Origin of the sequence: Pantoea sp. sgz302252 (assembly GCF_042610525.1) — a bacterium.
In the GTDB taxonomy this organism is placed as follows: domain Bacteria; phylum Pseudomonadota; class Gammaproteobacteria; order Enterobacterales; family Enterobacteriaceae; genus Erwinia.
On the sequence record NZ_JBHDVM010000012.1, the window covers coordinates 1 to 55,353 of the forward strand.

Consider the following 55,353-nt stretch of genomic DNA (forward strand, 5'->3'; position numbering starts at 1 on the left):
AGAGGGATCCTCAAAAGGGATCGAAGCATGCAAAACCATGCACCTGATGCATGCATGGCTGCTGACCCGTTTTGCTGGCAGTCACCTGAGATTATTTTTGACAAGGCACGGTCGAAAATGCGACCGAAAAATTTCCATCTGAAAGCGTGTTGTTGGCTGCTATCTCGGCGATCAGGTTCAGCGCGATTTCTCTGTCCCGCTCTTTACACATCCCTTCTGTTGTCAGCCTGGCTATCAATTCGACACGTTCAAGCGTGACACGCTCTTGTAACTCGTTATCCACATCCCCCTCCCCTCTTTACTGTATTTTTATACAGTATCATAACCTTAAATCGTAGCGTAAGAAAATTCTCATGCCAAATACCATTTTTATCTTACTGATTAGAATGAGTTTTCATCCATTAGGAGAGCCTGCCGCTTTCACCTTTAGTGCTGGCTTATTCTGGCATCAGCGTTAGCATTTACTTCAGCGCATTCTTTGCCCTGCCCTTATTTGCCAGCCGTTTGAATCGGCTTAACAGGTTTTCAGCGTCAATACGTTTTTTCGGCCTAAATAGCTCACCACCGGCAGAGCTGCGGAACCACTGCCCGTTAATCTTGGTTTCTGTACCGCTAATAAGGCGCACAGCGACCGCCCGGCTAATTGTTTCGCGGGTTATATCGCGTATCTGGCCGATCACGTTGTCGCACGCACGCTGCCTCTGTTTTGTCAGAGCGGCGCAGCCGGGTATGACTCTTTTCCGGTATATCAGCCCTTACCCTGGCTAACAGCCGCCGCCGTTCCTTACGGCTCAACGCTGAAAGGTCACGATCACCAATACTTTCCGGCCGTTTCGAATCCTGCGATCTCAAACCTCCCGTACAGTTATTGACAAAACTCCAAAACTCCGAGAGGACGCGGACGCGTCCTTAAAATCAACGGCCAGGTCAACGGCGCGCTTTGGTACAATCTTCCACTGTGCGAGGCGGGTTAAAATCGGCGTGTCTTCGCCAACTGAAGTCGCGTAAACGCCCTTGATGCGCACGGTTTCCTCGCCGTACTCGTTACAGACTTCGCTCGCCTGATACCAGGTGCGCACGGCCAGCTCGTCACGCTTCACGAACGGGCCGCCCTGGGCATTAACGTATTCCGCCCAGTCACCCGCGTTCGCCGCATCATGTGCGGCGGCAAACTCAACGCTTAAGCCCTGAGCCATTTCACTGTCGGCCATGCGGCGCAGCTCACGATAAACCGTTACCGGCGCACCGCCGACAAACTGGAACTGACGGATGTGCCAGCGCGCCGCCCAGGCAGATACGGCGGGCGCGGTTTCCTTCAGCTCTTTGCCGCTTTCGTCGTCCAGCTCGCCGTCGAGCGCGTAGCCGTCGATGTTTTTGGAGATGTACTTAGCCACGTAGCCGGTCGCGCTGCCCTTCTCAGGATCGATAGTCTCAGCATGAAAGCGGGCCTTTCTGGCTTTGTCCGTAGTCAGTTCGTAGCTGTCCTGCTGATACGCGTAATCGCGGATCATCTGCCGCACGCGCTGCACGTCTTCCGGGCGCATGAACATCAGCATATGCCAGTGTGGCGTACCGTCGTGATGCGGCTCGGCTACGCGAATACCGAAAATGCGAATCTCTTCCCGGTGCAGTTTGGCGCGGACTTTCTGCCAGACGTTGCAGAGATAGCGCTGCGTTTCCGCCGGACTGGCCCCGCTCCATTTGCGGTTGCGATAGCCGGTCTTGATTGTGGCGTGATAGCGGGCGGGCGCGGTCAGCGTGTAGAAATCCCCGACAAAGCCCATATCGTTGCAGATATTTTCAAAGCCGCGAATGCGGGTCATCAGCTCGCAGCGACGGATCGCCGGGTTTGCCACGCTGCCGTCGTATTTCTCAATCAGGCTGATACGGTTGCCTTCCTCGTCTTCCAGCTCCATGCCCTTCAGGAATTCTCGCGTGCGGCGCTTCTGCTCGCGCCACTCGTTTACGGTCATGGTGCTGGCGTAAGGCGTGTGTTTTTTGCTGACGTTAGCGAGCGCGATTTGCAGGTGCTCACGCCATGAAGAAGCCACGCGGCGCAGTCGTCCTTTCCACCATTTCTCTGTCTGCATACGCATAATGGCAGGCGTCACGTCTTCCGGGCAGAAAATACGCGAGGTAACTTTTTCCCACAGTGGCGGGATCTGCTTCAGTTCGCGGGTGATAGTCGCTACCGTCATGTACACGCGGTGCGTGTATTTGTAGTCCGATTCATCCTCAGACTGGCCGTGCGCCTGCACCATTTCTGCCAGGATAAAGCTGGCGATATCACCGGCCAGCAAATCCACGTCAGCACGGGCTAAATCCGGGAGGCGGTTAAAGCGGTTCATCAGCTCCCACAGCGTACCCGCCGCACCGGCAGCCCCGGTTTTATCAGAGGCGTTACCGGTAAGCAGCATAAAGGTGCCGGCGCTCATTTCGCCGAGGCGATACTGCGAGCTAACGCTTTCAACGCGTGGCAATGTGCGCTCAACGAATGTTTTTGTTAAGTACGCATTGGCACGGGCTGTGCCGTGAGTTTTCTCCAGTTCACCGGTGCGGCGCTTGACGTCGAGCTGTACGAGCGTTGGCTGCTTTTCCAGTAAATCCTGTGCATGCGACAAAGCCGCAATCATTCGACTGCGGCTGTGCTCCTCTTCATAGGTGCGATAAGGGCTGGCAATTGCTTCCCGTGGAGCATTCCACGGATAAGCGTATTCCTGAATCATTGCGCGCTGCTCTGACGATGTCTGCTTTGCAGCTCGTCCATTTCCTGACAGGCCACGCAGCGGGTAACGCCCTGAACGGCACGGCGGCGCGCTTCAGGGATGGGCGCATCGCAGTCTTCGCAAAAAGAGGCACTGACCGTTAGCGGTCGATAAATTACCTGGGCGATATTACGCGCCAGCATTTCTTCAGTGCGAAGCTGCACCAGATCCATTAAGTCGGCCATCAGTGCAGCTCCTGTGATTCACGTGCGGCAACCGCAAAAAAAGCAGCAGAAGATCTTCAGCAGAAAACAAAAATTCCAGTTGTTTCCGTTTTCCTCCAGTTTAGTAAAGAGAGCGTTGGTAAGGGTTATAACCTGGCTCTTGCCCGATACTTTGCTGATGGTTGCCAATATTCAGAAACGGAATGCAATGATGTCATCTGGTCTGTAAAAGCATCCAAAGAAGTTGTTACTCCAGAGCAGATTAAAATTTTTAACGAATGGTATAAAAACCGGGGTAAATCCCTCAGCAAAGATGGCGTTCTTAATGAAGAAAAACTTACGACATACCTGGCTAAAAAGCTAAATATTGAACCATCAGAAGTTTCACTCCCTTATATTACAAAAGAAAAGATCAATCCTTATACTTCCAAGGATGATGAGAAATCCAATATAGATAAGATGAAATCTTTGCAGTCGGTCACAAAAGCTAAGCAGGCGGAAATTGAGAAACGGAAAAATGAAATTGAGTCACAGTTTAGTCCGTGGGATGGCAGTCACCGGGATCTGGAAAAAAGGGTAAAAGATTCAATGAATGACCCGGACAGTTATAAGCATAACAAAACGGTCTATATCGATCGCGGTGATCACATTACCGTCTTTACAGAGTTTGGCGGGAAGAATGCCTTTGGCGGAATGGTAAGGAATACGATTCCTGCTGATTATAGTATTGATGGTGAATTTATTAAGATGCATCAATAGATGACTGGCGGGCTGCTTCATCAGCCCGCTTTATTCTGAGAATCATTCCATCGCCCCGCCTCGGCAGAATCAATCAACATTTGAACAGTCAACGGTTCAGGTTGATAGCGATCGGTGCGCAGATATTTTGGTAAAATAGCATTTGGTAGAAATGGTATTCCTGTGGCTGGGAAATATCGGCGTAATTCAAAACTAATCATATCGACGTGAAATGATTCAGCGTACTCTTCAAAAAAATCGTGCGCCTCTTCAGGCAGTACGCCATTTTTACCTGTACTCAGAGAAGCGTTATCTGGCATTTCCCAAAAATATTTGGCAACAAGACGACGGACCCTTTCAGCAATACTCATACTTTCCCGGTCCTTTTTCACCTGCAATCACTTTATAGGGGACTAATGAAATTCATTTTCTAATACATAGAAAATGACAACAACAACGCTCAATTATACTACTTACCTTTAGATTTAAACTGTATTTTATTGAAAACCTTAACGCTCAATACAAATATTACAGCAATTGTGATTAGCAACAGCCTTCCCCAGTAATCTGGAAAAAAAACCACATAAAATACCCCCGCAACAATTACTAACAATACGGGCACGTAATCAATAGCAACATTCAATATAAACTTTGTTAAAAATTTCATTTCATATCATCCAGTAGCCTGATAATATCTTGCTCAGTTGGCGATGTTCTGCCGCTTAATTTCATATTAAAAGAGTTGATAACCTTTTCAATATAAATATAGAGCATTTCAAGATTGTTTTTGTAAAGAGCCTGATAAAATAAAGGGTTAGTTGAGCGCAGACGTCGAGCAGCCATGGCAGATTTTTGCACTTTCCCATAAAAACCTAATCCGGATAAAGCAATATAACTGGTACCATTTATAGCCGTTCTGATAGCCATAGAAATTGGCGCTGCTTCTGCCATCCCTTTAGCCATTGCATATGAGATAGCCATTTTCGTGACTTTCGATGCTTTGCCGTTAGCAGCAAATCCAGCAATAGACATTACTTTTTTCTGTATTGGAGAATCAGGGCTTTCAAGTTTCCTTGCATCCTGATCGCGTAACAGATAGGTGGTGTAAAGTTCAAACATATCCAAAAAGACATCTTTTCTTTTGTACGCTTCATAGACAGAAAGAAACATTCTTTTATCTTCCAGATTCAACTCGCTGCAAACATCATTGTACTTATCTGTGAAGCAAGAACTGCGCCATGAAAGCCGTTCTGTACCCGAATATATATCACTTAAATTCTCTCTGGCTATATTACCTACCCCTTGCAATCCCTTACTGAAGGCATCGGCAATCTTCTTATCTGCTGTGATCTTTAATTTTAAATATTGTGATAGCGCCATTAGTAATCATCCTTTTTTAATGGCGCATTATTATACAGAATTATAATCAAAAGGAAACTGAAGAGTTTGGCTCTGGTCTCGAAGAACACATAAGGAAATTTACATCTAAAAGCGTTTTTTTGGCTGTGAGCTCGGCGATCAGGGCATGAAAACGGCCCTTTCTGGCTTTATCCGTGCTTAGTTCGTAGCTATCCTGCTGATACGCGTAATCGCGCATAGTCTGGCGGATACGCTGTAAGTCTGCCAGGCGCATAAACAGCGGCATATGCCACGCGGCGTACCATCGTGATGCGGCTCGGCCACGCGAATGCCGAAAATGCGGCTCTCTTCCTGATGCAGTTTGGCGCGGAATCTCTGCCAGACGTTGCAGAGATAGCGCTGTGTTGTTACGCTCCATTTACGGTAGCGATATCCAGCCTTGATTTTGGTCCGGAAATGTAAAGCCTGCCCTTGCAGGCATTAATTATTTGCCCAGCCAACGACCAGCCTGTGCAGACTCAACCAAAAGACGAATAGTCAGCGGATCATGAGGCACGGTGAAATCTTCCGGAAAATACTTAGCAAATGTGATGGTGCCGGGATCGATACAAAACTTATCAGCATATCTTTCAAGCAACTCGTATGCGTCTAAAGGATCTATGCGGAAGTCATTATTCAGATCGGTATCCAGCTCAAGCTTGTAACGCCTGAATGTAAACAGGCTCCGGCCATTGTGGTCTTCCAACAGTGAAAACACGGCCTTTTCTATGTCTTCTGTTACCATATCTTGTCGTCCTTATTAGCAGTACGGTTATATTTCACTACGGATTTTCAGCTAATCCCAGCTACATCAGCAGCTAAGATTACCCAGCCCAGAACCGGAATTGTACGGCCGACAAAAGTCCCTAGCTTAGGGGCATTAATCTTTTAATTTTAAATAGATTTTTAGGGTTTTAATCCATGTTGGCAATCTGAATGGAAGACGATAATCGCGTAACAGCTTGCGAGAGTAGACCGAAGCATAAGAAGTGCCTTTCTACGCTCCATTTAGCTTGCCCGATACATCAATAGCGTTTTGTCCGGAGTAAATAGCCGCTAATGCGACGATATCCTTTGCACCACTAAAATGCTCGGTTGATACGTCTATCATGATCCAGAAGAAAAGCTCTCCGGCAGCAAGTTTCGTAAAACCGCCATAGAAGTAAGTCCCGTTTAGCTGCTCTGTTGTATCCCTATCATTCCTTTGATTTAAGTACTATATACGCCTTAAAAGTAACATAACATTCCCTGGCGATGGCAGACGCTCATAATGGCATTTCAGGCGCGTTTTTAAATTTCGGGATCCTGCTCGCTCTTTTTGCTTCAACGCTTCTCAGCGCTTACAGGAGGTGCTCTGTCATACATGTTTGCCCCCTCAGCGCGCAATGCTATCCCGCCACGTCTGCCCGCTTTGTGCATCGCTTTTAATACAGTTGCAAGCCCTTGCGAGATCCGCGCCAGCTAAGGATTTCAAAGGGATCCTCAGAAGGGATCAAAACATGCAAATCGCATAGCCTCATACATTTACTTATCCGCAATTTATTAATCTCCTGATTCATTTGCAATTGAGATGAGAGAGCAATAAACTTGTATTCCTAAGTAAAAAATTAGCGTTACCTCTGAAATTCGCATACGAATTTATATTTAGCTGAAATTAAAATATCAAGTGTATATCTAAAGGCATGGGTTAAATATGGGTTTATACAAATGAAAAGAATAATATTATGGTTACTCCAGTCGTACTTTTATCTGCTGCCTGCGGTAATTATCGTTGCAGGGATCTATATTTTTGTACGATTCATCCCAAACTATGCAGCCTTCCTTAGCTTAACCTGGCTTATTTTTATTTCTGTTATCTATATTAAATACAATAAATGGTACTGAGGCCGCCCCTTTCTTTCATTGCCTCAGGCCTTACCGATCCCTTTGGCAGATTTAACTTTAAGCGGTTTTCTTACGGCCAGTATCTCTCTGGCCGTAAAAAAGCAGGCAAACGCTCAGGTTGTTACCGCTGCAGAATTCTTGCGGTGCCTTAGCAACTGGAAGACATTGATAACCACTATAAAGCCATCCAGAATCGCTACCGGCCAGGCATGGGTCAGTATCGCGTACAGGGTAACGAAAGATGCGCCGACCGCATTTAACAGACGAAGCTTTATAAGAGACTGGCACAGGAAAGAGGTAATCACCAGGGCAGTGCCTGCATATCCCAGAATATCAACCGGCGTCATAGACTAACTCTTCTTTAAGGTTTGCCTTGCTTTCCAGATGGTTAAGCAGGCCAGGGATATAATCCATTGAGACATAATAGTTAGCGCCGCCAAAGATCTCTCTTTCGCCCACAAAGACAGATATTTTTGCATTGCTCAGCATAATAAAGTCATTTTGATCGTTGCCGAATGCCACATATTCCTCACCACCGATCAGTTCGGTTAAAGTGCGATACTTATTGTTCCCCTGTGGAGTAAAGTCGTAAAATCCATCACTGCGGTGCGCATGCAGACTTATATCGTCGACTTTGAGGTGGGTCAGGATCCTTTCTTTATGCTCACCAGAAAGCACCAAAATTTTTGTCACGCCCTCAGCAATAATGCTCTCTTCAGCGGCCTCGTGGTTGCTCAGAGAGTGGATGTAGTCATGAAAAGGATGAGCCTCCTCAGAGACGGAATAGTTCCACTCACCATCCAGCACATAGGGGATCTTAAGCTCTTTTAAATGCTGTAAAACGCGGGCAACAAATGCGGGAGCCAACGTGTGGCTGTGAATAATTTCCCCGTCCCGCCATGTCATTCCGCCATTACAGCCAATAAAAGTAGCCGAGTGCAAATCTTCCGAGAGCATAGGCAGCATATCCCGGACCGGTCTGGCAGAAGCAAAAAAGAGCTGGTTATTTTTAGCCAGTGAAGCAAGGCGGTGGCAGATCGCCGGGTGGACCTTCAGGCCGCCTTTGGAAATTGTGCCATCAATGTCAAATACATAGATACTCATAAACCAATCCTGTCAGCAGTTAGATATGTCATTTCATATAAACATAAAAATTTATAACACTTTGTTTTCTGTGGTCTGCACTTCTACAGCCAGATGCTTAAGGAAACGGAAGCCAAAAGTATCCGTCCATTTTTCACCCAGATAAACAATCGTTACCCTGTTCTGCGCAAGGCTCAAAAGATCAAAGAGCCTGATAGCGATTTTTTTAGTCATATTGCCACCGGGGCAGACGTGTTTACCCGCGCCGAAAGAGATATTTTTAAATTTCTGTTCGCGGAGAAGAATTTCATCAGGTAAAGGAAAGTACTCAGGATCCCTGTTGGCTGCGGAAATAAATGACATAATTCGCTCGCCTTTTCGGATAGCGTAATTCCCCAAGCGAATATCTTCGGTTGCAATTCTGGCGCAATATTGAAAAGGCGTTTCGAGCCGGACAACTTCGTCGAATACCTGGCCGCTTTTTAAGCTATCTGATGGAAGCAGTCCTTGCGAGAGCTTTAATAAATATACATTTACGGCAGCAAGGAGTGGGTCATAGCCATCAATAACAATGTTGATCAGTAGAGGAGTAATGTCGGTTATGGCAACGTTTTTTTGCAGAAGGTGTCCGATAACGCTTTCAGGATCCGTACATTCATCAATACAGCTGAGCAGAACGGCGTGGGTTTCTTGCAGACTGACGATCACCCGTTTTCTTTGCTCTTTATCTCCGACATCGCCATTGCCTAAAAACATTACTACAGGCTTGGAGATCTCAATTATCTGTGAATATCTTTCTGATGAGATGCCGAACACGGCGGCGAGCACAGAGGTCACCAAAGGCACGGCGAAATTTGCGGCCAGATCCTGGCTTTTCCCGCTCTGTGGCAGAACTTTTTTCAGACAATGCTGGAAGCAGCGATCGACGATTTCTTCTACGTTTTTGCTGGCCTTAGACAAGGCCACAGCGATCAATTTTCTGGCTTCCAGATGCGCTTCCCCATCCATATACATTAGCCACTGCCCATAGAAATCGATAAGCGGTGCAGAGAAAGGGCATTGGCTGACGCTCTGGAATTGCTGCCTCTTCCTGTCAGAAGAAAGCGAAGGCTCTTTGAGAGTAAGCATAACCTCGTCAAAATTGAGGAAGATATGAGATGCCAGCTCTTCGTCATAAAAGGGCGACAGCGTTCTGAATTTTTCAAAAGCAGCGTAACGATTTTGTAGCAGTTCACTCTTAAAACTCATCATCCGATCCTGTACGCAAACGATTTCGTGGCGTCCCGAATCAAAACAAAAACCCATTAAACCCTCAACCAAAATTTTACTTTTCGTATCCCCTTAAACCTGACGATAACAAATAACTTTTTGATAAGTAATAGATAAAAACAGAAAGTCGTCATATATTTTTTTATATAACGAATTAAGTTGATTAATGAAAATAATGGGTTCACCCGCTGTTTCTCTTACTGACTATCGGCTGGTTACCCCGAATCCGCGTGCTAACCTGCCCGCTATGTTTAGTCCGCTACATTTGACCACCGGACCGACAAATGATAGCTATTATCATTTATGCCTTACTCCGGATAAAACGTAATGAGCCGATCTCGCCCTAACCTGCCCTCTTCCTGCTGCATCGTTGGCGCTGGCCCCGCCGGGCTGATGCTGGGTTACCTGCTGGCACGCAACGGCATTCCCGTTACCGTGCTGGAAAAACATGGGGATTTCCTGCGGGATTTTCGTGGCGATACCATTCATCCTTCCACGCTGGAGATTATCTGGCGGCTGGGCTTTCTGGATGAGTTTCTGGCGCTGCCGCATCAGAAAGCAGAGAAGCTTTATGGCGAAATTGACGGCCAGCCCGCAACGATGGCGGATTTCACTCGCCTGCCTACCCGCTGTAAATATATTGCCTTTATGCCGCAGTGGGATTTTTTGAATTTCCTTAGCGCTAAGGCGCTGAAGCTACCAAATTTCCAGCTATTACAGCATGCTCAGGCTGAAGAGTTGCTGGAAGAAGATGGCAAGGTTGTAGGCGTCAAAGCAACTATCCAGGGCGTGCAGCAGGAGATTTACAGCGATTTAGTGATTGGCTGCGATGGCCGTCGTTCGGTTGTTCGCCAGCATGCTGGTCTGCCGATACGCCGTTTTGGCTCGCCGCGCGACGTGCTGTGGATGAAAATCGGCAAACAGTCCGGAGATCCTGAATGGTCGCCCGGCCATCGCGGCCCGCAAAAGCATTTCATTATGATTGATCGCGGCGACTACTGGCAGTGCGGCTACTCAATTCCACAGGGCAGTTTTGCCGCCTTGCAGGAGCAGGGCCTTGCCGTTTTTTTACAGCAGGTTGCCGGGGCTGCGCCCTTTTCTGTTGAGCGCCTGCAGCAAGAAATCAAGGATTGGCAGCAGGTTAAGCTGCTGGAAATTCGCATTGACCGCCTGGAACAATGGGCGAAACCTGGCCTGCTTTGTATCGGCGATGCCGCGCACGCAATGTCGCCTATCGGCGGCGTCGGCGTCAATCTGGCGATTCAGGATGCCGTTGCGGCAGCCAATTTGCTTTCCGCTCCGCTAAAAAAGGGGACGCTGAGCCTGAAGCATTTACAGAAGGTGCAGCGCCGACGCGCTTTTGCTACCTGGGCCACTCAGTCACTGCAAATTATGATTAGCAAGGCGGGAAAGAAACCGCGCCGCAAACCGCCAGGCCGTATGGAACTGTGGCTGCGCCGTCGTGCCTTTTGGCCTTTTTTATTCGGCCGGTTAATCGGGATGGGATTTTATCGTGAACTGCCTGAGGATGTATAAAAAAAGCGGCCCTGCCGGGCCGCCCAAACTGCTGACAAAGCTCAGGTGAATATCTGTTTTTTTACAGCAACTCCGCAGCTTTATGGCAGCAGAGGCTGAGCGGATAGGCGGGCGCATGGACGCGCCAACCGAGCCTCCACGGACGGATTAACGGCGTGTCCGTGTTCCGATCTGCCTCTGCTGCTCTGTCACTGATTTAAACGCGACCAGGGGTTTGTCATCAATCTCAGCGGCCCCGCCGGGCCGCCCTTAATCATCGTTCAGGTGGCGTTTCGCCTTCCTCAATAAACTCCCTGTCCAGCTCCTCGCTATTGCTTTCGTTATCGCGCCCGGACAACAGGTTCCAGCAGGCAATAAACATTGCGGCAATCAGCGGGCCAATCACAAAGCCATTGATGCCATAGATTTCCATCCCGCCCAAAGTAGAGATCAGGATCAGATAGTCCGGCATTTTAGTGTCTTTACCGACCAGCAGCGGCCGCAGAAAATTATCTACCAGCCCTACAATCACCACAAAGAAAGCGACCAGAAAAATCCCTTTCCACAACATACCCGTAGAGAAAAAGAAGATAGCGGCAGGCACCCAGACTATCGCTGAACCAACCGCGGGCACCAGCGACAGGAAAGCCATCAGCGCCCCCCACAGCAGGCTGGCATCAATACCGGTAAAGTAGAAAGCCAGGCCGCCAAGCGCGCCTTGCACTATAGCTACCACCACGGTGCCTTTTACGGTGGCGCGTGCTACAGCAGCGAATTTTGCCAGCAGATGGTGCTTAACATAGCGCGAGAGCGGCAGCGATTTCAGGATCACGTTCACCAGCCAGGAACCATCCTTTAGCAGGAAGAACAGCAGGTAAAGCATGATGCCGAAGCCCAGCGTAAAGCTCAGGCTGCTTTTGCCAATCAGGAAAACGCTGCCGGCCAGATACTGGCTGCCGCGCACCGCCACCTGCGAAAGCTGCTTCTGAATGCCGCTCACGGTATTCAGCTGGTGATCGGCCAGATAATTTTGCGCCCACTGCGGAAGATGCTGCACCGCCTCCGTCATTATGGTTGGCAGCGGCGTGCTGTTGCCCTGAATTTTGCTGTAAACCACGTTGAACTCAACGGCCAGCGAGGAGAGGATCAGCGCCAGCGGCGTAATCACGATTAAGCAAATAATCGCCACCGTCAATAAAGAAGCCGCGCCGTTTCTCTCCCCCATCCACTGCCGAAGTTTGTTTTTCATCGGGTGGAAAATAACCGCCAGGATTGCCGCCCACAGCACGGCTGAATAATAAGGCTGTAGCACTTCGAAAAAAGCTACGGTAACAATAAGCAGGATCAGGATAAAAAATCCTTTGGTCAGACCGGGAAATCTCATTTTATGCTCTCTGAAACAACGATTTGCTAACGCAGCATAGATGGCTCTGCCGCTTTTGCAATATCGCAGTGAAGAGAATAAGAAAGGGTGCTCATGGATCATGTCGCAACAGACGGCGGGACGGATCCCGCCGCCGGGTCGCCTTACCTTCCGGATTCGCAAGCCAGGCTGGCGATAACCTCAGTTCCTCCGTGTTTGATATAGAACCCACACAATGAACCGTGCGTCATCCATGTAAAAAGCAATACGGTTATACAAAAGATGAGCTGCCTCAAAAAGAGTAACTTTAACGCCTTCATTGGCTTCCTCCTCCGTTGCTTTGCAGCGGGTAAAAGGCTACCTTCATGTTGTTGGACATAAGGGTTGGCCTCACTTTGATTTATCGGGTGGGGCCTTTCTCTTTCTGTCCCGGCTGCCCGGAACCAAAAGATCCAGAGCACCCGCCAGGCAGTTTACGCTTCGTCCTCTTTTATCCCAGCGGCAAAAAGCAGAATTGCGCGATAGCCCTGATACTTTTGTAATAGCCTGTTCCGGGTTAACAAATAAATGTTAACTTGCGCAAAAATCGCATGCTTTCGCCTGTTCAGCCGTTCTGCCCTCGCCTTTTAATAACCCCGATAAAAGTATTCCCGGACAGCGCTATTTCCGCTTTACATACCTCTTCACATAAGGCGATGCGCCTCACACAATAAATAAAACTCATACCTCTATAACCATTTTGTGGCAGACAAAGCCCTGCCTGCCGCCTAACCTGGTAGAGCCAGCTAGCAGCGCGTTAAATTCAATACATTGTTTTACATAAAAAAATATAAAAACCTTACCCTGAAAAGCTTTTTGCAAGCCTGCTGTCAGTGCCGTAATGGCTTTGCTCCATTACGGGGTTGATAAACAAAACAGAGAGCGTACCCATGAGCAATCGCGATATTGTTGATGTGAAAGCGTGGATCGATTCCCGCCCCATCTCCCCAAAACAGTGGCTAATTTTAGCCCTGTGTTTCATCATTATTTTCTTCGACGGCTTTGATGCTGCGGTAATGGGATTTCTTGCTCCGGCATTAATCGAAAGCTGGCATATTTCGCGGCCGGAGATGGGGCCAATTCTGGGTGCGGCCATGTTCGGCGTGGCGCTTGGCGCACTGATTGCCGGGCCCTGGTCGGATAAATATGGCCGTAAAAAAATTCTGCTGCTTGCTATCCTCTGTTTCGCCTGCTTTAGCCTGGCCAGCGCTTTTGCCCGATCGCCTACGGAAATGGCTCTGCTTCGCTTTCTGACCGGGCTGGGCCTGGGCGCGGTGATGCCAAACTGCGTCACGCTGCTGGCAGAATATATGCCTGAGCGCCGCCGTAGCCTGGCGATCGCCATTATGTACGGCGGTTTTAATATCGGTTCCGGGATGAGCGGGTTTATCGCCGCCGCCCTGCTGCCCCATTTCGGCTGGCGCTCGGTGCTGATATTTGGCGGTGCTTTCCCGCTGCTGCTGTTACCCGTGCTGCTTTATAAGCTGCCGGAATCCGCGATGTATATGGTGGTAAATAAAGTCAGCCGCGAAAAAATAGCCGCCACGCTGAACCGGCTTGGCGGCAGTTTTACCGCCGACAGCGCTTTTGTGCTGGCAGCGCCGGTAATGCAGAAAAAAGCACGGGTTTTGCAGCTTTTCTCCGGCGGCTACGCTCGTGGCACGCTTATTCTCTGGCTGACCTATTTTATGGGGCTGTTCGTGATTTATTTACTGAACGGCTGGCTGCCCACTATTCTGCGAGCGGGCGGCGTCTCCCTTGAGCGCGCCGCCATTGTTGCCGGGCTTTTTCAGCTTGGCGGCGCGATTGGCGGCCTGCTGGTCGGCGCGCTGATGGATCGTCTGCCCGCTAAATATGTTATCGCTCTGTTTTATCTGATCGGCTGCCTCTGCCTGCTTTCTCAGGGCGTTTGGGGATTTGCTCCTGTCGCGCTGGCGGTGCTGGTGTTTGTCAGCGGGCTTTGTATCAACGGTGCGCAGAACGGGCTACAGGCTTTTTCTCCCGTATTTTATCCCACGGAAATGCGCGCCACCGGCGTAAGCTGGATGCACGGCATCGGCCGCAGCGGCGCTATCCTCAGCTCTTCGCTGGGCGGCCTGCTGCTGGGCATTTTCCCCGGCCAGGCGACGATTTTTATTATCCTGTCATTGCCCGCTTTACTGGCGGCGCTCTCGATTATGCAGCACAGATCCGTCCGGGCTTCCCGGCAGATTAAAGGCGCAGAGCTGAATGATTTACCCGCTCTGTCGCGTACCCTCAACAATCGATAAGAAAGAGGTCTGAAATGGCGAAAATTATTGGCGGACTGGCGGTATCGCACACGCCGACTATCGGCTTTGCAGTCGATCACCAAAAACAGCAGGAAGCGGCCTGGGCGCCGATTTTTGACGGCTTCGCGCCGATGCAGCGCTGGCTGGCGGAGAAAAAGCCGGACGTACTGCTCTACGTTTTTAACGACCATGTGACCTCGTTCTTTTTCGATCACTACTCTGCTTTTACGCTGGGCATCGACAGCAGCTATGCCGTTGCCGATGAAGGCGGCGGCCCGCGCGATCTGCCGCCCGTCCAGGGCCACGCGGCGCTTTCACAGCATATCGGCGCCAGCCTGATGGCGGATGAATTTGATATGTCCTTCTTTCAGGACAAGCCGCTGGATCACGGTCTGTTTTCGCCGCTGTCGGCGCTGCTGCCTTATGAAAACGGCTGGCCGATGCAGATTGTGCCGCTGCAGGTTGGCGTATTGCAGTTTCCCATTCCCAGCGCCAGGCGTTGCTATAAGCTGGGCCAGGCATTACGTCGCGCTATTGAAAGCTATCCGGAAGATCTTCAGGTCGCCATTGTGGCAACGGGCGGCGTTTCGCATCAGGTGCATGGCGAGCGCTGCGGTTTTAACAATCCCGAATGGGACGAGCAGTTTGTCGATATGTTAGTGAACGATCCGCAGCGCCTTACCGAAATTACTTTAGCGGAATATGCCACGCTTGGCGGGCTGGAAGGAGCGGAAGTCATTATGTGGCTGATTATGCGCGGCGCGCTCTCGGCGCAGGTTGAGAAGCTGCATCAGGCTTACTATCTGCCTTCCATGACCGGTATCGCCACGCTGATTCTGGAGAATCAGGCCAGAGAAGCGCCTGCCGAAGTACATCAGCGCCAGCGCGATAAAATTAACCTGCAGCTTAAAGGCGTCGAAAAGCTGCCGGGCACTTACCCCTTTACCCAGGCACGCAGCCTCAAGGCGCTGCGCATCAACCGCTTCCTGCACAAAATGATCCAGCCAGCCTGGCGCGAGCGCTTTAAGCAGTCGCCGCAGGTGTTGTATGAAGAAGCTGGTCTGAGCGAAGAGGAGCAGCTGCTGTTAAGCAAGCTGGACTGGCGCGGCATGATCCATTATGGCGTCAGCTTCTTTTTGCTGGAGAAGCTGGGCGCGGTGGTGGGCGTTTCCAATCTGCATATCTACTCGGCGATGCGCGGCCTGTCGCTGGAAGAGTTCCAGAAAACGCGCAATCAGCAGGTGCTCTATTCCGTGGCGGGCAAATCTGCCTGAGACGTGGCCGACAGGCAAACCTCACGCAAAAAGCCGATTAGCGCTTCTGCTGCCGGCGAATGCAGGCAGCCGGTACGATAGCTCAGGCCGATTGCCCTACGGGTGTTTGGCAATGCCGCCGGAAGCGCTACCAGCTCTTTGGCGGCAAGCTCGACCTCAAGCTGGTGAGCCGATACGGCGGTCAACATATCTGAATCGCGCAGCAGGCCGCGTACCAGCGCCAGATCGCCGCTTTCTACTACGGGATCGGGTGCCGGGATGCCCATAGCGGCAAAGCAGCTATCAAGCAGGCGACGCGCTGGCGTGGCGGAACGCGGCAGCACCCAGCGCGCCTCACGCAGCGCCTGCCAATCGGGCGGCCGATGGGTTAATGGATGATCGCGGCGCGCCACCAGTACCATCTCTTCTGAAAAGAGCGTTTCGCTACTGATATCCTTCAGGGTATCGCTGTCGCGCAGCGCGCCGAAAATAAAATCGATATCGCCGGACCGCATCTCCGCGCTCAGCGTTTCCCAGGCGCTTTCGCTGGTTACCACCCTGACGCCAGGATAGCGCGACGTCAGTTTTATAATGGCCTGAGGTAGCAGGCGCGTCCTGCCCAGCGGCAGCGCGCCGATCCTCACCGTTCCTTCAAGGATGCCTTTTCTTGCGGCAAGATCGGCCGGAATGTGGCGCAATTCGTTTAACGCGCGGCGGATCGCCGGTTCGATTTCCCGTCCGGCCAACGAGGGCGTCAGGCCGTGAGGCGATCGCTCCAGCAGCGCCGTTTGCGCGCCGTTTTCCAGCACCTTCAGCGCGGCGCTGACGGCGGGCTGGCTCAGCCCCAGCTGCACCGCCACCGACTGCATATGCCGTGTCCGACACAGCGTGACGAAAATTTGTAATCGCCGAACGTTATAGAGCCACAGCGGTTCCGACTCGTTGCGACCGCTTTTTCCCGACAGCCTGGCGAGCTGCTGCGGGATGAGATGCAGCTCCGCCATCGCTCTTTCCGCTCGCGGCAGGATGCATTTTCCGGCGTCGGTCAGCCTCATGCCGCCCGCGTGCCGTTCAAATAGCGGCACAGCCAGCGTCTCTTCCAGCTCGTGAATAGCGCGGGTAATCGCCGATTGGGTACGAAATAACTCATTTGCTGCTTTCGATACGCTGCCATGCGCGACCACCTGACAAAACGCCCTGATTTGCATCAGGTTTATAAGCTCGTCCCGGTAATTTTCCTGCGTCATTTCCCGCCTCGCGTCCACAGTGATCCCATCGGCAATATAAATAAAACGCATACCTGCTGCAATCGAATGAATTACCGCCATCAAAGACGAAGTGCCAGCATAAAGAAAACGTAAAGGAGCCTGAACATGACTGAGAATTCGAAAACCGCGCTGGTGGTCAGCGCCCATTCCGCTGATTTCGTCTGGCGCGCTGGCGGCGCGATTGCGCTGCATCAGCAACAAGGTTATCGCGTGCACGTAGTCTGCTTTTCGTTCGGCGAGCGCGGCGAATCCGCCAAACTTTGGCGCAAAGGCGAAATGACGGAAGAGAAAGTTAAGCAGGCTCGCCGTTCGGAAGCCCAGGCCGCTGCCGATATCCTGGGCGCGAGCATTGAGTTTTTCGATCTGGGTGACTATCCGTTACGCGCCGATAAAGAGACGCTATTCCGCCTGGCGGATGTCTATCGCCGCGTGCAGCCACATTTCGTGCTGACCCACTCGCTGCACGACCCTTACAACTATGACCATCCCATGGCGACCAACCTGGCGCAGGAAGCGCGCATCATCGCGCAGGCTGAAGGCTATCGTCCGGGCGAGAAGATCGTTGCCGCGCCGCCGGTTTACTGCTTTGAGCCGCACCAGCCAGAACAGTGCGGCTGGAAGCCAGATGTACTGCTGGATATCACCAGCGTATGGGATAAAAAATATGCCGCTATCCAGTGCATGGCCGGTCAGGAACACCTGTGGGAATACTACACGCGCGTGGCCCAGCAGCGAGGCGTGCAGGCTAAACGCAACGTCGGCATCACGGCAGCCCGCGACATCATTTACGGCGAAGGCTATCAAAGCATCTTCCCACGCGTGACGGAGAATCTGGCATGAACAGTCTCGGACGCAAAGGTGTAGTCGTACGCCATATTCAACGAGCAAATCCGGCGGATCTCGCTTCGCTGGCCGCCTCCGGCGTGGCGACGGTACATGAAGCCCAGGGACGCAAAGGCCTGCTGGATCCCGCTATTCGCCCGATCCAGCAGAATAAAAGCCTGGCGGGCAGCGCGGTAACGGTACTGCTGGCACCGGGCGATAACTGGATGTTTCACGTCGCCGTCGAACAGTGCCAGCCGGGCGATATGCTGGTAGCGGTGCCGACCTCGCCCTGCGTAGATGGCTTCTTTGGCGATCTGCTGGCAACTTCGCTCCAGGCGCGTGGCGTCATTGGGCTGATTGCCGATCATGGCGTGCGCGACTTACGAACGCTACGCGAAATGGGCTTCGGCGTCTGGTCACGGGCCGTTTACGCTCAGGGCACGGTAAAGGAAACGCTGGGCTCGGTTAACGTGCCGGTAATCTGTGCCGGACAGTTGATTATGCCAGGCGACACCATAGTTGCGGACGACGATGGCGTAGTTGTAGTCGCCCGCGCCGAAACCGCGCACATTGCAGAGAAAGCGCGCCAGCGCGAAGAGCTGGAAGAGAGCAAGCGCGCACGAATGGCGGCTGGCGAGCTGGGGCTGGATATTTACCGGATGCGCGCACGGCTGGCAGAGAAAGGCCTGCGTTATGTAGAAACGCTTGAGGATCTGGAGGAATAGCATGCGTCAGCGCCGAATTCCCTGTTTATTGATGCGCGGCGGCACCTCAAAAGCCGCCTGCTTTCTGGCTGAGGATCTGCCGCAGGATAAAGATCTACGCGATCGCGTGCTGCTGGCGGTAATGGGATCGCCGGACAGCCGACAGATCGACGGCCTAGGCGGCGGCGATCCGCTGACCAGCAAAGTCGCCATTATTCGCCGTTCGGCGCGCCAGGATGCCGATGTGGATTATCTCTTCGCTCAGGTCAATGTCGATCGCGCCAGCGTCGATTACGGCCAGAATTGCGGCAATATTTTGGCGGCGGTTGGCCCCTTCGCGCTTGAGCGCGGTCTGGTTAAGGCCAGCGCTTCCTTTACCGAAGTACGCATCTATATGGAAAACACCGGCCAGTTAGCTACGGCTCGGGTTGCCACGCCGCAGGGCGAAATCGACTACGACGGCGAACTAAAAATCGATGGCGTGCCCGGCACGGCGGCGGAAGTGCTGCTGAATTTCAGCGATATCGCCGGTTCGAGCTGCGGCGCGCTGTTGCCGACCGGCAGCGTGCGCGACGTTTTTGACGGCATTGAAGTGACCTGCATTGATAACGGTATGCCAGTCGTGCTGCTGCGTGCGGCGGATTTAGGGCGCAGCGGCTACGAAACCCGCGAGCAGCTGGATAGCGATGAAGAGCTGAAAGCGCGCCTGGAATCAATCCGTCTACAGGCCGGGCCTTTGATGAATTTGGGCGAGGTCAGCCAGCGCACGGTGCCGAAAATGACGCTGCTGGCCGAGCCACGCGCGGACGGCGCGATCAGCAGCCGAACTTTTATTCCCCATCGTTGCCACGCTTCGATCGGCGTACTTGGCGCGGTTAGCGTTGCCAGCGCCTGCGTGCTGCCAGGCAGCGTGGCGGATGGGCTGGCAAGGATCGGTAACCAACGCGACTGGCGGCTCAGCGTGGAGCATCCCACAGGCGAATTCAGCGTGCTGCTTCAATGCGACGAGCGGCACCAGCTTACCGGCGCAGGATTGCTGCGCACCGCGAGGCTGATTTTCTCCGGCGAGGTGCAAATTCCGGGCGGTATCTGGCCCTTATCGTCTGTATAACAAGGAGCAAAATTATGACTGAGATAACTTTTATCGGTTTTGGCGAGGCGGGCGCGATCTTTGCCGCCGCGCTGGCGAAACGGGCAGCGATCACGATCTGGGATCGCAAGCTGACTCAGCCTGAAACGCGCCGGGAAATGGTACCGAAAGCCGAAGCCTGTGGCGTTCGCGTGGCCCGCTCGCTAAGCGATGCGCTGCATAATGCCCGCCTGGTTTTTTCCGCCGTGACCGCTGCCGAAGCGTTAAACGTTGCTATGGCAGCGGCAGCAGATCTGCGCAGCGGCCAGACTTTCTTCGATCTTAATTCCGTAGCGCCTGCTACCAAACTGGCAGCGGCGGAATTAATCGAAGCGTCCGGCGCTAACTATATAGACGTAGCAGTAATGGCACCCGTGCCGCCAAAAGGATTACAGACGCCGCTGTTGATTGGCGGCCCGACGGCGGAGATCGCGGACGCCGCGCTACAGGCGCTGGGGTTTAACAGCCGCTATCACAGTGGTGAAGTGGGCGAGGCTTCCGCCGTCAAAATGTGCCGCAGCGTCATGATCAAAGGGCTGGAAGCACTGACTACCGAGTGTCTGAGCGCCGCCCGTGAGTATGGCGTGGAACAGGCAGTGCTGGCGTCGCTGCATGCCAGCTTTCCTTCGCTGGGCTGGGCTGGCGAGCTGCCGGATTATCTTATCAGCCGGGTCGCCGAACACGGCCAGCGCCGCGCGGAAGAGATGCGTGAAGTGGTAAAGACGCTGAAAGACGTCAATGTTTCCACAGCGATGAGCGAAGGCATCGTCAGCACGCAGCAGGGTCTGGTAGACAGGCTCAAACAGCAAGGCCTGAGCTATGCGCAGCTAACGCCGTTCCGCTGGCGGCAGGCGCTGGAGAGTCTCAAAAAAGCCTGACCGCTGTCTCCAGCCGGACGCGCATCACATTTTTACGCGCGCTGCTTTCGGAATCATTGCGCCATCGCTACAGTGAACTCATCCGACCACTTTCAGTGACCGCAATTATGAGCCTCTCTCTGTTTTCGCCTTTGGATTTAGGGTTTACGCAACTCAAGAACCGCGTGCTGATGGGTTCAATGCATACAGGTCTGGAGGAGCATCCCGACGGCGCTCGCCGTCTTGCCGCTTTTTATGCCGAGCGGGCAGCAGCGGATGTTGCGCTGATCGTTACCGGCGGTATCGCGCCTTCGCCGGAAGGCGTAGTAATGGCCGGTGCATCCGTGCTTAATCATCCTGACCAGCTTGCGCATCATCGTGTGATTACAGAGGCCGTTCATCAGGCTGGCGGCAAAATTGCGCTACAGATCCTGCACGCAGGCCGCTACAGCTATCAGCCGAACCTGGTCGCGCCTTCTGCCCTCCAGTCGCCGATTACGCCCTTTAAACCTTCTGCGCTAAGCCACGAAGCGATTCTACAGCTGATAGCGGACTTTGCGCGCTGCGCGGAACTGGCAAAGCAGGCAGGCTACGACGGCGTGGAAATCATGGGTTCCGAAGGCTACCTGATTAATCAGTTTCTGGCTGCCCGCACCAACCAGCGCGATGACCAATGGGGCGGCGATGAACAGCGGAGAATGCGCTTCGCGCTGGAAATCGTCCGCGCTGTTCGCCAGGCAGTCGGCAAGGATTTTATTATTATCTATCGCCTGTCGATGCTCGATCTGGTTGAGCAAGGCAGCACGCTGCCGCAAACGCTGAGGCTGGCGAAAGCCATTGAGCAGGCGGGCGCAACGTTGATCAATACCGGCATCGGCTGGCACGAAGCGCGTATTCCCACTATCGCTACCTCCGTGCCGCGCGGCGCTTTCGGCTGGGTCACGAAACACCTAAAACAGCATCTTGCCGTGCCGCTGATTACCACTAACCGCATTAACGATCCTAAGGTGGCGCAGGCGTTATTGGACGAAGGCTGCGCCGATATGGTGTCGATGGCGCGTCCTTTTCTTGCCGACGCGGCTTTTGTACGCAAAGCGCAACAAAACCGTAGTGATGAGATCAACACCTGTATCGGCTGCAATCAGGCCTGTCTCGACCAGATATTCGCTGGCAGGCTAACTTCCTGCCTGGTTAACCCGCGCGCCTGCCATGAAACAGAGATGATTGTGACACCCGCCGTGCAGCCCCAGAATATTGCGGTGGTCGGCGCCGGACCTGCGGGACTGGCCTTTGCCGTCAACGCCGCCGGGCGAGGCCATCGCGTGACGCTGTTCGATCAGTCTCCTGTTATCGGCGGGCAGTTCAATATTGCGCGGCAGATCCCTGGCAAAGAAGAGTTCAACGAAACGCTGCGCTATTACCGACGCCAGCTGGAGTTGAACCACGTTATGCTGCGGCTAAATCATCGCGTAACAGCAGAAGATCTGGCTGGCTATGATCGAATAGTGTTGGCGACTGGCGTATTACCGCGCACGCCGGAAATTTCGGGCATCGATCATCCCAGCGTGCTGAGTTACCTGGATGTACTGCGCGATAAAAAACCGGTCGGCAAACGGGTAGCGATTATCGGCGCAGGCGGCATTGGTTTCGATACGGCGGAGTATTTGAGCCAACAGCAAGAGACAACCAGTCAGGATATCAGCGCTTTCTGCCGCGAATGGGGCATTGACCAGACGTTACGGCAACCCGGCGGCCTCATCACAGCGGAGCCGCCGCAGCCCGTACGGCAGATCTGGTTGCTTCAGCGCAAACCCGGTAAACCCGGCGCGGCATTGGGCAAAACTACCGGCTGGATCCATCGCGCCAGCCTGCAAATGCGGCAGGTAGCGATGTGGGGCGGCGTGGAATACCTGAAAATCGACGATAGCGGGCTGCATATTCTGTATCAGGGCGAACCCATGTTATTAAGCGTGGACAATGTGGTGATCTGCGCGGGCCAGCAATCCGACCGTCGGCTGGCGGAAGAGCTGGGCGATCGGCCAGTGCATATCATTGGCGGCGCGGATCGGGCGCTGGAACTGGACGCCAGGTTTGCTATCGCCCAGGGGACAAAGCTGGCGTTAACCATTTAGTTGGTGAAAAACAGAGTGCCGCCAGGCTAAGCTCTCCAGATTATCACTCGCTGCAAAGGATGCCCGATGTCGCTTACTTACCGCTCCGCTCTGCTCTCTTCTTTTGACTGGCTGGAACACGCCTTTCAGCCCGCAGGCGAGCCGCCGCCGCCGGAAAGCGTGATGAACCGCCAGCGCCATACCGCCAGCGTTCTGCTGGACAGCGAAGCGCTGCCGATCAAAAGCCAGGAGGCGGACGGGCTGATCGGCACCGGTTCGCGTCCCGTCGCAATCTATACCGCCGATTGCCTGCCGGTGCTGATTGCCGACGATCGACAGAAGCAGGTTGCGGCCGTCCATGCCGGGCTGAACGGCGCTTTAAAAGGCGTGCTGATCAACGCTATTCGTCTGCTTTGCGAACGCGGCGCGACGCCGCAGAGCCTGTACATTGCCATTGGCCCGGCGATTGGGCCGTGCTGCTATGAACTGGGCAAGGATCGGATAGAGGCAATGCGGCAGGACGATCCGCACAGTTTAAGTTCGCTGCTGGCCTGGTCGCCGCAGCAAAGCAGCAATCAGCAGGCGCTCAGAGCGCAGGCCATCGGCACTACCCAGGGCGTCTGGTTCGATCTGCCGCTGCTGGCTAAACGTATGGCAATGCGGGAAGGCGTGCCGGAGGCGCAGATCGAGCTAAGTCAGATCTGCACCTACTGCATGGCGGAAGAGCAGGCCAGCTATCGCCGCAACGGCCATTTTCAGCATGGCTATCAGCAGCGCTATTCGTGGATCGGGCTAAGCCGCTCTGCTAGCGCAGTTTTACCGAGCGCAGAATAACGAACTTCTGGTTCGAGGCAACCGTAGTGCAGTTGCCGAACAGCTTCTTCATTTTGCGATAGTAATCAAGGTGGCGGTTGCCGACGATGCGCAGCTCGCCGCCATATTGCAGGCAGCGACGCGCATCGCGGAACATCTGCCAGGCGATATGATCGGTCAGCGTGTTCTGCTGGTGGAAAGGCGGGTTGCAGAGCACCGCGTGCAGGCGATCGGAAGGAAAACCGGCCAGCGAGTTGTTCACCGCAAAATGGCTACGTGCCAGATCCTGCGGACGATTCACTTCTACGTTCATCCGGCTGCTGGCAACCGCCATCCAGGACTCATCCACAAAGTGCACTTCCGCCGTAGGGTTCTGCTCCAGCGCCATCAGGCCGATGATGCCATTGCCGCAGCCCAGATCGACGATTTCGCCATCAATGTTGTCCGGCAAATGCGCCATAAAGAAGCGCGCACCGACGTCCAGGCCGCTGCGGGCAAAGACGTTGGCGTGATTGTGGATTCGGTAATCGGTGCCGTCCAGCGGCCAGCTGTAGGTTTCCGCGCCCTCGGCCAGTTCCGGCAGCTCTGGCGTGCAATAAATAAGACGCGCTTTTTTCACCGCCAGCGAGGTCGTGGTTTTGCCCAGCACGCGCTCAAACAGCTGTAGCGTCGAGGTATGAATATCTTTTGCTTTGCCCGCAGCGATAATCTGCGTTTCCGGCGTCACCACGCTACGCAGCGCGCGCAGCTGCTGCTCCAGCAATGCCAGGGCTTTAGGGATTTTAATCAGCACGCGAGCCGGGCTGGCGGGCAGCGCGGCCAGGCTATCCAGAAAATGCACGTCGCCTTCGTCCATGCCGTTTTCCATCAGGTTCTGCCGCGTCGCCTGCTGGCTGATCCAGGAATCACTGATGCTGTAGAGCTCTTCGCCCACCAGCGCACAGGCCAGTGCGCCAAAGGTATCATTAAAGATCAGCGTCGGGCCGTTGGCAGGCGCATCGTTCAACTGGCTCAGCAGATATTCATCAGCGGCATCCCATGCCTGTAACGGGCTTTCTTCACGCATCTGGGGAAAACGGTGCAGCGTCAGCGTGCGGTGGCTCAGTTCAAATTGGCTCATGGGATCTCCGGCTGGATAAAAATTCCCGCGAGTTATCCCTTAAAACGCGCCGACAGTAAACGTTTTTCTTGCTTTGCGAGCGTCATCACGCTTTTCCCGCCAGGGCATGCGGCAAAAAACCGACTATTTTTTTCATTACCTTATCGGCTGAAATTTCTGATTTTTTCCTGATAACCTCACCAGCCCGGCTCCCGCTTCGCTCGCGCCCAGGGTGATCCTCACCTATATATTTGATTATACGCATATAGCCGGAGCGCAGCTTGGCTGCGACCTTTACCTATGACGAGTGTCAGACCGTTTCGCTTTGAGTCCACCACGCTGTTTGTCTGGCTACTGGTCGCCGCCGCTGGTTTGACCGATGCCCTGCTCTATCTGCACAGCAAAGAGATGCTGGCGGTCTATATGACCGGCAACAGTTCCAAAATGGCGCAGTTTCTCCAGCAGGGAAATCTGGCGAAAGCGCTGCCGCTGCTCGCTATCGTGCTCGCCTTTGTGGCTGGTACGACACTGGCCGCCTGGCTGGGAAATAAGGCCAGCTCGTGGCGCGCGCCCCGCTTGCTGCTGCTGGTCGCTTTGCTGCTGGCGTTGGCCTGTCCTTTCGTCAGCGAGAAATTCGCTTTAGGCACCGTGCTGCTTATCAGCGCTGCGATGGGCGCGCTGAACCAGGTACGGCGTAGCGAGGCGGGCGTAACTTTTATCACCGGCACCCTGGTCAGGCTGGGCCGCGTGCTGGCCGCGGGCGAGTTTCGCAGCGCCGGAAGCTATGCGCTGCGCTGGCTGATTTGGGTTATCGCCGCTTTCATCGGCGCGCTGCTCGACAGCCGCTTTGCCCAATATTCTCTGCTGGCGGTGGTGCTCTGGTGCCTGTCGCTGGCAGCAATCGTCACTATTAATCACCTTGTGCTGACGCGCCGACTGAAACAGCGCGCCGCACGGCAATCTTAACTAACAGGAGAGACGCATGGCTAACTCGCAGCGCAATTACGCCCCTTCCGGCCCGGGAACCAAAGACGGCCCGACGCTGCCCGCCGCCGGAAAAGCCCTTGCGCCCAACGCCATTGATATCGGCCAGGTAAAAGAGCAGTCCGTCACCTTCGAGAACTGGAAAGGTGCCGCCGACAGGCCGGAGCCACAGCCCGCCACGCCGCTGCCGCCGGAAGAGCGTTTAGGTATCGCCATCGTTGGGCTGGGACGCCTTTCGCTGAATCAAATCCTGCCCGCGCTGAATGAAAGCCAGTTTGCGCGTGTCGTAGCGCTGGTTTCCGACCGGCCAGAAAAAGCGCAGGCGGTAGCGAAGCAGTACGGCATCGATCCCGAAGCTATCTATCGTTATGACGAAATGCAAAAGATGGCGGACAACCCAAAAATTCAGGCGGTTTATATCGTGACGCCGAATGGCCTGCACCGCGATCACGTGGTGGCGGCGGCCAAAGCGGGCAAGCATGTGCTGTGCGAAAAACCGATGGCAAATACGCCGGACGAGGCCCGCGAAATGATTGCTGCCTGTGAGCAGGCAAAGGTCAAGCTGATGATCGCCTATCGCTGCCAGCATGAGTTATTTAACGTGGAAGCCGCGCGCCTGACGCAAAGCGGCGAGCTGGGCCAGCCGCGCGTGATTGAGGCGATCACCAGCCAGGTTCAGGGGCCGGGCGAACAGTGGCGTATGCGAGCGGCGCTGGCTGGCGGCGGCGTGCTGCCCGATATCGGCCTTTACTGCCTGAACGGTGTGCGCACCATGCTGGCGGAAGATCCAATTGAGGTTTACGCGCAGATTATCAATCCAACCGATGACGATCGCTTTAGCGAGGTTGAGGAAACCATCGCCTTCACGCTGCGCTTCCCTTCGGGTGCTATCGCTAACTGTTTCAGCAGCTACGGAACTCATGAGGCGAAAGATATGCGCATCCGGCTGGAAAAAGGCTGGATCGCGCTGGATAACGCTTTTGCCTACGAAGGCCAGCGTTTACAGGTTGCGCAGCGCCACGAGCAGTCCGAACAGGTTAACGAGCTGCGGCTGTCGCCAAAAAATCAGTTTACGCTGGAGATAGACCATTTCGCGCAGTGCGTACTAAAGGATAAGACGCCTTACTCGCCGGGCGAAGAAGGCTTACAGGATCATATTTTGATGGAAGCGATCTACCGTTCCGCTCGCGAAGGCGTACCGGTGAAATTTACCCACGATTCGCCGCATCCACCGCTGAAAATAGCCGATCGCCAGGCCTGAGAAAACCAGCCCGGCGCATCAGGCCGGGCTACACCAGCGGCTTAGCCTCCTTTCAGACGGAGGCTTTTTCGATAATAGCCAAAATATCGCTGATAGTTTCATCCAGCAGCGTGCCTTCGCGATAGGCCTGAAGCTCGGCTTCGCCGCCTTTAACCACCTTTTCCGGTCTTTCGACGAAAGTGCCCACTGGCTCAAAATTTGCGTTAAGCACAACGGTGAATGGAATACGAACCTTATCCAGCGCCAGCGCGGGCAACAGAGTGCGCTCAGCGCGGCTTTTGCTGATGATCGCTTGCGATACGTTTGGCTGTAGCTCGCTGATAAACTGCATGGCGGTTACGTTGCGCTGGCAGTCAGGACACCATAATTCTGCCGCCGTCAGCAGATACCAGGCGCCGGAGATCTGCTTAATTCTTTCTTGCAGTTCAGAGGAAAGATACTCTTCCGAGGCCAGTTTCGTCCGCGCTTCCTTCACAGCGGCAATCTCACCAGCCAGCCCGGTTTTGGCGAAAGCGTCAAATTTTGCGCCCGCGCTAAACAGCTCTCTGTAGTCGATCATAATCACTCCGGGTCATTCGCTAAACCAACAGTATGCGAAAAGGCGGTCAGGCTTGCAACGCGGCCAAAGATTCGCCCGCTACCGCCTGCGCATGGTAAAATCGGCGTTTTGCCAGCTATTCATATGGGAGCGCCAGTGTCTTTACCCTATTTACAAGGTTATCCGGAGTCGCTGCTGGCTCAGGTGCGCCAGCTGATCGAACAGCGGCGACTGGGCGAGGTGCTGCAAAAGCGCTATCCCGATCTGCACGGCATCACCAGCGATAAAGCGCTCTATGACTATGCGCTGACGCTAAAGAACCAGGCACTGCGTAACGCGCCGCCGCTGAATAAAGTCATTTATGACAGCAAGATCAAGGTGATGAAGGATGCGCTTGGGCTGCATACCGCTATTTCCCGCGTTCAGGGCGGCAAGCTGAAGGCGAAAGCGGAAATCCGCGTGGCGACCGTATTTAAACAGGCGCCGGAAGCTTTTCTGCGGATGATCATGGTGCACGAGCTGGCGCATATTAAAGAGAAAGATCACAACAAGGCGTTCTACCAGCTTTGCTGCCATATGGAGCCGCAGTATCACCAGCTGGAGTTCGATACGCGCCTGTGGCTGACCGAACAGGCGCTGCGCGGCAAAGAGAGCTGACGGCAGCGCGGATCTCGCTATAAAAAATCTTTCGCTTTCTGGATCAGGCTGGTTTTGGTCAACGCGCCCAGAAATTTACGCTCAACGGGATTGTTTAATACCGGCAGCCGCTCCAGCGTCACTCTGGCGAAAGCTTCCCAGCCTTCCGTGATGGTCTGATTTTCGAAAATATAGGGGAAAGCCTCGTCCGTGACGCAACTGACCGGCGAGCTTAGCGTAATCTCCTTATCCAGCACCTTGCGCGAAATATCATGAATCGATACCGCCCCCATAAACTGCCCGGTTTCGTTGATCACATAGACAAAGCGCTCGCGCTTCAGTGAGCTAACCGCCAGCGCCTTACCAACGGAATCGTCGGGCTGAAGGGCCGCGCCGGAGACGATAAACTGCGAGATAATGCCGTTGTCGAAATCAAACTTGGCGTCCGCGCGGCTGAAGTGATTTTTGATCACCGGATAGGTGCTGCTGGAGTGCAGCTGGTAAACCACCATAAAGGCCAGCGCACAGGCGATCATGGTGGGAAACAGCAGACTGCTGTTCAGCGTCATTTCCAGCACCATCAGCATTGCCATCAGCGGCGCCTGGCTAACCGAGGCCAGTACCGCGCCCATGCCGACGGCGGCAAAGATCACCGGGTTATCGACCGGCAATCCGGCCAGCGCGGCCAGGCTGGCGACTATCACGCCCAGCAGTGCGCCGGTCAGCAGCGAAGGCGTAAACAGACCGCCGACGGCGTTAGAACCGACCGAAATCGCCGTGGCGAGCATTTTCAGCAGCAGCAGAATAATCAGTCCTTTCAGCATAAAGCTGCCGGCCATAATCTCTACTATCACCTCATAACCGTTGCCCAACACCCTGGTGCTGCCGATAGCCAGCACGCCGACCATCAGGCCGCCCAGCCCCAGCCTTAGCGGCAGGCTTTTGACGCGGCCAAAACGCTTTCTGCTCTGCGCGATCAGCCAAATCAGCATCCAGCCAATCAGCCCAGCCAGCAGGCCAATCAGCACCGTCAGCGCTATAGTAGTCGGCGTCAGCGCGAACTGCGCGTGCGAGAAAGGATAGATAGCGGAACGGTAGCCCAGCGTCGTCATGGTCAGTACCGCCACGCCAGCCGAGATAATCAGCGGGATCAGCCGCTGAAGGGCTGAAATGCCGAAAGCGATCTCCGCCACGAAAATCGCCGAGGCGAGCGGCGCGTGGTAAACAGAGGAAAGCCCGGCGGCGGCGGCCATCGCGACCACGTCCATATTTTTCAGCGGCAGTTTTTTAAAGCAGAACCGCCCCATCAGGCTGCCCGCCAGCGCTGAAAGCTGCACCATTGGCCCCTCTTTACCGATAGAGGCGCCGCTGCTGATACTGGCGATAGAAGAGAGCGCGCGGAACAGCGAGGTTCTGGTGGGCACCGCATCCAGCCGGGCGTTGATCACTTCCAGATAATCGGTGCGAACCGTGGCCTTTTGTTCAATGGCGGTGGCGTAGCGCAGAAAAAATCCGGCCACCAGCCCGCCGATGCCGACAATCAGCGGCCACGTATACCAGGGCCAGACGCCGATAGCCTGTGTGACGTCCTGGCGGCTGCTGAACAGCAGCAGGTTGATTTTTTCTATCAGCAACCGGAAACCCAGCGTCACCAGCGAAGCCGCCAGCCCCACCGGGATCGCGACCAGCATGCTGGTCCAGTTAAGCGCGTGTTTACTGCCTGTGGACATGAATTTTTCTGACCTCGCCGCCGTTAAACTGTTCTTATCGTGAGAGAGGATACGTTAAAAATCAAATGGTCAGTGCGGCCGGTGCCTTTTCGCATGCTACGCTGATACTTTATCTTCACGGCGCGGCCAGCGCGCAGCTCTGTCACTAAACCGATCGGGAAACGCCATGATCCGCTTTGCTGTTATTGGAACCAACTGGATTACGCGTCAGTTTATCGATGCCGCGCACGAAACCGGCAAAATGAAACTGACGGCGATTTACTCAAGAACGCTGCAACAGGCGCAGGCCTTTAGCCGCGACTATGCCGTCGAACATCTGTTTATCTCTCTGGAACAGCTGGCGCAGTCGGAGGCGGTGGACGCCGTTTACATTGCCAGCCCTAATGCGCTGCACTGCCAGCAGGCGCTGCTGTTTTTGCAGCATAAGAAGCATGTGATCTGCGAGAAGCCGCTTGCCTCTAACAGCCGTGAAGCGGAAGCGATGATCGCCTGCGCGCGCGATAATCAGGTCGTGCTGTTCGAAGCGTTTAAAACCGCCAGCCTGCCTAACTTTGCTGTTTTGCAACAGGCGTTGCCAAAAGTAGGCAAACTGCGCAAGGCGCTGTTCAGCTACTGTCAGTATTCATCACGTTACCAGCGCTATCTGGACGGCGAGAATCCCAATACCTTCAATCCGGCCTGGTCCAACGGCTCGATTATGGACATCGGTTTCTACTGCCTGGCGGCGGCGGTCAGCCTGTGGGGCGAACCTGCAAGCGTGACCGCTACGGCCTCGCTGCTGGAGAGCGGCACCGATGCGCACGGCACCGTGCTGCTGAACTACGGCGAGTTTGACGTTACGCTGCTGCATTCTAAAGTCAGCCAGTCCGGGCTGCCCGGCGAAATTCAGGGCGAAGAAGGCTCCCTGATTATTGAGCAGTTGGCCGACTGCCAGCAGATCCGCCTGGTGCCGCGCGGCGCAAAACCCCAGGATCTCAGTCAGCCTCAGCATATCAATCCGCTGCTTTACGAAGCGGAAACCTTCGCCCGGCTGGTGGAAAATCATGAGGTCGATCATCCGGGCCTGGCCGTCACGCGTATTACAGCGAAGCTGCTGACGGAGATCCGCCGCCAGACCGGCGTAGTTTTTCCGGCCGATTCGCTGCCCGCCGTGTAAATATTGCTAAATATTTCAGCAAAAAATTGACCGCGCCAGGCTGGCCGACTATCTTCACTGCTGCAAAGGGGAGTAACTTCTTCGTCGGTCAATCGTCACTACGGCGCGTCAGCGCCCGGTTGCCGGGCAGTCAGCATCCTGGCTGTAAGTGAGACCTTGCCGGAAGGCGAGGTTTGCTCACAACAAAATATGTGGCTGACGTCTTCCGACGTTAGCCATTTTATTTTGTACAGGATAAAACTATGAACACTGTAGGCACACCGTTACTTTGGGGCAGCTTCGCTGTCGTGGTGCTGATTATGCTGGCCGTCGACCTGCTGCTACAGGGGCGGCGCGGTGCGCAAACCATGTCGATGAAACAGGCCGCTTTCTGGTCGCTGGTCTGGATCAGCCTTTCGCTGCTGTTCGCTGCCGGTTTATGGTGGTATCTGAAAGAAACCGCCGATCCGCAAATTGCCCATACCCAAACGCTCGCCTTTCTGACCGGTTACGTGCTGGAAAAAGCGCTGGCCGTGGATAACGTTTTCGTCTGGCTGATGCTATTCAGCTACTTCTCGGTGCCCGCCGCGCTCCAGCGCCGCGTGCTGATTTACGGCGTGCTTGGCGCCATCGTGCTGCGCACCATTATGATCTTTGCCGGTAGCTGGCTGGTTTCGGAGTTTAGCTGGATCCTCTATCTTTTCGGTGCCTTCCTGCTGTTTACCGGCGTCAAAATGGCGATGGCGGGCAGCGACGAAGAAGGCGCTGTTGGCGAGAAACCCGTGGTGCGCTGGCTACGTGGCCATCTGCGCATGACGGATAATCTGGAAGGCGAAAAGTTCTTCGTGCGCCGCAATGGCCTGCTCTACGCCACGCCGCTGCTGCTGGTGCTGATCATGGTCGAGCTGAGCGATGTTATTTTCGCCGTAGACAGTATCCCGGCGATTTTCGCCGTCACTACCGATCCCTTTATTGTGCTGACCTCGAACCTGTTCGCTATCCTTGGCCTGCGCGCGATGTACTTCCTGCTGGCTAACGTGGCGGAACGTTTCTCGATGCTGAAATATGGCCTGGCTATAGTGCTGATTTTTATCGGCGTTAAAATGCTGATCGTCGATTTTTATCATATTCCGGTCGCCGTTTCGCTGAGCGTGGTTGGCGGCATCCTTGCCGTGACGCTGCTGATCAACGCCTGGGTTAACCGCCGTAACGATCGCCTGGCGCAGCGTAAATAATCTTTTCTCTCCTGTCCGGCGGCGAAACATTCATCCGCCGCCGGGCTATTTTTCGCTTCCCCTGCTATCACAATTCCTTATACTGCCTGCGCAAACACAAAGATGCCGCCTGTTCAGCGCACACGACGCTGACGCGCATTCCATCACTTTTACCGCTGGTTTTTTATATGAGTAACGAAAAAAGTCGTCCCGGTCTGCTGCAGCGTTTGCTGCAGGCTGGTCTGGTTACCCAGATCATGATCGGTCTGGTCGCTGGCGTCGCGCTGGCCTGGTTTTCCAAAGAGAATGCGCTTGCCGTCAGCCTGCTCGGCACGCTGTTCGTCAGCGCGCTGAAAGCTGTGGCGCCGCTGCTGGTTATGGTGCTGGTGATCTCCTCTATTGCTAACCATAAACAGGGACAGAAGACCAATATTCGCCCCATCATTATTCTCTATCTGCTGAGTACTTTTTTTGCCGCCGTGGTCGCGGTAGCCTGCAGCCATCTGCTGCCGCAAACGCTGACGCTGACCGCCGCCAATAATGAAATTACGCCGCCTTCCGGCATTCTGGCGGTGCTGAATGGCCTGCTGATGAGCATGGTCACCAACCCCATCGACGCGCTGATGAACGCCAACTATATCGGCATTCTGGTCTGGGCGATTGGCCTGGGCCTCGCCTTCCGTCACAGCAGCGAAACCACGCGCGTTTTCCTGAACGACGCCTCCGACGCCGTAACCAGCCTGGTGCGTGTCGTGATCCGCTTTGCGCCGCTCGGCATCTTTGGCCTGGTGGCATCAATCCTGGCCTCTACCGGCTTCTCCGCGCTTTGGCAATACGCGCATCTGCTTGGCCTGCTGCTGGGCTGCATGCTGCTGATGGCGCTGGTGATCAACCCGATTCTGGTTTACTGGAAAATCCGCCGTAATCCTTATCCGCTGGTCTTTACCTGCCTGCGCGAAAGCGGCGTAACCGCCTTTTTTACCCGCAGCTCGGCGGCCAATATTCCGGTGAATATGGCGCTGGCGAAAAAGCTGAATCTGGATGAGGATACTTACTCGGTGTCGATCCCTATCGGTGCCAATATCAGTATGGCGGGCGCTTCCATCACCATCACCGTGCTGACGCTGGCGGCGGTTAACACCCTGGGCATCCATGTGGATATCGGTACCTCGATCCTGCTTAGCCTGGTGGCCTCTATCTGCGCCTGCGGCGCTTCCGGTGTGGCGGGCGGTTCGCTGCTGCTGATCCCGGTCGCCTGCAATATGTTCGGCATTCCCAACGAGGTGGCGATGCAGGTTGTGGCCGTTGGCTTTATCATTGGCGTACTGCAGGATTCCGCCGAAACGGCACTGAACTCCTCTGCCGATATTCTGTTTACCGCGGCGGCCTGTCTGGCCGAAGAGCGCCGCGAAGAGCAGCAGGCCTGATCCTCTTTTCACCACGGCTTAGCCGCCGTGGTGAGCTTTCCTACAGCGTTACCCCGTTTTTGAAAATCGCCAGTTCACGAAAATCATTGCGCTCGTTGCAGGTCTGACGGCCATTGCTGGTGGCCACCAGCAGATCGATAAATGCCGCCAGCATTTTCTCCATCGTCACACCCTGCAGCAGTGCGCCAGCGTCAAAGTCTATCCAGTGCGGTTTTCTCGCCGCCAGCTCGCTATTAGTCGCCACTTTTACCGTTGGCACAAAGCCGCCGTAAGGCGTGCCGCGCCCGGTACTGAACAGCACCATATGGCAGCCCGCCCCGGCCAAAGCGCTGGTGGCTACGGCATCGTTACCCGGTGCGCTTAGCAGATTAAGCCCGGCCTGGCGCAGGCGCTCGCCATATCTTAATACGTCCGCCACCTGGCTCTGTCCGGCTTTTTGCGTGCAGCCCAGCGATTTCTCTTCCAGCGTGGTGATGCCGCCAGCTTTGTTGCCGGGCGAAGGATTCTCGTAAACGGGCTGGCGATGCCCGGTAAAGTAGCGCTTAAAGTCGTTCACCATCCGCACGGTTTTGTTGAAGACTGCCAGGTCGCGGCAGCGGCTCATCAGGATACGCTCGGCGCCGAACATTTCGGGAACCTCGGTTAAAACCGTTGTCCCGCCATTGGCAATCAGCCAGTCTGAAAACCGGCCCAGCAGCGGATTCGCCGTAATGCCCGAAAAGCCGTCGGAGCCGCCGCACTCCAGGCCGAACTTCAGCTCGCTCAGGCGGCCCGGCTCACGGCGATCGTAGCGCATCGCTTCATACAGGCGGTGCAGCTGCGCGACGCCCGCTTCCACTTCGTTATCATGCTGCTGCAATACCATAAAACCCACGCGGTCGGCATCGATTTCGCCCAGCGTCGCTTTAAACTGGTCAATCTGGTTGTTTTCACAGCCCAGACCTATAGCCAGCACCGCGCCCGCATTCGGATGCCGCACCATGTTTTGCAGCATAGTTCGGGTATTTTCGTGATCTTCGCCCAGCTGCGAGCAGCCAAACGGATGCGTAAAAAGATGCACGCCGTCGATATCCGCCGCGCCATTGGCCTCGCGCAGAAAGCGCGCCTGGATTTGTTTGGCAATGCCGTTGACGCAGCCGACCATCGGCAGCAGCCACAGCTCATTACGGATAGCCGCCTCGCCGTTGCGCCGCCGGTAAACCGCGATTTCGCGATCGCCCGCCTGCGCGCGCAGCGTAACGAACGCAGGTTGATAGTCATAATCTTCTTTGTCGCCAAGAGCCGTACGAAGATTATGGCTATGCACCCAATCGCCTGCTGCGATGGCGCAGGTAGCCAGGCCTATTGGCTGGCCATATTTCACTACGGGTTCAGAGACGGCCAGCGGCTCAAGCGCGAATTTATGCCCGCTGGCGATAGCCTGCCTGAGCGTAATCCTTGTGCCCTCGGTCTCCAGCACATCGCCTGCTGCGAGATCGGCCAGCGCCACGGCGACGTTATCGCTTTCGTCTATTTTGCTATAACGCGGCATTGCCTGTTCCTGTGCTTTTTCATTACTGCTTCAGGTTCCTTTGCTTTTCCGTCGCTGCTTCAAAGTTCAATGGCAAAATAGTCCTGAGCATTGTTAAAGCAGATGTTTTTTACCATCCTGCCCAGTCGCTCAATGTCTGCGGGCGCCTGGCCTTTATCTACCCAGCCGCCCAGCATGTCGCACAGCAGGCGGCGAAAATAGTCGTGTCGCGTATAGGAGAGAAAGCTGCGACTGTCGGTCAGCATGCCGACGAAACGGCTAAGCAGCCCCATTTGCGCCAGCTGCGTAAGCTGGCGCGACATGCCGTCCAGCTGATCGTTAAACCACCAGGCAGAGCCAAACTGCATTTTGCCCGGCAGGCCTTCCCCCTGAAAGTTGCCGGCCATGGTGGCGATAACCTCATTGTCGCGTGGGTTCAGGCAGTAAAGAAGGGTTTTTGGCAGTTTGCCCTGCTGATGCTGGGCGTCCAGAAGCTTTGCCAGCGGCGCGGCCAGCGGGCTGTCGTTGATAGAGTCGTAGCCGACATCCGGCCCCAGCAGCCTGAACTGACGGCTGTTGACGTTACGCAGCGCGCCGATATGGTATTGCTGTACCCAGCCGCGCCGGGTGTACTGCGCCGCCAGCCACAGCAGCACCGCCGTCGTAAACTGCGCGATTTCATGCTGGCCCGGCATCTTGCCAGCCAGCCGCCGCGCCAGAATGCTATCCAGCGTAGCCTCGTCGGCTTCGGCATACAGCACCACATCCAGCGCATGGTCGGCGATTTTGCAGCCGTGCGCGGCGAAATGATCGAGACGGCGCTCCAGCGCCTGGCAAAGATCGTGAAAGCGCACGATATTCACGTCCGCCGCTGCCGACAATTTTTGCAGATAGTCGCCAAAGCCCGCTGCCGCGAGCGTAAAGGCCTTATCGGGCCGCCAGCCCGGCACAACTTTAGTTGCGAAGCTGCCTTCTTGCGCAATCTGCCGATGGTGCCGTAAGTCATCAATGGGATCGTCCGTGGTGCAGATCAGCTTAACGTTCATCTGCCTGATGATGCCGCGGGCGCTGAAGTTCTCCTGCGCCAGCAGGCTGTTGCACCTGTGCCACAGGGTTTCCGCCGTCTCCGGCGACAATAGCTGGTCGGTTATGCCAAAGGGCCGACGGAGTTCAAGATGCGTCCAGTGATAAAGCGGGTTGCCGAGGGTATCCGGCACCGTTTTCGCCCAGGCGAGAAATTTCTCTTTATCGCCAGCCTCGCCGGTAATCAGCGCTTCCGGGACGCCATTGGCCCGCATCGCCCGCCATTTGTAGTGATCGCCCTTCAGCCAGATATCGTAGAGATTGTTGAAACGGTAGTTTTCCGCAATCTGCTGCGGCGGCAGATGGCAATGGTAATCGTAAATTGGCTGGTCAGCCGCAAAATCGTGATAAAGGCGGCGGGCAAATTCGCCCGACAGCAAAAAATCTTCATCCATAAAAATTGACATAACCTCTCCTGGGCTTTTTGCTCTTAAAATATGTCATACCAATATACGCTGAGAGACTAAAAAATATGCTTATCAGCTCACAAAACGCGCAGCGGTTTTTTTCACATCGCCGATAAGCCTGGTGTGAAATAAGACATTTCTTTGTTTTAAAAGAACAAAAATAGTTTAGCTCTGAATAAGGTCTTTTTGTGATGGCATTCAACTTTAAAAAAGGTATGACAAGTTAAGGTGGCACCGTTCAGTCGCCAGGCAACAAGGCGTTGAGCAACCCCTACGCGGGTGTCGTTATCGGCAAGCCGTCCCGCCCGACTTATGCCTTTGGCAAAACGGAGCAGGAGAAAGGATTCATGAAGAAAATAAAGGGATTACGCTGGTATATGATAGGCCTGGTCACGCTCGGCACCGTGCTGGGCTACCTGACGCGCAACACCATCGCGGTCGCCGCGCCTACGCTGGAATCCCAGTTACATATCACCACCCAGCAATACTCTTATATCGTTGCCGCCTACTCGGCCTGCTATACCCTTATGCAGCCCGTCGCCGGCTATATTCTGGATATTCTGGGCACGAAAATCGGCTATGCGATGTTCGCCATCCTCTGGGCCATTTTCTGCGGCGCCACGGCGCTGGCCAATAGCTGGGGCGGCCTGGCGCTGGCTCGCGGCGCGGTAGGCATGGCGGAAGCAGCGATGATCCCCGCCGGGCTAAAAGCCAGCAGCGAATGGTTTCCGGCAAAAGAGCGCTCAATAGCGGTCGGCTATTTTAACGTCGGCTCATCAATTGGCGCCATGCTCGCTCCGCCGCTGGTGGTCTGGGCAATCGTGGCCCACAGCTGGCAAATGGCTTTTATCATCACCGGCGTTCTCAGCTTTATCTGGGCGATCGGCTGGCTAATTTTTTATAAGCATCCGAAAGATCAAAAAAAGCTTACCGATGCGGAGCGCAGCTATATTTTGTCGGGCCAGGAGGCCCATCATCAGCAGGACAACGCCAGCAAACTCTCTACCCGGCAAATCCTTTGCAGCAGGCAGTTTTGGGGCATCGCACTCCCGCGTTTTCTTGCCGAACCCGCCTGGGGGACCTTCAACGCCTGGATCCCGCTGTTTATGTTTCGGGAGTACGGTTTTAACCTGAAAGAGATCGCGCTGTTCGCCTGGATGCCAATGTTGTTTGCCGATCTTGGCTGTATTATTGGCGGCTACCTGCCGCCGCTGTTCCAGCGGTTTTTCGGCGTGAATTTGATCGTTTCGCGTAAACTTGTTGTCACGCTGGGCGCGGTACTGATGATCGGGCCCGGTACCATCGGCCTCTTTACCAGTCCCTATATAGCGATTGTGCTGTTTTGCATCGGCGGCTTTGCCCACCAGGCTTTATCAGGCGCGTTAATCACCCTCTCTTCCGACGTGTTTGGCCGTAATGAAGTGGCCACCGCCAACGGCCTGACCGGCATGGCCGCCTGGAGCGCCAGCACTATGTTTGCGCTGATAGTCGGCGCGCTGGCAGATACGCTGGGCTTCGGCCCGCTGTTTGCCGTACTGGCCATCATGGATCTGCTGGCCGCTGTCGCCATTTGGGGGCTGCTAAGCAACAAGCCGCTCACGCGCTGTGCCGCCTATCCGGTAACCGGCTAGCGCGCTTTTCCTCGCGGGCGATAAAGTGGTATAACAGATTTATCGTCCGCCACCGGAAAAACAGCATGGTTCCCTTAGGTTCTCAGCGCCTTTATCAACAGCTTGCCGCCGATTTTAAACGTCGTCTGGAACGCGGCACCTATGCCGTTGGCGAAAAACTGCCCGCAGAACGCCTGATAGCGGAAGAGATGAACGTCAGCAGAACCGTGGTGCGCGAAGCGATCATCATGCTGGAAGTCGAGGGCTACGTGGAGGTGCGTAAAGGCTCGGGCATTCATGTAGTCTCGCAGCAGCAAAGAAACGTTGTTAATCCCGACGGCAGGCTGGAATTCGCCAGTTTCGGCCCTTTTGAGCTTTTGCAGGCCAGGCAGCTCATCGAAAGCAATATTGCGGAGTTCGCCGCTACTCAGGTTACGCCGCAGGATATTTTGCAACTGATGGCTATCCAGCAGGAAGCCAGAAAAGAAGACCGTTTCCGCGATTCAGAATGGGATCTAAAATTTCATGTCCAGATAGCTCGCGCCACGCAAAACGGCGCGCTGGCGGAAATCGTGGAAAAGATGTGGCTCCATCGCCAGTACAATCCTTACTGGCTGAAACTGCACGAACATATCGAAGATAGCGCCATGGAGAGCTGGTGCGACGACCACGAACGTATCCTCAAGGCATTGATACGAAAAGATCCGGCGGCCAGCAAACTGGCGATGTGGCAGCATTTGGAGCACACGCGTAAAATGTTGTTCGCTGCAACTTCAGATGACTTCGACACCGGCATCGATCGCTATATGTTTAGTGAAAATCCCGTTATCGCCCTCAAATCACTCTCTGAGCAGGATAATTAATATTTCTTGCAGCGGGTGCGGCGGCGGAAGGCGTCAGATAACTCACAGTTATGTCAGCCTTTGTAAAACTCCTTTTCTCGCTCTCACTGCGCCTGTACAACATCCCGAACGCGGGTTTTACTTACTCTGGTGAACGGCTGGCGAAAGAAATAACTGCCCTTTTCCGCGTTTATGCCAGGCTGAAAGCGTGCAGCGCCTGTTTTTGCCTTTGATAAAATTCATTTGTGTTAAGAAGCCGTTCAGCACGCATACTTATTATTATTAAAATGTAACGAACCTGGCCGGAACATGGCTAACAATAATGTTCAGAGAAATTTTATGGATACTTTGAAAGCGTTGGTTCACGCCCTCTGGGAGCAGGATTATGTCATGCTGGCCGATCCCACTCTGGTCTGGGCAATTTACGCTGTACTCTTTACTATTCTGTTTCTGGAAAATGGCCTGCTGCCCGCCGCCTTTTTACCGGGCGACAGCCTGCTGATCCTCGTCGGCGTGCTGATTGCCAAAGGCACCATGAATTTCCCGCTGACGCTGCTGATATTGACCACTGCCGCCAGCCTCGGCTGCTGGGTCGGCTATATTCAGGGGCGCTGGCTGGGCAATACCAGGACAGTGCAGCGCTGGCTGGCGCACCTGCCCGCGCAGTATCATCAGCGTGCGCATGCGTTGTTTCACCGTCACGGGCTTTCCGCCCTGTTGTTAGGCCGCTTTATCGCTTTTGTGCGTACCCTGTTGCCTACTATTGCCGGGCTTTCGGGCCTGAGCAGCACCCGCTTTCAGTTTTTTAACTGGGTGAGCGGTTTACTGTGGGTAGTGATCCTGACGGTGCTGGGTTTTGCGCTGGGCAGAACGCCTTTGTTTCACCGTTATGAAGACCAGCTGATGGTCTGCTTGATGCTGCTGCCGCTGGCGCTGCTGGTTTTCGGCCTCGTTGGCTCACTCTATGTTTTATGGAAAAAAAAACGCTCTATGGAGAAAGGAAACTCGTAATGAAACCTCATCTAACCCTGAAACGCGCGCTGGGCATGGCGACGCTGGCGGTCATCGCGCTTGCTGCCGTCGCCCTTTTGCCCACGCTGTTTCGTAGCGAAACTGCTTTACAGGTGCGTGCATCCCGCCAGGGCACCACGGTTCCGGATGGTTTTTTTGTTTACCAGCAGCTAAACGCCGCAGGCATTCATATTAAAAGCATCACGCCCGATCACAATTCGCTGGTGATCAAATTCGATTCGCAGGAGCAAAGCACCGCCGCCGAAAAAGTGCTGCGCCGCGTTCTGCCGGAAGGCTTTGATATCGCCCGCCTTGACCAGGCTTCGGAATGGGTCAGCCGCATCGGCTCACGTAAACAGAGCATCGGTTAAAAAACGCGCCCGGAAATCCCCTTTCCGGGCCGGCTATCCTTAAGAATCTTCTCTCTTTTTGAGCTTTCCGTATTTCGTGTCTATGCTTTATTCATCGGCGGTGGCCGACAAGCATGACAGGATTAACTGGGTGTTTATAGCAAACCCAAACAACGGAAGGTCACTTTATGAGATACCGCACTATCCTTGGCCTCAGCCTTTTCTCCCTGACCACTTTCGCCCAGGCGGCCGATTCGCTGTGCCTGCAAAAAGAGCAGGAGATCCAGCATGAAATCGATCTGGCCCGCCAGCACGATAACCAGCGCCGCGTAACGGGGCTGGAACGAGCGCTGACGGAAGCGCGCGCTGGCTGTACTGACGATAAGCTGAAGGCTCGCCATCAGGAAAAAATCAAAGAACAGCAGCAGAAAGTGGCAGAGCGGCAAAAAGAGCTGGACCAGGAAAGAGCGGATGGCGATGACAAAGAAAAAATCGCCAGGCGTGAACACAAGCTGGCAGAAGCAAAACGTGAACTGAAGGAAGCTCAGGCCGCCCCTTACTGAGGCAGGTAGAGCTCTTATAACTGATTATTAAGGAGTTTGTTATGTCAAAAGATATCACTTCCGCTCACCTGCGCGCGGAGCTAAAAAACCTGGCGGACACGCTGGAAGAAGTGCTGAGCAACACCAGCGATAAATCAAAAAACGAGCTGGATAAGCTACGCAATAAAGCGCAGAGCGCGCTGAAAGACACCCGCGCCCGCCTTGGCGATTCCGGCGATCGCATTGCCAAAACCTCGCGTGAAGTCGCCGATAACGCCGACGTTTACGTACGCGAAAACCCATGGACCAGCGTAGGTATCGGTGCCGCCATTGGCGTAGTGCTGGGCGTACTGCTGACGCGTCGCTAACGATGGCGGAGTTAAAGCAAAGCCAGGGCCCCGGCAAAGGGGTCATTAACATCGGACAGCGCCTTGTCACCACTCTGGTGGGGATTGTAGAGACCCGCGTCAGGCTGGCGGTAGTCGAGCTGGAGGAAGAAAAAGCCAACCTTATCCAGCTGTTGATTATGGTTGGCCTGACCATGCTCTTTACCGCGTTCGGCCTGATGAGCCTGCTGGTGCTGATTATCTGGGCGGTTGATGCGCAGTATCGCCTGATGGCGATTGGCACCACTACCGGCGTGCTTTTTGTGCTGGCCATTATTTTCGGACTCTGGACGCTGGCAAAATCTCGCCGCTCCACGCTGCTGGGCGCCACGCGTAAAGAACTAAAATCCGATCGTAAATTGCTGGAGGATCATGAATGAGCCGCGAGCGTGACGAGCGTAAGGCCGAACTGCTACGACAGATCCAGCAGCAGCGCCTCGATCTCAGCATCCAAAGGAAATTCTGGCTGGAGAGCACCGCCCGTTACGACCGTGGCTGGCTGACCCTGCTCAGCCTCAAGCGCTATATTGCGGTTGGTAGCGGGCTGGCGGCTATCTGGTCAGTGCGTAACCCGCGCCGCATTACGCGCTGGGCCAAACGTGGCCTGGGTATCTGGAGCACGGTACGCATGGTGCGCAATTTTCTGCCGGGCCGCTAACTCTCTGTCCGGATTCAGGTTCGGCCGCCGAACCTGAATAATCAATTTTTCTGAAAAACTTTGACAGTTTATCTCGCTTACAATCTTTCCTCTCCGCGAATATTATCTTCTGCAACGACCGGCACTTAACGACTTTACCGCGTTATGACTGGCTTCAGAGCGGCTGCATGCATTTTCAGCCGGATTAAATTCATCGGAGATTAACATGAAAAAATTAGAAGATATCGGTTTCCTGGTTGCGCGCATTCTGATGCCGGTGCTGTTTATTGTCGCAGGCTGGGGAAAAATCACCGGCTACGCTGGTACCCAGCAGTATATGGAAGCGATGGGCGTACCCGGCTTTCTGCTGCCGCTGACTATCCTGCTGGAGTTCGGCGGCGGCCTGGCTATCCTGTTTGGTTTTTTAACCCGTTTTACCGCCATCGCCACCGCGATTTTTACGCTGATTACTGCATTTGTTTTCCACAGCAACTTTAGCGTGGCTGGCAATGACATTAACTTTATGAAGAACTTAACTATTTCCGGTGGTTATCTGCTGCTGTTTATTACCGGCCCTGGCGCATACAGCCTCGATCGCCTGTTAAATAAAAAGTGGTAATAAGCGCCAAAAGCAGGGCAATATGCCCTGCTAAGCTATTAGTGATTTAGCGGATACGCCATGCGGCTATCGAATAAAAACCAGCAATATTCGAAAACAATAGCCAGCGTAAAATAAAAAGCAATTTATGCTGTTGTGGCGTTTTTATCTTTAATCTGCGAAATCGCGTTAATCCCAAAATTAACAATACCGACGATCCCCGCGCCGATATTTGAAATAGCCGTAACAAAGTCCAGTTCAAGCAGACTGCCAATGCCTGAACCCAACTGGCCGGCTGGCGTGGTGGCATCGGTGGTCAGGCCGCCAACCGCGGTGCCGGAATCCACAATATTCCCGATAGCTGCACCAATGCTTTTACCTAAGTCGGCGAAAAAACCGGCACCCGAAACAGACTCTATTTCCTGATGGTTTAGTTCACGCATGATTTTCTCCTTGCTTGTTAATAAGTCCTGCATCCGTTATTCGATGCCTGGTGATTTTAATAACACCTGAGAAATAAAGTCAAATGCCTGCGTAAAAACAGATCGTTGAAATATGATTATCTTTACTGGAAATATCTAAACCGCTGGCAAGGAGGTGCAAAATTCTCATTAACGCTTTTATTTGTAAAAGATTTTATTTTGTATATCAAAGCAAAGTCGCAAAGTCAGAAAAATATTAACGGAGAATAGCCCGGGCATTTTTCTGATAACAAGTTATATTGTAACTGAGTGATAAATTTTACCAACCGGGGAAGAATGATGGGACAGTTAATCGATGGCGTCTGGCACGATCAATGGTATGACACCAAATCCACAGGAGGCCGTTTCAAACGCTCCCAGTCCGCCTGGCGTAGCTGGGTAACGCCTGACGGCTCCGCCGGGCCGGATGGCAAAGAAGGCTTTCGCGCCGAGGCGGATCGCTATCATCTTTACGTTTCGCTCGCCTGTCCCTGGGCGCACCGCACACTGCTGATGCGCAGGCTAAAAGGACTGGAGAAGCTGATTTCCGTTTCGGTAGTGCATCCCCTGATGCTGGAAAACGGCTGGACGTTTGCTGACGACTTTCCTGGCGCCACGGGCGACAGCCTCTACCAGAATGAATTTCTCTATCAGCTTTATCTGCATGCGGACGAGAATTACACCGGGCGTGTCACCGTTCCCGTATTGTGGGACAAGCAGCAAAACACTATCGTCAGCAACGAATCCGCCGATATTATCCGCATGTTTAACAGCGCATTCGACGCCGTCGGCGCTCTGGCGGGCGATTACTATCCTGTAGAACTGCGCGAGAAAATCGATGAGGTTAACAGCTGGGTTTACGACACCGTTAACAACGGCGTTTATAAGGCCGGCTTCGCTACCTCGCAGGCAGCTTATGATGAAGCGGTTAGCGCGCTATTCCAGTCGCTGGATCGGCTTGAGCAAATGCTGGGGCAGCATCGCTATCTTACCGGCGATCGCCTGACCGAAGCGGATCTGCGCCTGTGGACAACCCTGGTGCGCTTCGATCCGGTTTATGTGACCCATTTTAAATGCGACCGCTACCGTATCGGCGATTACCTTAACCTGAGCGGTTTCCTGCGGGAGATTTATCAGCTGCCGGGCATCGCGGAAACGGTCGATCTGGCGCATATTCGCAACCATTACTACCGTAGCCACAAGACCATCAATCCCTACGGTGTTATTTCCACCGGCCCGGCTTTCGACTGGGATGAACCGCACGGGCGCGATGAACGCTTCCGCTAACGGCGCGGCGCGTGGCGTTTAGCCAGCAGCTTCGGGATTTCGCGCAGGCACCAGGCCTTGGCTTCGCCCATGCTGTCTCGCCGCCACGCCATAATGATATCAACCTCTTTGCTGTATTCCGGGCTGACGACGCGCAGGCGGCCTTCGGCAATATCCTTTTCCACCAGCGGATAAGGCATTGAGGCTACGCCCAGCCCGGCCAGCAGCGCGCGACGCTTGTCTTCGATTGAGCTTACCGTCAGCCGCTGCTGTTTATCCAGCAGCTGCACGGTAAGTACCGGCCGCTCGCGCGCCGTATCGGCAACCGCGATACCGCGATATTTTACGCGCGAAGGTTCAGATAACGGCTCCGGTTCATCATGGATGGGATGATCCGGGCTGGCGACTATGACGCTCATAATGCTGTAAAGCTTGCGGGTGTTGATCTCAGAAGAGGCGCGAAAATGCATATCCGGTGCGATGACGATATCCGCCCGGCCCTGCTCCAGTCTTTCCCAGGCGCCTGCCAGCACTTCCGTCACCAGCGCGATTTGCGTATTGGCTTTTTCGGCAAGTTTGTCGATCAGGGGGAAAAGGTATTCACAGGGTACCAGCGCCTCGACGACAATCGTCAGCTGCGTCTCCCAGCCTCGCGCCAGCGCTTCCGCATCCGTGGTCAATTTGTCGGCCGCTTCCAGTAATATCCGCCCCCGCTCCAGCAGCATGCGCCCCACATTAGTGAATTTGGTGCGATGGCCGGAACGGTCAAACAGCACCACATCCAGCTCTTCTTCCAGCTTCTGCATAGTGTAGCTGAGTGCCGAAGGCACGCGGCCCAGTTCATCCGCCGCCGCCGCGAAGCTGCCGCGCCGATCGATAGCGTCCATCACTCGCAGCGCTTCCAGCGTCAGAGCGCGATCTTTTGCCATAGCCATTCTCTGTCAGGATTTTTGAATATGGCAAGCAGATTAACTGGCTAACAATCTGGCGTCCAGCGACTTACTATAGAGCGATAATAATGACCGGCGCGGTTTACCGGTTAATAAGGAGGAAAACATGATCGTTAGTCGCCCCGTGCAGCAGTGTGGCCAGGCTGATTATGGCTGGCTTCAGGCGCGATACACATTTTCCTTCGGCCATTACTTTGATCCAAACCTGTTGGGCTATGCCTCTTTACGCGTACTCAACCAGGAAGTGCTGACACCAGGGGCTTCCTTACAACCCAGAACCTATCCAAAGGTCGATGTTCTTAATTTGATTTTGCAGGGCGAAGCGGAATACCGCGACAGCGATGGCAACACGGTCGCGGCGCGTGCGGGCGAAGCTTTGCTGCTGGCTACTCAGCCGGGTATCAGTTACAGCGAGCATAACCTCAGCGGCGAGCAGCCCCTGACGCGCATGCAGCTATGGCTGGACGCCTGCCCTGAACGGGATAACGCCGCAATACAGCGCCTGCTGGTGCCAGATAGCGCTCGCTATATGCTGCTGGCCTCGCCGGACGGCGCTGAACAAAGCCTGCAACTACGACAGCAAGTTTGGCTTCATCATCTGAAATTACAGCCAAATGAGACTTACAGCCTGCCGCTGCATGGCGCACGTGCTTACCTACAGTCGATCCACGGCAGCTTTGACGTTACCGCTTCATCGGCAGAGCAGCAGACGCTGGCCTGCGGCGACGGTGCGTTTATTCAGCAGGAGCATAGCGTTACGCTAACGGCAAAGACGCCGACGCGCGCGCTAATAATAGATCTGCCTGAGTAGCGTTAACCTTGTAAGCAACAGGCCGCCGGAACATCGATAGCGGCCTGAGGGTTCAGACTTAGTCTTCAGTCAGGTTAAACAAGTCGACCGGCACCTTTACCCTCTCGCCAATTGACCAGCCTTTTTTGCCTAAAATTCGCTGCGGCGTATTTTCTGGCACGGTGAAAAAGAAGGTGTTGCTCTCCTCGTCTACTTCGCCCTCATCCAGATCTTCCGGATCCAAATCCATCTCATCCAGTTCTTCTTCCGACAGACCCAGCTGTTTCGCCAGTATTGACCTTTTCATTGCTTATCTCCTTGTGGCTTAAGCTAACAGTTAAGCAAAGATTTCTCCGGCGCGCTGTTTGTGGCCTCTTTTTCTGTTACGCCTGTTAACGCCAGGTTGACCCTGTTTGGCGTACCTTTAGCAAGTCTGACCACCATGAGGTTTTAGTCATGAAAAAGCTGCTTGCCGTGATTTTTATGTTTTTACTGAGCGGGTGCGTGGACTCGGGAAACGTGGGAACGCATCCCGGGCTAAAAATAGCTTATCTGAACGGAAAGCCGCACGAGGTTTCCGCCTGTCTTTATTCGGCGGCGTTAAGCCAGAGCCTGCGCCTGACGCGGGATGGCCGCCTGCCCGACGGAACGGAAAAATATAATCTGCAAAATAACCGTAATGAGGTTATCGCCTGGGTTGAAATTTCGCGCTTCTCTCATGACCAAACCAGCGTCTGGTTCTATCAGGGCAAAGGCACGGATATCCACGCGGCCATCGCCGCAATGACCGAAAGCTGTAAAAATACCCGTTAAATGTTGTGAATTTAATCATCCCGCCAGGAGATACAGACCTACTGTTTTAAAGTCCTCGTTAGGTATAGCGATACTTGAACCCAGGGAAGCGCCTGAAGCTGATTCGGGATGGATTTATGTTGTTGTAACCGCCTACACCAGCCGGAAAGCGCATGGGGTATTAATTGGCAGGCTCGAATAAGAAAGGCGCCCAAGGCGCCTTAAGATAAATTTGTTGGTAGCCGCAGCATTTCTTTAGCACACAGGGTTCAGAAACCGATTCTCATCGTAGCTACCCGGCAGATGACCAGCCATCTGGCTGCCCGGCACAGCAGGCCAATTTCTGGTTGAAGCCTTCTGTGAATGCTCTTGCAGCAATTTCATTCTATACGGATTACCTGTAGGTATTCAACTTCTGGTTGAAGGCTGCTGTAAACAGGCCCTTTTCTCAGTCCGCAAAGCAAAAAACCCGCCGAAGCGGGTTTCAAACTGCTGACAAACCTGAACCCTTCATCAGGACTGCCTCTTTTTACAGCAACACAGCAGCTTGATAGCGGCAGAGGCAGAGCGGATAAGTGGACCGTTTGGCGCAGGGACGCGCCAACCGAGCCATCAGGGACGATTTCACGGCGTGTCCATGTTCCGATCTGCCTCTGCTGCTCTGTCACCGTTTTAAACGCGGCAATGAGTTTGTCATCAACCTCAAACCCGCCGGGGCACTGAATTGTTGAAGCTGACCGGTAAGCCGCTTTCTTTTCATAGAGAGCGTCGTGGACGGTCATTCATCTTTCTTTGGCCTGGTACGCAAAAAACCCGCCGAAGCGGGTTTTTTACTGAATTGTTGAAGCTGACCGGTAAGCCGGGTTCTGTCGTGGACAGTCATTCATCTAGGCCAGCAATCGCTCACTGGCTCAAGCAGCCTACCCGGGTTCAGTACGGGCCGTACCTTGTGAACCCCTATTTGGCCTTGCTCCGGGTGGAGTTTACCGTGCCGCGAACTGTTGCCAGCCGCGCGGTGCGCTCTTACCGCACCCTTTCACCCTTACCTGATCCCACAAGTGGGCCATCGGCGGTTTGCTCTCTGTTGCACTGGTCGTGGGCTTGCGCCCCCCAGGCGTTACCTGGCACCCTGCCCTATGGAGCCCGGACTTTCCTCCCCTCTGTCTGTCTCCCCCGAAGAGGGACGGCAACAAAGCGGCGACTGTCTGGTCAGCTTCGGCGCGGATAATAGGGCATTCCGCGCGGTTTGTCACCCCTCTTGCTGCTCCAGCGCATACTTATAGAGCGCATTCTTTTTTACGCCGTGGATTTCAGCCGTCAGCGCGGCCGCTTTTTTCAGCGGCAGCTCCTGTTGCAGCAGCGCCAGCGTACGCAGCGCTTCCGGCGGCAGCGCATCCTCGACGGCGTGATAGCCTTCGACAATCAGCACCATCTCGCCCTTGCGGCGGTTTTCGTCTTCTTTAACCCAGGCCAGCAGCTCGCCCACCGGCGCGCCGTGAATCGATTCCCAGGTTTTGGTGATCTCTCGCGCCAGCACCACATAGCGCTCGCTGCCCCAAACGCTGACCATATCCTCCAGGCTTTCCAGCAGGCGATGAGTCGACTCATAAAAAATCAGGGTGCGCGACTCCTGCTCCAGCGCGCGCAACGCATCACAGCGGCCTTTGCTCTTCGCTGGCAGAAACCCTTCGTAACAGAATCGATCGGACGGCAACCCCGCCGCGCTTAATGCTGTAATGGCCGCGCAGGCGCCAGGCAAAGGTACTACGTTGACGCCTGCCTCGCGGCAGAGGCGAACCAGATGATAGCCAGGATCGTTAATCAGCGGCGTGCCGGCATCCGAAACCAGCGCTATGCTTTGTCCGTCCCGTAGCTTTGCCAGCAGCGTTTCCGCTTTCTGCTGCTCGTTGTGATCGTGTAATGCGAACAGGCGCGCATTGATGGCGAAATGTTGTAGCAACAGCCCGGTATGACGTGTATCTTCCGCTGCGATCAGATCGACGCTTGCAAGTACCGAGAGCGCACGCTGGGTAATATCGCCCAGATTGCCGATCGGTGTGGGAACGATGTAGAGCGTGCTGGCCGAAATCTCTTCGCGTTGTTTCATTGTTTGATCCGAATTGCCGATTTAATATTGAGCATCTTGAAAAAAACATAACTGGATACAGTATGCTTCCTTCGAAAGTCATTCATAACAAAGCAGGACGCTGTGTGCCTCTGCTGCTGGCGGCCCTGATTTTTGCCGGCTGTTCCGGCCAGGGGCCGCAGGCGCCGACGGTCAACGTGCAGGGCGCGGCGACGGGCTCTTCCGACTCTTATTTGCAGCAAATGCAGCAAAGTTCAGATGATAACAAGGTTGACTGGCAATTACTCGCAATCCGGGCGCTGCTGAACGAAGGAAAAATTCCTCAGGCCAGCTCGCAGCTCGGCAGCCTGCCGCAGCAGCTCAACGATGTGCAGCAGCAGGAATCGCTGTTGCTCCAGGCGCAGCTCAAAGTTATTCAGCGGGATACCGACGGCGCGGCGCGGCTTTTGCAACAGATTGATACCGCCTCTCTGTCGCAGGAGCAGCTGGCTCGCTATTACCAGCTACAGATTGCGGGCAGTCAGGGTTTAACGCTGCTGCGCGCTTATATCGCTCAGGAACCGCTGCTGACATCCCCAGCCGACAAGCAGAAAAATATTGATGCTACCTGGCAGGCGCTGAGCCAGATGCCGCCGGAACAGGCCAGCAACCTGGTGATCAACGCCGATGAAAACACGCTGCAAGGCTGGCTGGATCTGCTCAGCGTCTATAAAGCCAACGCCAGCGACCCGGGCATGCTGAAGGCGGGTATCAGCGACTGGCAGACGCGCTACCCCAATAATCCGGCCGCGAAAATGCTGCCAACGGCGCTGAGCCAGGTGCAGAGCTTCCAGCAGTCCTCTACCGGCAAGATCGCGCTGCTGCTACCGTTAAACGGCCAGGCGCAAGTTTTCGCCAAGGCGATTCAGAAAGGTTTTGACGATGCCAGAAACGGTGCGCTGGCCCAGTCTGCCGCTCCGGCAGCCCAGCCTCAGCCTGCCGCAGAGGCAAATGCCACAGCGAACCCGGCCGCGACGCCAACAGATGCTGCCGTCAGCCCATCCGCGCCGGTAGAGGCCAGCGCGCCATCCGCAGATACACAGCCTGCCGCAAAAAACATCAATGTGGCCCAAACCGCGCCGCCATCCAGCTCGGCACAGGTTCAGGTTTACGACACCAGCAGCCAGCCAATCGATCAGGTACTGGCACAGGCGCAGAAAGATGGCGCTACCCTGGTGGTCGGCCCGCTGCTGAAAAGCAACGTCGAACGTTTAGCTTCGGTACAGACGCCATTGAATATCCTTGCGCTGAACGAGCCGGAATCGGTACAGAACCATCCGAATCTTTGCTACTTTGCGCTTTCTCCTGAAGACGAAGCGCGGGACGCCGCCCATCATATGTGGGATCAGGGCAAGCGCTCGCCGCTGCTGCTGGTGCCGCGCAGTTCGCTGGGCGATCGCGTCAGCAAGGCTTTCGCCGATGAGTGGCAGAAGCTGGGCGGCGCTACCGTGCTGCAGCAGCAGTTCGGCTCGCAAAGCGAGTTAAAACAGGGCATCAATAGCGGCGCAGGCCTGCGTCTGACCGGTACGCCGGTGGTTAGCCAGCCGCAGCAGCCTCAGGGCATCACCGTTGCGGGCCTGACCATTCCGGCACCGCAGGCGGATACGCCAGCAGCCAGCGACGGCAGCGTTGATTCGCTCTATATCGTGGCGACGCAGGATGAGATGGCACTAATCAAGCCGATGATCTCGATGCGCGTCAGCAGCCGCAGCATGGCGCAGATTTACGCCAGCTCGCGCAGCTATCAGGCCGGTAGCGGCCCGGATTACCGACTGGAGATGGAAGGCGTGCAGTTCAGCGATATTCCGCTGCTGTCGGGCACCAATCCGGCGCTGATGCAGCAGGCGGCCAGAGGCTTTAACAATGATTACTCTCAGGTTCGCCTTTACGCCATGGGCATAGATGCCTGGACGCTGGCCAACCACTTTAACGAGGTGCGCCAGCTACCGGGCTTCCAGCTGAAAGGGGAAACCGGCGACCTGAGCGCCACCCAGGATTGCGTGATCAACAGGAAGTTGATATGGAACCAGTATCGTCAGGGACAGATCGTTCCGGCATCCTGAGCCGCCAGCAAACCGGTGCGGGCTATGAACAACAGGCCCGCCGTTTGCTGGAACAGGCAGGATTAATTTTTGTCGCGGCTAACGTCCGCTTTCGCGTCGGGGAAATTGACCTCATTATGCGCGATGGGCAGACGTGGGTTTTCGTAGAGGTGCGCTACCGCCGCAACGATCGGTTCGGCGGTGCCGCAGCAAGCGTGACCCGCAGCAAGCAGAAAAAGCTGCTGAAAGCCGCCGCCTTGTGGCTGAATGGCCGCCAGAGCAGCCTTGAGAGCGCCCGCTGCCGCTTTGACGTGGTGGCGATAACCGGCGCGCAGATTGACTGGTTGCCCGATGCCTTTACGGCGGAATAGTTTCCGCCCATGACTTGCCAGGTGAAAAACGTGCTGGAAAGAATAAAAGTTTGTTTTACCGAAAGTATTCAGACGCAGATAGCCGCGGCGGAAGCGCTGCCGGATGCAATCTCGCGCGCGGCGATGACCATAGTGCAGTCGCTGCTTAACGGCAACAAAGTGCTGAGCTGTGGCAACGGCACCTCAAGCGCCAACGCCCAGCACTTTGCGGCCAGCATGATCAACCGCTTTGAAACCGAGCGTCCCAGCCTGCCTGCGGTCGCGCTGAGCGCCGACAACGTGCTGCTGACCGCCATCGGCAACGATCGTCTGCACGATGAAATCTATGCTAAACAGGTACGCGCGCTGGGCCAGGCTGGCGATATTTTGCTGGCGATTTCAACCCGCGGCAATAGTCGTGATATCGTGAAGGCCGTTGAAGCGGCGGTGACCCGCGATATGACTATCGTGGCGCTAACCGGCTATGACGGCGGCGAACTCGCCGGTTTACTGGGCCCACAGGATGTGGAGATTCGTATACCCTCGCACCGGAGCGCGAGGATTCAGGAAATGCATATGTTAACCGTAAATTGCCTGTGCGATTTGATCGATAACACTTTGTTTCCCCACCAGGATGCTTAAGGAGCCATGATGAAACTGATTTCCGCAACGGCGGTCGTACTGACCGCGCTGATGCTACAGGGCTGTGTCGCCGCCGTTATCGGCAGCGCGGCAGTAGCCACGAAAACAGCGACCGATCCGCGTACCGTGGGTACTCAGGTCGATGATGGCACGCTGGAGCTACGCGTCAGTAACGCGCTGGCGAAAGATGACCAGATCAAAAAAGAAGCCCACATCGTGGCAACAGCCTACCAGGGCAAAGTGCTGCTGACCGGCCAGGCGCCGAGCGCCGATGTCGCTAATCGCGCTAAACAGATCGCCGTCGGCGTGGATGGCGCGACAGAGGTCTACAACGAAATCCGCACCGGTGCTAAAGCCAGCTTCGGCACGGCCTCTTCCGATACCTGGATTACCACTAAAGTGCGCTCCAACCTGCTGTCGAGCGACCAGGTAAAATCCTCCAACGTCAAGGTTACTACCGAAAACGGTGAGGTATTCCTGTTAGGCCTGGTGACCAGCGCAGAAGCTAAAGCGGCTGCCGATATCGCCAGTCGGGTTAGTGGCGTTAAGCACGTCACTACCGCCTTTACCCTTCTCCAGTAGTTAACGTTTGTCCGTGCCTTAGCGGCACGGACACCGCCTTTTTACTCCCACCGATAACAAGAGTTTTTTACCTTAGCCAATTGCTGGTCGCTTCTGCCATTTGGCCTTTTACTTTTTGAAAGGTTAAACCTTTTGCAGAATATTAATCTAAAGCTACAGCCGACTTAAGCACTCCGTCGCCACCGCTTTAAAAGCCGCAAAGTCTTTGCTGTCGCGCAGTCGCGTCATTGCTCTTTCGCGCAGAAAAGTCACAAACAGATCGTAAATCGCCATCGCCTCTTCATAGTCGTTTTTGCTGATAGCCAGCAGGAAAATTACCGTGGCCGTTTCATCACCCCAGGCGATGCCCTGTGGCGCCAGCACGGTATAGACCACACTTCTGTTTGCCAGCAGGCCCAGCGAGTGTGGCAGCGCGATGCCTTCGCCCAACAGAGTGCTGACAATAGCTTCGCGCTCTGCCACCGAATCATAGAAATCAGCGTTTACCACGCCCTCTTCTTGCAGCCGATCGCACAGGATCCTGAACAGATCTGCCTGCGTCGTTGGCCGATCCACAATCAGAAAATGATCGGCATCGAAAAACTTCTCCAGCATATAGGGCCGGGTTCGATCCACCAGCACCAGCTTACCGATCTGCTCCAGCTGATATTCCGTTGGAAAAGGCGACATCACCACCACTGGTTTTTGCTTCTCGCTCAGGCGCGTGGTGGAAATAACAAAATCTTCTTCAATATTTTGCTGCTGCTCATACTCGCGCAGCGAAATAATATTGCTGACGACGATCTGCGGATATTTACGCATCAGCATGGCCTGAATCATGCGCACGGTGGAATTACCGGTATCGCATACCAGCAGCACCTGCGGATGGCGCTGATAGCCCACGTTATAATGCCGCTCCAGGCCAACGCCGATATGCAGCACCAGAAAGCCCATTTCGTTTTCGCTGATGGTATAGGGCGTATATTTCTCCCAGCTGGAAACGGCGGCCAGGGTGACGTCCCATGCCATTGGATAGTGCTGTTTGATATTAGCCAGCAGCGGATTGGGAATAGTAATCTGGTAGCGCACTCGCGTAATCATTGTCTTGATATGCGTCAGCAAGTCCGCGCGCAGCTGCATATCGTTTTGCAGGTTAAAGTTATAGTGGCTGTTGATATAGCTGAGGATATAGTTAACCAGCGACTCGCCGTCGTCCGGGCTGATGCTATCCGGTGCGATCGCAACGACACGCCGCGCTGCGATATTGACGCGCAGATAAGCCTCTTCCGCAGCGGATATCGCTTTACCAGCCAGTGGCCGCAGCTGTTCGGCCAGATCGCGGGCTGCGCTGCGCACCTCTTCATCAACGTCATCGGCGGCAAAATCGACAAGCGGATAGCCTTCGCTGATGCGCCTGACGGCGACCGCGCAGTAAAGGCGCAGATAAAACTCGCCGTCGTCACTCATTTTGATATTAAAACGCCCAAGGCAATGATTCAGCAGAGGTTGCAGGGCCGTCAGCATGCCGCTGTTCAGCACCTCCAGATGCAGCAGCGGATCTTCTGGATCTTCCTGTGCGATCTCACAGAGCAGATCGGTCAGGCAGGTGCGCACGGCCACCTCGCTGCCAAACAGCTTCATGCCGTAGCGCGGCCGGGTTTCTATCGCCAGCTGGTAGCGCGCCAGCCGCTCTCTTACTTCGGCCATATCGCTTTGCAGCGTGGCGCGGCTGACAAACCATTCGTCGGCCAGGTCTTCCAGCTTAAGGGCATAGGCCGAAGTAAGAAAACGGGTTAACAGATACTGTACCCGCGCGCCCGAGGTGCGAGGAATACGCAAAGAAGAAGGCGACTGGTGCCGTAGCTGGCTGTAGCGCTGCGCGTCTTCAATCTGTAGCTGGTAGCCCTCTCCCCGATTGAGCACAAAACGGATGCCGTGATCGGCCAGCAGCTCATTCAGCGCCGTGATATCGGTGCGCACGGTGCGCGTCGAGACTGCAAAACGCCGCGCCAGCTCGTCCTGGGGCAGCGTCTCGTTTTGCAGCGTGTCGAAAAGTCTCGCAAGACGTTGATTGGGAAATCTCACCGTTTTTCCTGGGTTGCCGATATTGCTCTCAATGCGTAAAGACCGGGCTGGCCCGGCCGCGCCTATCCAACCAGTTTTTTTGTTATCGCCAGCAGCGCGCTGACCTCTTCCGGACGAGTATTGCCTGAAGCTTTATCAATAATCGAGCTGTAAATGTGCGGGATGATTTTGCTGACGCCCGCTTCCAGCGCGATTTGCAGGATGGCCTCATAGTTTTCCGGATCGATGCCGCCCGTTGGTTCCAGCCAGAAATCCTGCTCCGCGCAGGCCTTCGCCACCGCGCGAAACTCTTCAACGGCTTTTAGCCCGCCCATAGGAAAATATTTTACTGAGCTACCGCCCATATCTTTCAGCAGCGCGATAGCCGTTGCTACCGGCACGATGCCTTCAGGTGCCTGCGAACTTAGCGGCCCGGTGGAAATTTTTACCATTCCGGGCGTACCCGTTGGCGAAATCAGGCCGTTGACCACCGTCTGGCTCTGCCCCAGCAGCGCGCGGCTGGTGGCTACGCCGGTGAAGACCTGATTAACGTGCTGCGGCTGGATTTCCGCCGCAATCGCGCTGACCATTGCCGACTGGTTTGGATCGCCCGCGCCCAGGCCGACGGAAAGTGCGTTATCGATCAGCGCCGCATACTCGCGCATATCGGCCACCGCACTTGCCACGCTGCTGTAGTTTTTTGACAGTACGCCGACCAGAACGTGTCCTTCGGCAGCCTGCCAGACAGCGCGGGCGTTCTCTTTCGAACCCGCCAGTACGTTCAGGCAAACGCGGTTGCGGTAGAAATTTGGCGTCAGCTTCATGCTTTTTTCCCTTCGGCTAATAATGCCCTGATGGCAAC

Annotated in this window: 56 protein-coding genes, 1 other RNA gene and 3 pseudogenes (1 of these 60 only partly in view); 32 read left to right on the top strand and 28 right to left on the bottom strand. The window is 54.7% G+C overall.

Annotated elements, in window-relative coordinates:
• Positions 1-91: 91 nt before the first annotated feature.
• The 3 genes and pseudogenes from ACETPC_RS18800 to ACETPC_RS18810 all read right to left on the bottom strand — a co-directional run bounded on the left by ACETPC_RS18800 (position 92) and on the right by ACETPC_RS18810 (position 2,950).
• Entirely contained in the window at positions 92-283 is a 192-nt protein-coding gene (locus ACETPC_RS18800) for a hypothetical protein (RefSeq protein ID WP_253455651.1), read from the bottom strand.
• Positions 284-461: 178 nt separating this feature from the next.
• Positions 462-2,726, bottom strand: a pseudogene (locus ACETPC_RS18805) (replication endonuclease).
• Positions 2,723-2,950, bottom strand: coding sequence for a TraR/DksA family transcriptional regulator (locus ACETPC_RS18810; RefSeq protein WP_380184006.1), 228 nt, complete (start codon positions 2,948-2,950; stop codon positions 2,723-2,725). The pseudogene ACETPC_RS18805 and the gene ACETPC_RS18810 overlap by 4 nt, the downstream one beginning before the upstream one ends.
• A 438-nt stretch (positions 2,951-3,388) precedes the next feature.
• On the opposite strand from ACETPC_RS18810, the gene ACETPC_RS18815 reads away from it, so the two are divergent.
• On the top strand, positions 3,389-3,688 hold the full coding sequence (locus ACETPC_RS18815; RefSeq protein WP_380184008.1) for a hypothetical protein: 300 nt from the start codon (positions 3,389-3,391) through the stop codon (positions 3,686-3,688).
• Between the two features lie 20 nt (positions 3,689-3,708).
• Here the strand turns inward: ACETPC_RS18815 and ACETPC_RS18820 are convergent, their stop codons facing one another.
• The 8 genes and pseudogenes from ACETPC_RS18820 to ACETPC_RS18855 form a co-directional block, all read right to left on the bottom strand.
• A complete protein-coding gene (locus ACETPC_RS18820; protein WP_380184010.1) occupies positions 3,709-4,038 on the bottom strand; it encodes a DUF1493 family protein in 330 nt (109 codons plus the stop codon).
• 292 nt (positions 4,039-4,330) lie between these two features.
• Entirely contained in the window at positions 4,331-5,047 is a 717-nt protein-coding gene (locus tag ACETPC_RS18825) for a hypothetical protein (RefSeq protein WP_380184012.1), read from the bottom strand.
• 142 nt (positions 5,048-5,189) lie between these two features.
• Positions 5,190-5,482 (bottom strand): annotated as a pseudogene (locus ACETPC_RS18830) (replication endonuclease); the annotation flags it as partial.
• A 28-nt stretch (positions 5,483-5,510) separates the two neighbouring features.
• The gene (locus tag ACETPC_RS18835; RefSeq protein ID WP_380184013.1) at positions 5,511-5,810 is read right to left on the bottom strand and encodes a DUF1493 family protein; all 300 of its coding nucleotides are present in this window, start codon (positions 5,808-5,810) and stop codon (positions 5,511-5,513) included.
• A gap of 47 nt (positions 5,811-5,857) precedes the next feature.
• Positions 5,858-6,257 (bottom strand): annotated as a pseudogene (locus ACETPC_RS18840) (STM2901 family protein); the annotation flags it as partial.
• Positions 6,258-7,062: 805 nt separating this feature from the next.
• On the bottom strand, positions 7,063-7,296 hold the full coding sequence (locus ACETPC_RS18845; protein WP_380184014.1) for a YgjV family protein: 234 nt from the start codon (positions 7,294-7,296) through the stop codon (positions 7,063-7,065).
• Positions 7,283-8,053, bottom strand: coding sequence for an HAD hydrolase family protein (locus ACETPC_RS18850; RefSeq protein WP_380184016.1), 771 nt, complete (start codon positions 8,051-8,053; stop codon positions 7,283-7,285). The genes ACETPC_RS18845 and ACETPC_RS18850 overlap by 14 nt, the downstream gene beginning before the upstream one ends.
• A gap of 51 nt (positions 8,054-8,104) precedes the next feature.
• Entirely contained in the window at positions 8,105-9,283 is a 1,179-nt protein-coding gene (locus ACETPC_RS18855; protein WP_380184018.1) for a cytochrome P450, read from the bottom strand.
• Positions 9,284-9,628: 345 nt separating this feature from the next.
• Here ACETPC_RS18855 and ACETPC_RS18860 point away from each other — a divergent pair, with 345 nt between their 5' ends.
• On the top strand, positions 9,629-10,837 hold the full coding sequence (locus ACETPC_RS18860; RefSeq protein ID WP_380184020.1) for an FAD-dependent oxidoreductase: 1,209 nt from the start codon (positions 9,629-9,631) through the stop codon (positions 10,835-10,837).
• Positions 10,838-11,090: 253 nt separating this feature from the next.
• Here ACETPC_RS18860 and ACETPC_RS18865 read toward each other — a convergent pair whose 3' ends face one another.
• Both ACETPC_RS18865 and ACETPC_RS18870 read right to left on the bottom strand, forming a co-directional pair.
• Positions 11,091-12,200, bottom strand: coding sequence for an AI-2E family transporter (locus ACETPC_RS18865; RefSeq protein ID WP_380184022.1), 1,110 nt, complete (start codon positions 12,198-12,200; stop codon positions 11,091-11,093).
• 143 nt (positions 12,201-12,343) lie between these two features.
• Positions 12,344-12,499, bottom strand: a complete 156-nt coding sequence (locus ACETPC_RS18870; RefSeq protein ID WP_380184024.1) for a Hok/Gef family protein — start codon at positions 12,497-12,499, stop codon at positions 12,344-12,346.
• Between the two features lie 609 nt (positions 12,500-13,108).
• On the opposite strand from ACETPC_RS18870, the gene ACETPC_RS18875 reads away from it, so the two are divergent.
• Together ACETPC_RS18875 and ACETPC_RS18880 are read left to right on the top strand one after the other, a co-directional pair.
• A complete protein-coding gene (locus ACETPC_RS18875) occupies positions 13,109-14,488 on the top strand; it encodes an MFS transporter (RefSeq protein ID WP_380184026.1) in 1,380 nt (459 codons plus the stop codon).
• Between the two features lie 14 nt (positions 14,489-14,502).
• Positions 14,503-15,762: a gallate dioxygenase gene (locus ACETPC_RS18880; protein ID WP_380184028.1), complete on the top strand. Its 1,260-nt coding sequence runs from the start codon at positions 14,503-14,505 to the stop codon at positions 15,760-15,762.
• Here the strand turns inward: ACETPC_RS18880 and ACETPC_RS18885 are convergent.
• Positions 15,735-16,988: a LysR family transcriptional regulator gene (locus tag ACETPC_RS18885; protein WP_380184030.1), complete on the bottom strand. Its 1,254-nt coding sequence runs from the start codon at positions 16,986-16,988 to the stop codon at positions 15,735-15,737. The genes ACETPC_RS18880 and ACETPC_RS18885 overlap by 28 nt on opposite strands.
• Positions 16,989-17,114: 126 nt before the next feature.
• Between ACETPC_RS18885 and galB the strand changes: the two genes are divergently transcribed.
• From galB to ACETPC_RS18915, 6 genes are all read left to right on the top strand, one after another.
• The gene (gene galB, locus ACETPC_RS18890) at positions 17,115-17,849 is read left to right on the top strand and encodes a 4-oxalmesaconate hydratase (protein ID WP_380184031.1); all 735 of its coding nucleotides are present in this window, start codon (positions 17,115-17,117) and stop codon (positions 17,847-17,849) included.
• Positions 17,846-18,559 carry a 4-carboxy-4-hydroxy-2-oxoadipate aldolase/oxaloacetate decarboxylase gene (locus ACETPC_RS18895; protein WP_380184032.1) on the top strand — a complete coding sequence of 238 codons (714 nt, stop codon included), beginning with the start codon at positions 17,846-17,848 and terminating at the stop codon, positions 18,557-18,559. The genes galB and ACETPC_RS18895 overlap by 4 nt, the downstream gene beginning before the upstream one ends.
• Position 18,560: 1 nt before the next feature.
• Positions 18,561-19,649: a 4-oxalomesaconate tautomerase gene (locus ACETPC_RS18900; protein ID WP_380184033.1), complete on the top strand. Its 1,089-nt coding sequence runs from the start codon at positions 18,561-18,563 to the stop codon at positions 19,647-19,649.
• Between the two features lie 14 nt (positions 19,650-19,663).
• Positions 19,664-20,545 carry a DUF1932 domain-containing protein gene (locus tag ACETPC_RS18905; RefSeq protein ID WP_380184034.1) on the top strand — a complete coding sequence of 294 codons (882 nt, stop codon included), beginning with the start codon at positions 19,664-19,666 and terminating at the stop codon, positions 20,543-20,545.
• 107 nt (positions 20,546-20,652) lie between these two features.
• A complete protein-coding gene (locus ACETPC_RS18910) occupies positions 20,653-22,656 on the top strand; it encodes an FAD-dependent oxidoreductase (RefSeq protein WP_380184035.1) in 2,004 nt (667 codons plus the stop codon).
• A gap of 66 nt (positions 22,657-22,722) precedes the next feature.
• Entirely contained in the window at positions 22,723-23,469 is a 747-nt protein-coding gene (locus ACETPC_RS18915; protein ID WP_380184036.1) for a polyphenol oxidase family protein, read from the top strand.
• Here ACETPC_RS18915 and rlmG read toward each other — a convergent pair.
• Positions 23,441-24,568 (bottom strand): 23S rRNA (guanine(1835)-N(2))-methyltransferase RlmG, encoded by a 1,128-nt coding sequence (rlmG, locus tag ACETPC_RS18920; protein WP_380184037.1) that lies wholly within the window; start codon positions 24,566-24,568, stop codon positions 23,441-23,443. The two genes, ACETPC_RS18915 and rlmG, sit on opposite strands and share 29 nt — an antisense overlap.
• 279 nt (positions 24,569-24,847) lie before the next feature.
• On the opposite strand from rlmG, the gene ACETPC_RS18925 reads away from it, so the two are divergent.
• Positions 24,848-25,513: a DUF1275 family protein gene (locus ACETPC_RS18925; protein WP_380184038.1), complete on the top strand. Its 666-nt coding sequence runs from the start codon at positions 24,848-24,850 to the stop codon at positions 25,511-25,513.
• Positions 25,514-25,529: 16 nt separating this feature from the next.
• On the top strand, positions 25,530-26,792 hold the full coding sequence (locus ACETPC_RS18930; RefSeq protein WP_380184039.1) for a Gfo/Idh/MocA family protein: 1,263 nt from the start codon (positions 25,530-25,532) through the stop codon (positions 26,790-26,792).
• A 52-nt stretch (positions 26,793-26,844) separates the two neighbouring features.
• Here the strand turns inward: ACETPC_RS18930 and ACETPC_RS18935 are convergent, their stop codons facing one another.
• A complete protein-coding gene (locus ACETPC_RS18935) occupies positions 26,845-27,351 on the bottom strand; it encodes a thioredoxin family protein (protein WP_380184040.1) in 507 nt (168 codons plus the stop codon).
• Between the two features lie 135 nt (positions 27,352-27,486).
• Here ACETPC_RS18935 and ACETPC_RS18940 point away from each other — a divergent pair, with 135 nt between their 5' ends.
• Complete coding sequence (locus ACETPC_RS18940) at positions 27,487-27,987, top strand: M48 family metallopeptidase (RefSeq protein WP_380184041.1); 501 nt, start codon at positions 27,487-27,489, stop codon at positions 27,985-27,987.
• Between the two features lie 17 nt (positions 27,988-28,004).
• On the opposite strand, the gene ACETPC_RS18945 is transcribed toward ACETPC_RS18940, so the two are convergent.
• Positions 28,005-29,696, bottom strand: coding sequence for a chloride channel protein (locus ACETPC_RS18945; RefSeq protein WP_380184042.1), 1,692 nt, complete (start codon positions 29,694-29,696; stop codon positions 28,005-28,007).
• A gap of 166 nt (positions 29,697-29,862) precedes the next feature.
• On the opposite strand from ACETPC_RS18945, the gene ACETPC_RS18950 reads away from it, so the two are divergent.
• The 3 genes from ACETPC_RS18950 to sstT all read left to right on the top strand — a co-directional run bounded on the left by ACETPC_RS18950 (position 29,863) and on the right by sstT (position 33,472).
• Positions 29,863-30,852 carry a Gfo/Idh/MocA family protein gene (locus ACETPC_RS18950; RefSeq protein ID WP_380184043.1) on the top strand — a complete coding sequence of 330 codons (990 nt, stop codon included), beginning with the start codon at positions 29,863-29,865 and terminating at the stop codon, positions 30,850-30,852.
• Positions 30,853-31,094: 242 nt separating this feature from the next.
• On the top strand, positions 31,095-32,066 hold the full coding sequence (locus tag ACETPC_RS18955; RefSeq protein ID WP_380184044.1) for a TerC family protein: 972 nt from the start codon (positions 31,095-31,097) through the stop codon (positions 32,064-32,066).
• Positions 32,067-32,233: 167 nt separating this feature from the next.
• Positions 32,234-33,472 carry a serine/threonine transporter SstT gene (gene sstT / locus ACETPC_RS18960; RefSeq protein ID WP_380184045.1) on the top strand — a complete coding sequence of 413 codons (1,239 nt, stop codon included), beginning with the start codon at positions 32,234-32,236 and terminating at the stop codon, positions 33,470-33,472.
• A 40-nt stretch (positions 33,473-33,512) separates the two neighbouring features.
• On the opposite strand, the gene ACETPC_RS18965 is transcribed toward sstT, so the two are convergent.
• Together ACETPC_RS18965 and uxaC are read right to left on the bottom strand one after the other, a co-directional pair.
• Positions 33,513-35,003, bottom strand: coding sequence for a UxaA family hydrolase (locus tag ACETPC_RS18965; RefSeq protein ID WP_380184046.1), 1,491 nt, complete (start codon positions 35,001-35,003; stop codon positions 33,513-33,515).
• A 59-nt stretch (positions 35,004-35,062) separates the two neighbouring features.
• Positions 35,063-36,472 carry a glucuronate isomerase gene (gene uxaC / locus ACETPC_RS18970; RefSeq protein ID WP_380184047.1) on the bottom strand — a complete coding sequence of 470 codons (1,410 nt, stop codon included), beginning with the start codon at positions 36,470-36,472 and terminating at the stop codon, positions 35,063-35,065.
• A gap of 347 nt (positions 36,473-36,819) precedes the next feature.
• Here uxaC and ACETPC_RS18975 point away from each other — a divergent pair, with 347 nt between their 5' ends.
• From ACETPC_RS18975 to ACETPC_RS19015, 9 genes are all read left to right on the top strand, one after another.
• Positions 36,820-38,103 (top strand): MFS transporter, encoded by a 1,284-nt coding sequence (locus tag ACETPC_RS18975; protein ID WP_380184048.1) that lies wholly within the window; start codon positions 36,820-36,822, stop codon positions 38,101-38,103.
• Positions 38,104-38,168: 65 nt separating this feature from the next.
• Positions 38,169-38,945: a transcriptional regulator ExuR gene (gene exuR / locus ACETPC_RS18980; protein ID WP_380184049.1), complete on the top strand. Its 777-nt coding sequence runs from the start codon at positions 38,169-38,171 to the stop codon at positions 38,943-38,945.
• Between the two features lie 318 nt (positions 38,946-39,263).
• A complete protein-coding gene (locus ACETPC_RS18985) occupies positions 39,264-39,935 on the top strand; it encodes a DedA family protein (RefSeq protein WP_380184050.1) in 672 nt (223 codons plus the stop codon).
• On the top strand, positions 39,935-40,306 hold the full coding sequence (gene mzrA, locus ACETPC_RS18990) for an EnvZ/OmpR regulon moderator MzrA (protein WP_380184051.1): 372 nt from the start codon (positions 39,935-39,937) through the stop codon (positions 40,304-40,306). The genes ACETPC_RS18985 and mzrA overlap by 1 nt, the downstream gene beginning before the upstream one ends.
• Positions 40,307-40,473: 167 nt before the next feature.
• Entirely contained in the window at positions 40,474-40,848 is a 375-nt protein-coding gene (locus ACETPC_RS18995; RefSeq protein ID WP_380184052.1) for a DUF1090 domain-containing protein, read from the top strand.
• A gap of 41 nt (positions 40,849-40,889) precedes the next feature.
• The gene (locus ACETPC_RS19000) at positions 40,890-41,195 is read left to right on the top strand and encodes a YqjD family protein (RefSeq protein WP_380184053.1); all 306 of its coding nucleotides are present in this window, start codon (positions 40,890-40,892) and stop codon (positions 41,193-41,195) included.
• A 2-nt stretch (positions 41,196-41,197) separates the two neighbouring features.
• Positions 41,198-41,593 carry a phage holin family protein gene (locus ACETPC_RS19005; protein ID WP_380184054.1) on the top strand — a complete coding sequence of 132 codons (396 nt, stop codon included), beginning with the start codon at positions 41,198-41,200 and terminating at the stop codon, positions 41,591-41,593.
• The gene (locus ACETPC_RS19010; RefSeq protein WP_380184055.1) at positions 41,590-41,871 is read left to right on the top strand and encodes a YqjK-like family protein; all 282 of its coding nucleotides are present in this window, start codon (positions 41,590-41,592) and stop codon (positions 41,869-41,871) included. The genes ACETPC_RS19005 and ACETPC_RS19010 overlap by 4 nt, the downstream gene beginning before the upstream one ends.
• A gap of 205 nt (positions 41,872-42,076) precedes the next feature.
• Positions 42,077-42,469 carry a DoxX family protein gene (locus tag ACETPC_RS19015; protein WP_380184056.1) on the top strand — a complete coding sequence of 131 codons (393 nt, stop codon included), beginning with the start codon at positions 42,077-42,079 and terminating at the stop codon, positions 42,467-42,469.
• 125 nt (positions 42,470-42,594) lie between these two features.
• Here ACETPC_RS19015 and ACETPC_RS19020 read toward each other — a convergent pair whose 3' ends face one another.
• Complete coding sequence (locus ACETPC_RS19020) at positions 42,595-42,891, bottom strand: hypothetical protein (protein WP_380184057.1); 297 nt, start codon at positions 42,889-42,891, stop codon at positions 42,595-42,597.
• Positions 42,892-43,209: 318 nt separating this feature from the next.
• Here ACETPC_RS19020 and ACETPC_RS19025 point away from each other — a divergent pair, with 318 nt between their 5' ends.
• A complete protein-coding gene (locus ACETPC_RS19025; RefSeq protein ID WP_380184123.1) occupies positions 43,210-44,196 on the top strand; it encodes a glutathione S-transferase family protein in 987 nt (328 codons plus the stop codon).
• Here the strand turns inward: ACETPC_RS19025 and ACETPC_RS19030 are convergent.
• Positions 44,193-45,104: a LysR family transcriptional regulator gene (locus ACETPC_RS19030; RefSeq protein WP_380184058.1), complete on the bottom strand. Its 912-nt coding sequence runs from the start codon at positions 45,102-45,104 to the stop codon at positions 44,193-44,195. The genes ACETPC_RS19025 and ACETPC_RS19030 overlap by 4 nt on opposite strands.
• Positions 45,105-45,231: 127 nt before the next feature.
• On the opposite strand from ACETPC_RS19030, the gene ACETPC_RS19035 reads away from it, so the two are divergent.
• Positions 45,232-45,936 carry a pirin family protein gene (locus tag ACETPC_RS19035; RefSeq protein ID WP_380184059.1) on the top strand — a complete coding sequence of 235 codons (705 nt, stop codon included), beginning with the start codon at positions 45,232-45,234 and terminating at the stop codon, positions 45,934-45,936.
• A 58-nt stretch (positions 45,937-45,994) separates the two neighbouring features.
• On the opposite strand, the gene ACETPC_RS19040 is transcribed toward ACETPC_RS19035, so the two are convergent.
• Entirely contained in the window at positions 45,995-46,222 is a 228-nt protein-coding gene (locus ACETPC_RS19040) for a hypothetical protein (protein WP_380184060.1), read from the bottom strand.
• A gap of 149 nt (positions 46,223-46,371) precedes the next feature.
• Between ACETPC_RS19040 and ACETPC_RS19045 the strand changes: the two genes are divergently transcribed.
• Positions 46,372-46,728 carry a hypothetical protein gene (locus ACETPC_RS19045; protein WP_380184061.1) on the top strand — a complete coding sequence of 119 codons (357 nt, stop codon included), beginning with the start codon at positions 46,372-46,374 and terminating at the stop codon, positions 46,726-46,728.
• Between the two features lie 359 nt (positions 46,729-47,087).
• Here the strand turns inward: ACETPC_RS19045 and ACETPC_RS19050 are convergent, their stop codons facing one another.
• The 3 genes from ACETPC_RS19050 to rsmI form a co-directional block, all read right to left on the bottom strand.
• Complete coding sequence (locus ACETPC_RS19050; RefSeq protein ID WP_380184062.1) at positions 47,088-47,489, bottom strand: hypothetical protein; 402 nt, start codon at positions 47,487-47,489, stop codon at positions 47,088-47,090.
• Positions 47,490-47,546: 57 nt separating this feature from the next.
• Positions 47,547-47,924, bottom strand: an RNA gene (rnpB, locus tag ACETPC_RS19055) — RNase P RNA component class A.
• Positions 47,925-47,956: 32 nt separating this feature from the next.
• On the bottom strand, positions 47,957-48,814 hold the full coding sequence (gene rsmI, locus ACETPC_RS19060) for a 16S rRNA (cytidine(1402)-2'-O)-methyltransferase (protein WP_380184063.1): 858 nt from the start codon (positions 48,812-48,814) through the stop codon (positions 47,957-47,959).
• 62 nt (positions 48,815-48,876) lie between these two features.
• On the opposite strand from rsmI, the gene ACETPC_RS19065 reads away from it, so the two are divergent.
• Genes ACETPC_RS19065 through dolP form a run of 4 tightly spaced genes read left to right on the top strand, consistent with a single transcriptional unit; the run spans position 48,877 to position 52,448 of the window.
• Positions 48,877-50,895: a penicillin-binding protein activator gene (locus tag ACETPC_RS19065; protein ID WP_380184064.1), complete on the top strand. Its 2,019-nt coding sequence runs from the start codon at positions 48,877-48,879 to the stop codon at positions 50,893-50,895.
• Complete coding sequence (locus ACETPC_RS19070) at positions 50,853-51,245, top strand: YraN family protein (protein ID WP_380184065.1); 393 nt, start codon at positions 50,853-50,855, stop codon at positions 51,243-51,245. The genes ACETPC_RS19065 and ACETPC_RS19070 overlap by 43 nt, the downstream gene beginning before the upstream one ends.
• A 30-nt stretch (positions 51,246-51,275) precedes the next feature.
• Complete coding sequence (diaA, locus tag ACETPC_RS19075) at positions 51,276-51,866, top strand: DnaA initiator-associating protein DiaA (RefSeq protein ID WP_380184066.1); 591 nt, start codon at positions 51,276-51,278, stop codon at positions 51,864-51,866.
• 9 nt (positions 51,867-51,875) lie between these two features.
• Positions 51,876-52,448 (top strand): division/outer membrane stress-associated lipid-binding lipoprotein, encoded by a 573-nt coding sequence (dolP, locus tag ACETPC_RS19080; RefSeq protein WP_380184124.1) that lies wholly within the window; start codon positions 51,876-51,878, stop codon positions 52,446-52,448.
• Positions 52,449-52,601: 153 nt separating this feature from the next.
• Here dolP and ACETPC_RS19085 read toward each other — a convergent pair whose 3' ends face one another.
• The 3 genes from ACETPC_RS19085 to ACETPC_RS19095 all read right to left on the bottom strand — a co-directional run.
• The gene (locus ACETPC_RS19085) at positions 52,602-54,512 is read right to left on the bottom strand and encodes a BglG family transcription antiterminator (protein ID WP_380184067.1); all 1,911 of its coding nucleotides are present in this window, start codon (positions 54,510-54,512) and stop codon (positions 52,602-52,604) included.
• A gap of 62 nt (positions 54,513-54,574) precedes the next feature.
• Entirely contained in the window at positions 54,575-55,315 is a 741-nt protein-coding gene (locus ACETPC_RS19090) for a KDGP aldolase family protein (RefSeq protein WP_380184068.1), read from the bottom strand.
• Positions 55,312-55,353, bottom strand: the 3' portion of a protein-coding gene (locus tag ACETPC_RS19095) for a DgaE family pyridoxal phosphate-dependent ammonia lyase (protein ID WP_380184069.1). 1,080 nt of this gene lie beyond the right edge of the window; 42 of the gene's 1,122 nt are visible here — the last part of the coding sequence; the start codon falls outside the window, past its right edge; it ends in the stop codon at positions 55,312-55,314. Before ACETPC_RS19095 ends, ACETPC_RS19090 begins: the two co-directional genes overlap by 4 nt.

Coding starts and splice junctions, on each gene's coding strand:
- ACETPC_RS18810 (WP_380184006.1), bottom strand. CDS start 2,950: ATGGCCGACTTAATGGATCTGGTGCAGCTTCGCACTGAAGAAATGCTG.
- ACETPC_RS18815 (WP_380184008.1), top strand. CDS start 3,389: ATGAAATCTTTGCAGTCGGTCACAAAAGCTAAGCAGGCGGAAATTGAG.
- ACETPC_RS18820 (WP_380184010.1), bottom strand. CDS start 4,038: ATGAGTATTGCTGAAAGGGTCCGTCGTCTTGTTGCCAAATATTTTTGG.
- ACETPC_RS18825 (WP_380184012.1), bottom strand. CDS start 5,047: ATGGCGCTATCACAATATTTAAAATTAAAGATCACAGCAGATAAGAAG.
- ACETPC_RS18835 (WP_380184013.1), bottom strand. CDS start 5,810: ATGGTAACAGAAGACATAGAAAAGGCCGTGTTTTCACTGTTGGAAGAC.
- ACETPC_RS18845 (WP_380184014.1), bottom strand. CDS start 7,296: ATGACGCCGGTTGATATTCTGGGATATGCAGGCACTGCCCTGGTGATT.
- ACETPC_RS18850 (WP_380184016.1), bottom strand. CDS start 8,053: ATGAGTATCTATGTATTTGACATTGATGGCACAATTTCCAAAGGCGGC.
- ACETPC_RS18855 (WP_380184018.1), bottom strand. CDS start 9,283: ATGATGAGTTTTAAGAGTGAACTGCTACAAAATCGTTACGCTGCTTTT.
- ACETPC_RS18860 (WP_380184020.1), top strand. CDS start 9,629: ATGAGCCGATCTCGCCCTAACCTGCCCTCTTCCTGCTGCATCGTTGGC.
- ACETPC_RS18865 (WP_380184022.1), bottom strand. CDS start 12,200: ATGAGATTTCCCGGTCTGACCAAAGGATTTTTTATCCTGATCCTGCTT.
- ACETPC_RS18870 (WP_380184024.1), bottom strand. CDS start 12,499: ATGAAGGCGTTAAAGTTACTCTTTTTGAGGCAGCTCATCTTTTGTATA.
- ACETPC_RS18875 (WP_380184026.1), top strand. CDS start 13,109: ATGAGCAATCGCGATATTGTTGATGTGAAAGCGTGGATCGATTCCCGC.
- ACETPC_RS18880 (WP_380184028.1), top strand. CDS start 14,503: ATGGCGAAAATTATTGGCGGACTGGCGGTATCGCACACGCCGACTATC.
- ACETPC_RS18885 (WP_380184030.1), bottom strand. CDS start 16,988: ATGACGCAGGAAAATTACCGGGACGAGCTTATAAACCTGATGCAAATC.
- galB (WP_380184031.1), top strand. CDS start 17,115: ATGACTGAGAATTCGAAAACCGCGCTGGTGGTCAGCGCCCATTCCGCT.
- ACETPC_RS18895 (WP_380184032.1), top strand. CDS start 17,846: ATGAACAGTCTCGGACGCAAAGGTGTAGTCGTACGCCATATTCAACGA.
- ACETPC_RS18900 (WP_380184033.1), top strand. CDS start 18,561: ATGCGTCAGCGCCGAATTCCCTGTTTATTGATGCGCGGCGGCACCTCA.
- ACETPC_RS18905 (WP_380184034.1), top strand. CDS start 19,664: ATGACTGAGATAACTTTTATCGGTTTTGGCGAGGCGGGCGCGATCTTT.
- ACETPC_RS18910 (WP_380184035.1), top strand. CDS start 20,653: ATGAGCCTCTCTCTGTTTTCGCCTTTGGATTTAGGGTTTACGCAACTC.
- ACETPC_RS18915 (WP_380184036.1), top strand. CDS start 22,723: ATGTCGCTTACTTACCGCTCCGCTCTGCTCTCTTCTTTTGACTGGCTG.
- rlmG (WP_380184037.1), bottom strand. CDS start 24,568: ATGAGCCAATTTGAACTGAGCCACCGCACGCTGACGCTGCACCGTTTT.
- ACETPC_RS18925 (WP_380184038.1), top strand. CDS start 24,848: ATGACGAGTGTCAGACCGTTTCGCTTTGAGTCCACCACGCTGTTTGTC.
- ACETPC_RS18930 (WP_380184039.1), top strand. CDS start 25,530: ATGGCTAACTCGCAGCGCAATTACGCCCCTTCCGGCCCGGGAACCAAA.
- ACETPC_RS18935 (WP_380184040.1), bottom strand. CDS start 27,351: ATGATCGACTACAGAGAGCTGTTTAGCGCGGGCGCAAAATTTGACGCT.
- ACETPC_RS18945 (WP_380184042.1), bottom strand. CDS start 29,696: ATGTCCACAGGCAGTAAACACGCGCTTAACTGGACCAGCATGCTGGTC.
- ACETPC_RS18950 (WP_380184043.1), top strand. CDS start 29,863: ATGATCCGCTTTGCTGTTATTGGAACCAACTGGATTACGCGTCAGTTT.
- ACETPC_RS18955 (WP_380184044.1), top strand. CDS start 31,095: ATGAACACTGTAGGCACACCGTTACTTTGGGGCAGCTTCGCTGTCGTG.
- sstT (WP_380184045.1), top strand. CDS start 32,234: ATGAGTAACGAAAAAAGTCGTCCCGGTCTGCTGCAGCGTTTGCTGCAG.
- ACETPC_RS18965 (WP_380184046.1), bottom strand. CDS start 35,003: ATGCCGCGTTATAGCAAAATAGACGAAAGCGATAACGTCGCCGTGGCG.
- uxaC (WP_380184047.1), bottom strand. CDS start 36,472: ATGTCAATTTTTATGGATGAAGATTTTTTGCTGTCGGGCGAATTTGCC.
- ACETPC_RS18975 (WP_380184048.1), top strand. CDS start 36,820: ATGAAGAAAATAAAGGGATTACGCTGGTATATGATAGGCCTGGTCACG.
- exuR (WP_380184049.1), top strand. CDS start 38,169: ATGGTTCCCTTAGGTTCTCAGCGCCTTTATCAACAGCTTGCCGCCGAT.
- ACETPC_RS18985 (WP_380184050.1), top strand. CDS start 39,264: ATGGATACTTTGAAAGCGTTGGTTCACGCCCTCTGGGAGCAGGATTAT.
- mzrA (WP_380184051.1), top strand. CDS start 39,935: ATGAAACCTCATCTAACCCTGAAACGCGCGCTGGGCATGGCGACGCTG.
- ACETPC_RS18995 (WP_380184052.1), top strand. CDS start 40,474: ATGAGATACCGCACTATCCTTGGCCTCAGCCTTTTCTCCCTGACCACT.
- ACETPC_RS19000 (WP_380184053.1), top strand. CDS start 40,890: ATGTCAAAAGATATCACTTCCGCTCACCTGCGCGCGGAGCTAAAAAAC.
- ACETPC_RS19005 (WP_380184054.1), top strand. CDS start 41,198: ATGGCGGAGTTAAAGCAAAGCCAGGGCCCCGGCAAAGGGGTCATTAAC.
- ACETPC_RS19010 (WP_380184055.1), top strand. CDS start 41,590: ATGAGCCGCGAGCGTGACGAGCGTAAGGCCGAACTGCTACGACAGATC.
- ACETPC_RS19015 (WP_380184056.1), top strand. CDS start 42,077: ATGAAAAAATTAGAAGATATCGGTTTCCTGGTTGCGCGCATTCTGATG.
- ACETPC_RS19020 (WP_380184057.1), bottom strand. CDS start 42,891: ATGCGTGAACTAAACCATCAGGAAATAGAGTCTGTTTCGGGTGCCGGT.
- ACETPC_RS19025 (WP_380184123.1), top strand. CDS start 43,210: ATGGGACAGTTAATCGATGGCGTCTGGCACGATCAATGGTATGACACC.
- ACETPC_RS19030 (WP_380184058.1), bottom strand. CDS start 45,104: ATGGCAAAAGATCGCGCTCTGACGCTGGAAGCGCTGCGAGTGATGGAC.
- ACETPC_RS19035 (WP_380184059.1), top strand. CDS start 45,232: ATGATCGTTAGTCGCCCCGTGCAGCAGTGTGGCCAGGCTGATTATGGC.
- ACETPC_RS19040 (WP_380184060.1), bottom strand. CDS start 46,222: ATGAAAAGGTCAATACTGGCGAAACAGCTGGGTCTGTCGGAAGAAGAA.
- ACETPC_RS19045 (WP_380184061.1), top strand. CDS start 46,372: ATGAAAAAGCTGCTTGCCGTGATTTTTATGTTTTTACTGAGCGGGTGC.
- ACETPC_RS19050 (WP_380184062.1), bottom strand. CDS start 47,489: ATGACCGTCCACGACGCTCTCTATGAAAAGAAAGCGGCTTACCGGTCA.
- rsmI (WP_380184063.1), bottom strand. CDS start 48,814: ATGAAACAACGCGAAGAGATTTCGGCCAGCACGCTCTACATCGTTCCC.
- ACETPC_RS19065 (WP_380184064.1), top strand. CDS start 48,877: ATGCTTCCTTCGAAAGTCATTCATAACAAAGCAGGACGCTGTGTGCCT.
- ACETPC_RS19070 (WP_380184065.1), top strand. CDS start 50,853: ATGGAACCAGTATCGTCAGGGACAGATCGTTCCGGCATCCTGAGCCGC.
- dolP (WP_380184124.1), top strand. CDS start 51,876: ATGAAACTGATTTCCGCAACGGCGGTCGTACTGACCGCGCTGATGCTA.
- ACETPC_RS19090 (WP_380184068.1), bottom strand. CDS start 55,315: ATGAAGCTGACGCCAAATTTCTACCGCAACCGCGTTTGCCTGAACGTA.